The following is a 51,851-nucleotide window of genomic DNA, read 5'->3' on the forward strand; positions in this document are numbered from 1 at the left end:
CTTATACAAGGTTTATATAGAGGGAGTTTGTTTACCTTTTGCTTATGGTCGCTAATAATAATATATTCGTACTTATCAAACCCGTACTTATTATCCACTATATTTAACGGGGTATTAAATTATAAAATTGATACATTCGAAAGGTTATCATCCATGGGAGATAGATTATTAATGGCATATATTGCCGTGACATTAATCGCAATACTTTTGTCAGCAGTTGATAATTTTGTTGTTAAAAGAAACAGATAATTACAGAAAAAAAACACCTAAGGGCTATAATTTATCCCTTAGGTATTCAGCCCCATGTACGCATCGCCTCTTCAAGTTTGATCGGCTCGTTTGCTGCCTCCCGCTCAACAGCGGCAATATGAGGCGCAAAATCAGCAATGCTGAAGGCAGGGGTGTTTTTGGTACGGTTTACGTTTGCCAGCACAGAAGAAACCAGTGCCGCACCCCACTCCGTTCGCATCATCAGGTTCAGATTGCCGTACTTCTGCCGGTACTGCACCCACTGCTGGAACTCGCGGAAGCTGAGGCGTTCTTTTGCCTCAGCGATAGTGCGGCCACCTATCCCGTTAAGGACTAGTTCGCACCAGATTTCGTCTTCTGCGCTGAGTCCGTCTTTCCCAGATCGTTAACTTCCTGAATAGCCACCAACAGCGCCACGGTCAGGCCACCGTCCAGCGCGCCACGGTCTGGATCGGCCTCGCCGGTAACATCGGCAACCGTAAACACCTGATGCCCATTTTCATCGCAAATTGACGCTGCGATACGGCCAGCTACCCCATCTATACGGCCCAGACCAGCAAGCACATCTGATGTGGCAGTGTGATAGCCAAGTGGACGGATATACGTTGTCGCTGTATGTTCCTTACCATCCTGTGATTTCCAGGTAATCTCTTTTTCCACCGGGCGGCCGGTAAACGCTCCCGTTTCTTTCAGTGTGTCGAGTGTCAGTTTCATTTATCTTTCCCGATAATGTTTGTTGAAACACGGGGGTTCAACCCCGCCAGTGATCAGCTACCAGACTGCTCTTTCGGAATCCATGCCCCCTGCCCGGAACGCTGGATAGTAGCAGAAGTCTGCACGACCGTGTTTCCCTGGAAGTCGAACGGGAAGTCGGAAACATATCCCTTGAATACGTACCAGGTGCGATCAGAAGGAAGCACCAGACCATCAACAGCTTCCGGTCCTGTTCCCGCTGTCGGCTTTGATTCACCATCAGACCAGCCGATAGCAAACGTTACGTCGCTCTGGTCATTTGACTCTGCCATGTTGCTGAGCATCAGGTGGCTGGCGTTAGTTGGATCTGCGTTAAGCGTGGCCGTTGCCTGCCCCGGTGTACGCAATCCCTTTTTATATTTTCGGGTGTTACGTTCGCTCAGGCAGGTGTCATCAATCTGATCTGCCGGGCTTCCACCTGGTGAAAATGCAGTGATGCATTCAATTTCGCTCACGACACCATTCGCGAGCACGTACAACTGTGTGCCTTGAGTCACTACTGACATGGTTATCTCCGGGTAAAAAAAACCGGCGGCGCCGGTGTGTTATGGAAGGTTGTTTTATCGTTTGACGAGCCAGTCGACGTCGAAGGAATAACGGTACTTCATGGTACTGGGTTCCAGCTCCTGCGTACCCCATCTGGTGATTATTGCGCTGCCTTCGATCGCATCGCGAAGCGCCCGCGCAACCGTGATAACTTCAGTATCTGTGTCGGCGTAAACGTCAATCTGAACAGAAAAGCGGTCTATATCGGGGCGCTGCTTCAGGTAATTTTGAGGATCACCGTCAATGTTCTGCCAGACCGCATAGGGATAGACAACTTCATTAAAATGCTTGCCGAAGGGGTACAGCCTTACGGGAGATTCTCCCAGCAGGGAGCGAACCTCCTGGCTGGCTGCACAAACTTTAAAAACAGGCGCTATCATGCTTTGGTCCCCTTTTTCACGGCCTGCCTGATCGCACGATCGATAGCTTTTTCCATTTCTTCCGCAAAAACGTTAATGACAGGGCCATCGATACCGTTCATCGCGGGGCGGATGATAGGTCGTGCTTCTGCATGCTCTGTTCCGAATTCAAGCATTCGCCAGTACCAGGTGTCGCCGCCGGGATTCCCTTTGTCGCCTGCTGTTTTGTAGATTCCACCGGCTCGACCCTTTCTGACGTTGGCTTTTGTCTGGGCATACTGTCGCGCACCGCCCATAACGCCAACGCGGAAAGTCAGGTTACCCGTTCTCCGGAATTCACGACTACCAAAGCTGGCAACGATATTTTTATAGATGGCCTCTTTGGTCAGTGGGTCATCAACCCGGGCAGCATTACTCCGGGCACGGTCCCTGATTAAGTTCGCGGCTTTACGAAGCGCAAATCGTCCCGCTTTGTTACGGGTGACGTCCGATACTGCCTCCATTTTCCCAAGCAGGGAATCAAGCCCGGTAAGACTTACTTCAACACCATCAGCCATCGTTTACCCCTTCTGAGCAGGGAAGCGTGAGATATTCGCGGCCACTTTTCGGATCAGGAAGCACGCCCTCGATGTTATATATCCCGCCGCGAAACAGGATGCGATTCATCCGGGTAATTCCCGGTCGAAAGCGAATTGTGATACGGGTAGTGATTTCCCCCTGCGATGCCTGGGCTGCAATAAACTCGCGAGCCGACAAAGGGGAGACTTCGGCCCATACGGTAGCCACATCCCGCCAGGTTTTATTTACAGCTCCAGTCTCTGGGTTCTGAACCATCACCGGCTCCTGGATTGTTACCCGGTGACGTAGTTTCCCGGCCTGCATTCTACCCCCTGACTTTCTGGCTGAGATACTGAGGTTTCAAATCGTTCAGTGACGTAATTTCAACCCCATCATCTTCAGCCAGTGACTGGATAATGACATCGCATAACGCCATATTGGACTCAGCCAGCCGGTTTATCGCGTCCGTCTGCGCCCTCTGTGCTTCTGTCTGTTCGCGTAGCGCTGTTATCAGCTCGCTTACCTGTTGCTCGTTCATATGCAATTTTCGCCCATTTTTTTACCCACTCGCGCCGTTCCGCGCATCCTGAACAGGCCATATTTACACCCCGTAAATTCGGTATGGCTGAAGCAGGGCTTCAACTGCAAGCGGGACCTCTGCAACGGTTTGCCCGATGGCAACGGATTCCCGGTTTGCATACCAGTGACCGATAAGCAGTAGCATGGCTGCCTTAACATCATCATTGAGCAGTATCGGGTCCGGATCGTCAGCGTAGCCAGGACTGCTTTCCTTTTCATAGAGCGTTCGCCGTGTCCATGTCTGGACGTACCGGGCCGCTGCACCTGTGTAAATCTCCAGCAGAGCATCATCACCCGTAAAGTCGGTATCAATGCGGCAATGCTGTTTCACCACATTCTGATCAAGCATTTTTTTGCCCCGAAAAAAGCGGCCCGAAGGCCGCAATAGTTATCAGCTACCCGCGCCGGTGCTGAATGAACCGTACACGAACGCCTCAGGGCGTTTCACAGCCAGCGCCAGACGTTCTTCGCAACGGATGGTGATCATGTTTTTCTCGAAGTCGTCGGCGTTCTCCGTGGAGATAACCACGTTCGCATCTTCGCGGTCGAAGATTTGCGCGCCAGCGTTAAATGCACCGGTCAGGAATTTACCCTGGAAGGCTGCCGCTTCCGTTGCAACAACCGGCAGGCCCCACAGAGTCGGACCAGTCAGCGCCGCAGGGTTCGCCAGAATGTAACGACCCAGGCTGTCTTTGGTCAGCTCGATCCGCGCCCAGTCAATGAAGTGAAGAACATGACCAGATGCTGGGAAGCGTGCCAGCTGTGCCTGCAACATTGCCAAACGCAGATCGTCAATCCCGCTCTGCTGTTCGACAGTGAACGCCGGATTGAACGCTGACGCCTGAGGAACGATGCCGTGCAGATGAACGCCGGTACCATCACCGAAGAGAATTTCCTGCTCTTCTGCATACTTCAGCCCGTAGCGCATTTCGGCATCAACGGTGGACTGCAACTGTGCGAAGTCATCCAGGATCTGCTTTGAGGCTTTGAACAGGTGGGCAATGGTGCTGACGCCAGTGATTTTCGGCGTGAACTCAATTTCGCTGTATGGTTTCTGCGTATTTTCAGGAACCACTTTCGCGTTATTGGTAAAGCCTGTCTGCTGCACCCAGAAAATAGCTGAGGAGGACGTACGGCCAGGAGCAATCAGATCGCGGATGAACAGGCGCTGTTTCGGTGCCGTATCAATACCCGGCAGGCGCTGTGGCTCCACAACACCATCAGGCACATCCACCGAAGTCAGGGCGGCCTTAACCGGGATGCTGATGCGCTTACCGCCTTCCACGCTGGAAGCAAAGGTTTTCAGGGCTTCAGCGGAGATCACCTGGTGGCCAACGGACTCGACAACCTGTTTTGCGTTTGCCAGCGGCATCTGGGCAACATGTTGCTCCAGTTCGCCCATTGCGGCCTTCAGGGTTTTTTCAGCTTCACGCAGCGCATTGAACTCAGAAGCCATTTTATCAACGGCTGCTTTTGTTTCTTCTGACAGCCTGCCTGACTTCTGTGCCTCTTTGAGTGCGTCTTCTGCTTTCGCGTTGAATTTGCCGGTTGCCTCTTCAATGCTGGCAGTGACTTTTTTCAGAATTTCGTTTACTTCAGACATAAAGGGTCCTTATTTGACTAACGCCGCAAGAGCGCTTTCAAGTGAATTGAGGGTTTCAGGTTTGATATCTTCGGCAGCGCCCGGCGTACCGTCGTTGGTGGTGACAGCGCCAGGCATGCCACCGGATAAGGCTTTAATGAGTTTTCTGCGCTCAGAGCGCGGGGTATTGGTTTTAGCCAGCAGCGCATCAAGTTTGCGAAGCGCGGCCGCGGGTGATTTATCGCCATCACTGACCGCATCAGCAGAAAGCAGGCTGTCTGCCAGTCCCTTCACCACAGCGTCACTGCCACCGATATAACTCTCGGCATCCATCAGTTTCTGAACAGATGCCATATCAAGGCCGGAACGCGCCGCGTATATGTCTGCCATAGCGTTATCGAAGGGCTCCAGAGACTGTGCCAGTTCCGCAAAGTCATGGCGGTTACCCATCGCGTAGACCCAGCAGTTGTGGATCATCAGGAAGGCACCACGACCGATCTGAATTTCATCCCCGGCCATCGCAATGACTGAGGCGGCGCTGGCGGCAATACCGAGCACCTTCACCGTCACACGGCCTTCGTATTCACGCAGAAGGTTGTAGATTGCCAGGCCTTCGAACATGTCACCGCCAGGGGAATTGATATTGACCGTGACGTCGGCGCCATTCATCGCCCGTAGCGCACCGGCGATACGTTTGGCTGTTACCCCTTCGCCCCAGTAGTCCTGCCCGATCACATCAAAAACAGAAATACTGTTGTCGTCAGTGGCCGCAGCTTTGATCCCGCCGTCCCAGCGGTCCAGTGCGGACGGTAATGTTTCACAGGTAACGCGCGCGCAGGGGCGACCCGCCGGTGCTACCGGAAGTTGTTTTTTGCTCATCAGGAAAGTGCTCCTAAGCGGCCTGTTTCAGCGGAGATTGTTCAAAGGAAATATCGGGGAATACGTGGTTATGCAGTTCTCTCAGGGCCAGAGCCTGAACAGCAGGATTGCTGCTTTCGAGATTTTTCAGTTGCGTCAGGTTGAGCTGAACGGTGTAAATGTCACCCCCTTCAATCGGTGGCATATTCTCAAGACGGCGCACGTCATTGCGGGACATCCACCCATTCTGGAGCGCGCTGGTATAGTACGCAGCACGGCCCGCGCTGTCGGCCCGCAGCAGTCCTTCTACAGAGAACTCCGCGAACACCTCATCATCGCTGTCCAGCAGGCACCTTCCTATTTCCTGCTCTATGTTCACCAGCAGGGGGCGCAGGGTGTGCGTCAGGAACTGGAGGTTCATGCCCTCCAGACTGGATGCCCAGCTGCTTTGCTTCGTGGTGTGACCGACCATGAAAGGCGGAACGCGAAACCAGCGGCAGATCTCCTCAATGCTAAAGGCTCGGCTTTCGAGCATCTGAGCATCTTCCGGGTTCATGGTTACGCCCTGGTACGTCAAGCCTCCCTCAAGCACCATGATTTTCCCGGCGTTTTTTGAGCCTGTAAACGCCGCCATGTAACCGCGAAGTTTTTCACGTTGAGTATCATCCAGAGCTTTATCAGAAGAGAGAAACCCTGAACTTTGCAGGCCCTGTTCGAATATCTTCGCCGCGGACTCTTCAACCGCCATTGCAGAACCGATCACATCCCGGCCTGTTTTCATCGGCATCATGCCGCAAACACCGTCAAGACCGAACCCGCGAATGTGCATGATGTTTTTGACGGGAATGACGCGCTCGTTACCGTTTTCAGTGTATTTGTATTCCAGCGCCCCGGTCGTGAGACGTTTAACCACCATGTTCTGCGGCAGCAAAGGCACCAGCGAAACCAGGCGGTTTGCGATGAACTTCTTCTCAATGAAGGCATTCCCGCGAAGACAAATACTGGCTACTACCATCAACATAAAGCGGGATGGCGTCATTTCTGAGTTAGGGCGACGGCACAGCACCGAATAGGCCGGGTGATCGGTCGCAGCCTTTCGAGACCCGTCAGGCTGTCGAACGTATATTTTCAGCGGAAGGGTTGAAATAGACTCGCTTAACAGTCTTACGCATGCCCACACAGCCGATAGCTGGATGGCTTTATCGGCCGTTACCACCTTTCCGCTGCTGCTGGTACCAAACCATTCCTCCCAGAACGTGCCGGTAGTCAGGCTGATAGGCACGCCAAGCCAGTTAAGCAGAGCACTTTTAACCCTGCCTGGCCGTTTGTTTTTTTTCATCAGAAACCTACCATGATGGGATTATTGAAGAATCCGGAGAGATCCTGCTGGTCGTTGCCACCATTAACCAGAACGCGACTCATTGCAGTAAACAAAGCCGCCGGGCCATCAATCTTGGCCTCTGGTGTGGACTTATTCGGAAAAATGTTCTCGTTTCGGTCAGGTTTGACGGTTACGTTGGACATCATCCAGTTCATCACCGGATGGTTGCTGTGATGGAAGCGGCCTCCGTATACCAGCGCCTCGACCTCTTTCATCGCCTCGGAGAAATTGCGGACCGTCTGCGGCACTTCCACCAGCGGCAAACCTTCCTCTGCCAGCGCGAGGCTGAACTGCGTGGCACTCCACGGATCGAAGCCAATTTCTTTCAGGCTCTCACCAGCAACCCACTGTTGCAGTTCCTCCTTAATCTGAGCGTGGTCAATAACATCACCATCCGTCAGGATCAGTTTGTCAATTAGAGCCCAGTTTTTATAGTGTTCGGCCATCTGACGGGAGCATTTGTCGAGACGACCTTCGGGCAACCAGAATTTAAAATCAGCGTGAACATGCCCATCTGGGGACCGCCATACTTTCACAGCAGCGCAGATATCAATTTTGTTTGAAAGGTCAACACCAACCCATAATGGATAGGTTTTAAGTTCGTGCTGCGGGGCGATAAACTCGCACTTTTCCCACTTCATCATGTCCATCCAGGCCGACTCAGCTGTAACCCAGATATTCATGTGCTTGGTGAAAAAGTTAATCCTGGCTGAAACCTGCTCTTTCGCCTTTTTAGCCAGGCGGCGCAGGTCATCCCAGCGCTTACAGATACCCAGCCCCGGATTCGCCTTCTGCCAGACCGTTTCATCAAAGGGATCATCGCCTTCGTCCAGGGTGTAGATGATGGCAAAGAAAGTATCGTCTTTCACTGCACCTTCCACATCGCTGTTGAAACCACGCAGCACCTTGATTGCGTAATCACGCAATTCGTAGCAAATGCCTTCTTTGTTGAAACCGGCAGTGGTGATACCGAAAAGCAGCGATTGCAGGCGTGCGCCGGTGGCGGTCTCCAGAACGTCCCAGACGTCACGGGTTTTGTGAGCATGCAGCTCGTCGACGATAGCGCAGTGGATGTTCAGTCCATCGAGGTTGTTCGCATCTGATGATAATGGCTCGAACTTAGAGGCCGTTTGCTCCTGGTAAATAGCGAGCTTGTTGAATTCGAAGATCCGCCCAAGCGTGGCTTTCGCCTTCTTGACCATATTCTTCGCGTCTTCAAAAACAATTCTCGCCTGGTCACGGGTGGTTGCAGCGGAATAAACTTCCGCCCCGCCCTCGCCGTCGGCTCCAGCCATATAAAGACCCACGCCGGAGCAAAGTGTTGATTTGGCATTTTTACGGGCCACCTCAACATTTGCTGTGCGAAAGCGCCGAACCATTACTGGACGACCGCTGCCGTCGTTACGCAAGACGGTTTCTCCCGTCTCTTCGTTAACCAGCGGGATAACAAAACCAAAAATATTAATCAGGATGAAAACATGCCAGTCCATCAGCTCAATAGGCTGGCCTGCCAGCGCGCCTTTGACGTGAGGCACAAAATTATAGAAATTCAGAATGTGCTGCGCGCGCGGTTCACTGAAGAAAATACCGCGCTCTTCGCCGTGTGCCAGATCGTCAAGAAAACGCTGACAGGCAAGGCGCACATACTCACAGGCAATAATTTCCCCCGCCACTACCCTCTCGGCGTAGCGGATGCCTTCTACAACCTTAGCCATTAATCCCTCGCTTTCATAAACTCGGCCATCGGGTCAACCGCTTCAGGACCTTTTGCATTCACTTTCGATCGGCTGGCTGGAGTCATGCCGAACTCACCAAGCATGGCACGCAGACGTTTCCAGGCATCAGCTTTCATGATGGCGGCGGGGTGAGCCTTGATCAGCACATCCCCGCTCTGCGTTTCGGTCCGGTAGGTGTAGCCCTCAACTTCAAGCGTGTCGCAGTGATGCCGGTATTCGGTATAAGCCTCAACCAGCAGCTCAAGGGCTCTGGCATCAAGCTGAGACATCACACCGATAGCATCAAGCTCGTCGGCCATCCGTTTAAACCAGTATTTCCCCTGCTTGTCGAAATGCTTCGGCGTTGGGGGTACCCCTGAAGGGGGTTTTGGTTCGTTCTCATTGATCGGGCGTTTAGATGGGTTACCCCTCACCAAACGTAGATGGGTCGGGGTTTTCGGTGGTCCAGACATAATCGAAAACTCCTATTAATCATCGAGTGGGGGACCCCATAAAAAAGTTTTCTAACCTGCGGCGATGTGAAAAGAGGTTAGGCGGCGGTCCTTTGGCGCGTCGTTCCTGAACTTTCAACCCGCCCTCCCCCTCGGTCGATTCAAATGAGAATTGATGTCATTTGAGTCTTTCGACCGCTGTCTTCGCCCTGTGGCAAGGCTTGCAGAGGCTTTCGAGGTTGGACAGGTCATCGGTCCCCCCATTTGCTTTGGCGGTGATGTGGTCCACCGTCTCAGCGGGTGTATACCTTCCATTTCGCAGGCATTCCTGACAAAGGTGTTTGTCTCTATCGAGAACGATTGGGCGCAGCCTGTCCCATTTGCTGCCATAACCTCGCTGATGTCTGCTCTGTCCTCGCTGATGCTGCTGCCAGCCTTCGTTAAGGTGCTGGGGACAATAGCCTGAGCGGTCTGTTGTTGTGCCAGGGCAGCCACGCTTGCGGCATGCTCTCGGTATTAACGCAGGCATCAGGCTAACTTCCACGCCCGACGGCGTTCTGTACGTGGCGCTGAGTCAGGGTGACGCTCAACCGGTTCACCATCTGCATGGTCCACCAGCGAGTAACACGGATAGATCACTGAGCCCCCCCATGCATCACCTACAGCGTAATCGGCGGGCTTGCTGTTATCCCAACGGGATAGCACGCGATGCACATGCTCAGGAGGGACGCTATAGCAAACGCCATGAATGAGTCTCGACAGCGTGATGCAATCAGCGCGTGTCTTATCAGCCACGATTAGCCGCTCAGCAATCTGCATTTGATACTGTGGAGGCCGCCCGGTACCGAGATAAAAGCTCAGCATGTCGTCAGGGAAACGAACCAGCCAGTCAGTTACCTTTTCGGTGAATCCATGTACCGGCAGCGCGTCATCTTCCAACACTACCACCCGGCATGTTTGCTCTGCTGCCCACTCAAGCGCGCGGCGATGATTCCAGTTCGCACCGTGGTTACCGTCATCAATCAGCAGATGGGCATCCAGCAGCGCAGCAAGACGTTGTGCTTGTCCCGTCCGGGTGTGGTGACCAACCACAACAAACTTAACTTCTTCAGCCACCAGCAAATCTCCAATAAAAAAGCCGCACAATGGCGGCTACTGTCTGTATATCAGGGTGTAACTTCGCTTTAACCCGGGTTAATGTAAGCATTCAGCCCGTCAGTGGTGGGACACTGACGCACTCTGGCACGGAGGAATGGCTGATTACCTCTGATAAGGAAATGAAATGTCTTTTTTGCACAAAAGAATGCATCTGAATCAAGGTGATACCGTTGTTGTAGATTGCTCACATCAATGCAACATCATGATTCTCACTGATAGTAATTTCACTAATTACAGAAGTGGCAATCGCTTTGAGTACCATGGCGGTTTTTACAAAATGCCCCCTGCTAGGATTACTGCGCCGCATAGCGGGGAATGGAATGTTGTACTGGATTTAGGCGGCGGAAGTGCTAATGTTCGCCACGGAATCAGCGTCATCAGAGCATAGCAATTCGCCCTTAGCCTGACTAAGAGCCTCCTCAAGGGCGGTAATTATTTTTTGCTGTGTGCCGTCCTTTAAGTGCCCCAGAGAAGCAATTCCCTCTAACGAATTTGAATCTCTAGCCCAAATAACCTCATCGCCATTTTTTATTTCAACTTTCACAGTCAACCCTCTCTATTTATGTTTCCACCAGGCATTATCTTTTCCGATCCCATCAGTTTTAAAAACGGTGTGCACCTGAGGTCCGGTAATCACCTTTCCTGCGAATGAATGAGCGACAATACCGAACGCCAGCATGTCCCCCACCGCGGCGCCAGCCTGTTCTTTCTTCCAGAAACGATAGCTCTCGATCCGGTAGTAAAGACGGATGATGCCGTGAACAAACGCCATTATATCAGCGCGGGTACCACCCAGCAGCCCAGCGTTAAGCATTACATCGTTTCGGTGCGCTTCAATGAACTCCTGATAGATGCGCTCCGGATGGTTCTGCTTTGCCCAGGTATCGGCGTAGGTCTTTGGTTCTGAACCGACATACACCTTCCCTACCTCCATTTCTTCCCACGGCGCGCGAAGCATTTCGACATCGGTACCATCGGTACACCAGACGAACCGGTATTCAGGGTGCTCTCGCAGGTGCTGCCAGATGTGCAACCAGCGACGAAAGTAGACATTCATCTTCACGTCAGGAACTCGACATAGCTCAACATCTGCCGGGGCCGTCAGTAATTCATCCACCAGCGCTATACGACCACACTGGCGAAGCGAGGCTGCCCATTTGCTCAGCATGTCAGGCGAGGCCGCCATTTTTGTGCCGCGCTGCGGGTCAGGCTGACTGGTGAGCAGCGTTGTGATTACCACGTCACGCTGCTGGCGGTATTCAACGTAACCAGTAAACCCGGCATCACGCCGTTCGTTGTGGATCTTCACGTTACGTTCCACCAGCGCCTGTCGATCGGGACGCGGTACCGAACGCTCTACGGCTTCATGCTCATCGAGAGAATGAATCAGCTTTTCTGAACCGACCACATCACCGTAAGCCCACGTCGTCAGGCCAGCGTTATGGATACGTAGCGCGAGGTCACTGTGTTCGTACATGCCGCGACCATAAACCGGATCGAATCCACCCACCTTCTCGATGGCGCTACGGTGGTAATAGAGCATCACTCCGCGCTGCCCGGTGTACGCCACATGCTGATCGTCACGGTAAAGCACCGAAAGGTCATTGAGCTTATTCTGGCCAGCAAGATCGAGGAACTGGTAAGCCAGGTGTGGCTCGGGTGATTCGATGTAAGGGAGGTGCCAGTTATCAGCGATAGGCCAGGCATCATCATCCCACAGAAAAAGATGCTCGCACCCGGCATCCATCATGGCTGACAGGCTGGCGTTCTTCGAAGCAACAATGCCGAGTGATGTTTCATGGCGAAGCAGCTGCACGCCGTGTGGCACTACCGCTGCAGGTTTTGAACCATCATCGACAACCACCACCAGCGCACCGGCCGGCAGGTGCATCATGTGCTGTTCAAGCGCTCGTTTCAAAACGTCGGCGCGCTGGTGTGTCGTTATTGCAATACCGATCCGCGATGAAATGATGCTGGCAGGCGCATACGGGACACCATCAATAGTGACCTGCATAATTTTCCTCTGGGAAGTTTATTAATTATCTTATTCGTAATAATGGATGGTCTGACGATAGCAATGGATGATGTTGATAGTTAATCACTAGGGAAGTAGAACAAATCTAAGTTAAACTACTGGTCTGATATGTATAAATTAATGATACATGTCATTATTTTTGCGAACCAAACCAACAATAAGGTCATTTATGAAAAAGTTAATTATGGTAGCTCTGGTTGCCGCAGCTGTTTCTGGCTGCGCTCAACAATCATTTTCAGTAAACAAAGGCATAACGACTACGCCACAGCAAGTTACGACACATCATTTCTTCGTTAGCGGGATTGGTCAATCCAAGCAAATTGATGCTGCTCAGGTTTGCGGTGGTGCTGATAAAGTTGTTCGTACTGAAGTTCAACAGACTTTTGTGAATGGGTTGCTGGGATTTGTCACCTTCGGCATCTACACCCCTCGTGAAGCACGCGTCTATTGCGCGAAGTAATATTTCATAGCAATTGAAACTGATAATCCTCTAGCCCCCTAACAGGGGCTTTTTTACATCTGGTTGATAAAACAATTATCAAGCCCACCAGCAGGTGAGCTTTGTAATGGCTACGAATCCACCGCGTTATGCAGTGCTTCCTGACTGGCAATATGCTCGTAACGAGATACCGTCTTTCCATTCTGGTTCATCACGTAGGCGACCTCGCCGGGTTTCAGGAATACATTTTTGTCCATTCCCGATACCGCGATGCTCTGCTGCCCCGGATTGAACCCTACACTCAACCCGCAATGAATATCTTCACCGCCACCTGGCGACATTACTTTTACTGTTAACATGCTTCTTCTCCTGCTTCTTCTGGGAATAAAAAAGGCCGCCCATTGGCAGCCTTTTGACGTTAGAGATGTTACTTATGAGGTATGACATGGTTTACAGCAGTAGTAACACCCGTTTGATTTTGAATAATGCTTCTTAGCTTCCGTGACAGCTGGACGACATGTGTCGAAGATACCAAGGAAAATGCGATTCTCTGTCGCAGGCATAAATGCGCATCCTGTAACGTGTACCTCGTGGTCGCCGTTTGCCTGAGCATTTTTATTTACGTAATAGAACTGTCCCATTTTTAAAATCCCAGAGTGACGCTGCTTCTTGCAGCACCTGAGATGTTAATAATCTTGTAGCTTCAAAGTTACGATATATCCTTAAACTTTGAGCAAGTTCACTTTAAACACTGCTCACGCTAGTACTCAGTGAATGCCTGCTGTAATGCTTTATAGGTCAGCGTCCCTTCGGCCAACTGATAAAAAACGTAAAACCGATGAATGCGAAAAACAGTCCAGCAGCTCCAGCAATAAGGATTAGAGCCCAAACAAGAATAGTTCCGATGGTTGCAATCACTTGGACCTCGCTTGCTTTAGATTCTGGCAGCTAGCCTGCCACGCTTTGTTATGCGCCAGGATGTCTTTCTTCGTCTGGCGGTCCAGTACATCCCAGTCGTGATCCGTTCCGTAGATGGGTTTAACCCAGTCGCAAGCCGTGTCCACTACCTCAACCCTTACGGGTCCAGTTGTCCCGCAGCTCGCGATCAACATCGTCGCCAGGCATATGGTTAACAGTCTGCTGTACATTGCTTGCCTCTTTCGTTGCTTCAACACGGCGCCCTGCTACTGCTTCAGTGGCGGCGGCCTTCTCTTCAGTGCGTTGCTGATCGGCTTTAGTTTCCGCTTTGCTGGTGCCGCGGATATGGCCCAGGCCAAAAGCGCCTGCAATGGCGGAAATGACCAGTGCGGCCAGCCCTATTATCGTTTCGATACCCACATTCACCTCACAACAGAACGGATTTCGCTAGGTTAAACAGCGCGCTGCGTTTATCCAACCCGTTTCTGCCGCCATTGATAAGAAGCGTCACGCGCTCAACGTCGCCGGAATGAAGAAGGCAACCGCGGGAGGCATAGAACCATGCGGCTGAGCGCGCGGCGTATTCATCCTGTTCAAGCAGCTCCGGGTGGGTAACAAGGTCCAGTTTCAACGCGTGGCCACAACTGCGATAGTTGCTCAGCCCGGTAACCTGTTTCAGCCCGCGACCGCGATATTTCCAGCCATCACCAGCGACCTGATTGCCAAGGTGTTCTTTTCCCCACTCACCACCGTATACCAGATTGGCGATCGCTTTCTGGTTTGCCGGTTGCGTTGCAGTTCTGCCAAGTGCGGCGGCCTGCTGTGGAGTGATGCGGTGGCTGCCGAACGTAGGGACCAGGTTTTCTGCCGCGTAATTCAGGTTCTCCACCAGCTGGGTAAATCTGGTGCTTTCATGCCCCATCTGGGCAATAAACATGGCCTGATCAAGCGGTGCGGTGATGCCGTATTCCTTCATAGCGGCGTCGATATGCGGAAACCAACGCGCTGCTAACCCGGCGCTGATACCAGCCGCCTTCTGAAATTGTGTTTGGTTCATTAGTGCCTCAGACGATCAACCAGCCGCGCCATATTTCCACGAACCTTCAGGACGGCGGCGAAGATAAGAATGTTTGCTACCACCACCAGCCAGCTGGAATCACGATAAAGGCTGAAGATGAACTGCAAGGGGATCGCGGCGTAAACCAGCACGGTTATATACGCCAAAATAGAAATGATGGGCCGATGCCGGGCGCCATGTCGCTGGTAAAACATCAGCACGATGACGATGGCCGCACAAATAAACGCATTAAAGACTGCTGACGGGTCAATTGCCATTTCCCCCTCCCCCGCGTAGCCGCGAGAAAAACTTGAACACGTTGTTCAAATCCTGGTTGTTAAGATAAGTGAGGATTTTTATACACAGGGCAGACAGAATCACTGCGCCCAGTGCATCCAGCGGTTTTTCATAGTGCGAAGCTGCATTTAGCAGTGAGCCAATAAGTCCCGCCCCGAGCACCCCAACGATAAACGACGTCAGGAAATATGCTGCCAGTCGGGCGCGGGACAGGTTTGTGGCTGTCGCGACGTAGAACACCGCACCACCAAACGCCCCGAACACCACACCAAAATCTGTATGAGTAAAGACGCCGTACAGGACTGAACCCAGCAGGCCGCCGCCGAGAACAGCGCCGGTGCCGGTTAATGGATCGGACATTAAGCCCCCTCTTATTGCTGTGATCCCTCTCAGGAAATTTGAGGGGAATAAAAAAAGCCCGCTCGCGAGAGCAGGCTAAAGTGATGATTATCACAAGAAGGTAGAAAGGAGATCATCCGAAAGACAGGTAGTGACGTCCGGGTATCGAGGCCGATTCACTGATTGTTCAGGAGAACCATCTGCCAGCGGATATATCCCCTTCTTCTTTAGCGTAGCCGTAACTTCGGGAAACGAGCAAAAAAAACCTGCTGTTTAAAGCAGGCTCTCAAGGAATTATCAATTCGATATTATTGTTATCGTGGTGCCGGGTGCCTCCCGGTGAGAATTACTCCAGCAAACATTCCCGCGTCTGAGAGGTTTCCTTTTCAGGTAACTGCTGGAACGCCCCTCCGCATAGGGGGATTCACCACAATAAAAAAATAGCGCATAAATCAGAGTTGAGAAACTTCCTCGCTTAACGAATTGGACACTGGTCCGCCATCGAGGATTCGAACCCCGAACCACAGAGGTAGAAGCTCCGTGCTCTTTCCAGTTGAGCTAATGGCGGAAAAAAAAGACCAGCATTGGGTTGCTGGTCATGGGTCATGCAGTTGTCTCTGCGAAGTTGGTGTATCCCCACCAAGTGTTATCAGTATCGAGAGCATTATCGAATGCCAGTTTACTATAGCACCGAAGAAAAAATTCACTCTGTCAAAGGCCATCAGAAATGACCTTTTGCAAAGTGTTATTTACTGGATTTAAACAGGGGCCAGAGTAAAGCAATTACCCCGGCTACCAGCACGCCATCAGCAAGGATGGACATCATTTTGCTGGTAAAGTCGATGGCAACCACCAGGAACAACAAAACTCCGGCGGCTGCCCAGCGCAGTTTTCCGATCACAGGTACTGATCCAGTGGAAGTTGCAGCGCCTGAGCAATTTTCTTGAGCTGCTTCTCTTCTTCTTCCCCGATGCCGTCATTGTCAGCGACATCAAGGCACAGGCAAAGAACATCAACAGCATCGTTTGTACCGGAAACGTCAGCCAGTTCGCGCAGCGCCTGTGCATTAGCAGAGCGCGGCGAAGCTTCATAGCGAGCACGGATATTGCTACTCATCTGTGCGATCTCACCAGCGAACGGTGCGAAAGCAGGCAATGCTGAAATGGTTTTTTCCATAGTGGCGATTTCTTTCGCGTCGCATGTGCCGTCGGCATACGCAATGGAGTAAGCACCCCACACTGTAGCTTCAACCGCGTCGCGATTTTCCATTTTCTTAACTTCGACAACAGCTTTACGTGCTTTCTTTTTGAAGATACCGAACATAGTGACTTTCCTTTTAGCGGGTGAGCCAGCGCTCAGGAATGATCGGCCCACAGAGACAGTCACACCGACCGTTCCCTATGGCTCACCCCTGAAAGGCTCTGTGGTTGAATTGCGCCGAGCGTGGCGCGGATATGAAAAAGGCCGCCTTTTGGCAGCCTCTAAAATGACAAAACCCCGGTGTAGCGAGGTTTTCGAATCGTTTTAAGTCCGTGGCGTAGAAACCACTCTTAACACAGTAAACGAGAAAATGCGGACCGCGTTAGTGATTTTTGACGAGTTTTGCTTTATTTTTCCTACACACAGCAAAATAAGAAAGCAGTTCTTGCCTAACTATACAGTTAACGCGGGGCTTAGAATGAGGGATTATCTTTGGGTGACATACAGTATGATGTAGAGTCCGAGCAGCAAGCTTTTGAATTGCTCGAACGTTATCTGAGTGGGCAAGGCCTACCAGAAAAAATTACGTTCAATGGTTGGCCTAGCCTGACTATCAGGCTAACCGGTGATAAATTTAACAAATCACTTACACCCTCAGTAATGAAGGGCTTCGTTGAGATGCAATCGCAAATCAACAAGTCTTATGCGCTTGCTAAATACGGCACTCCAGATGTTCGCAGGCTAACTAAAGAAGAGCTTGATGCTTTAGAAATTGAAGTTACAGTAGAGCAAGGTTCGTCACTTGTTGAGATCAACATTGATGGATTCCTGAGCAAGCTTACGCACGAATTGGTAGGAAAAATGAACGCCACAGAGATTGTATTCACAGTTCTCGGTGCTGCCGTCATATGGGGCGGTGTAACCGTCTTTAAACGCTTTTTAGATAACCGTAAAGATACTCGCCTCGCGGAGATTGCTAAAGAAGGCGATAAAGAACACCTGCGCGCAATGCAGGTGATGACTCAAGAAGAAACGAAACGCCTTCAGATCATCTCTGAAATGGTGGCCCAAAAGCCTCTTCTCGACAATATGGATCGCATGTCTTACGACGCTAAGACAACCATGGTCAAGTCATTCGTACGCTCAGATACCGCTGAAATTGATGGGGTAACCATCGATTCTGAAACTGCAAAAGAATTGGTCACAAATGCACGTCGCCGCTCTGTCGAAATGCGTATAGACGGTATCTACCGCATTGAGGAAGTGAATAACACGGACCCAGAGTGTTTCAAAGTTAAAGTTCGTAGAGTCGATTCTGACCAGCGACTGACTTGCGTAGTGCAGGACATTTTCCTCGACGAGTCGGGAAACAAAGAAGCTCTCCAACGAGCAGAATGGGAAAGAAAACCTGTTCATTTAAGTATCAATGCAAAACATGTTGACGGTGATATCAAGTCAGCTGTGATTTTGTACGTCAAAGATGTTGAGAATAAGCCCGAATAATCGGGCTTTTGCTTCACGACTTCACTTCGACATCCATTTCTAAGCCCACATCCAGCATGCTAAGGCAACCGTCAATAAACCCTTCTGCCATCTGGATCTCTATGCGTATTAGCTTCTCATCCTTCTTTCTCGCTTTCGCGATTTTCCGTTTTGAGATGCCATATAGATAATGAGCAACCAAGAGCGAATGCTCATATGGTTTTCGTTTTTGAAGCCGAGCCAAACACCCTTCTATAATCAGGGCGTCGTCGTCAGTGCAAGAAAGGCGGGATTTACTTGTTTGAGGAAGAAGCCCTTTGAAACCAGCTGCGATTGGTGAGTAATCCACACCAGAACTATCGCTCGCGGCCCAACCTCCCCAACGCTCTAATACCTTCTGAATGTCACGCATGTTATCTCCACTTTTCATGCTAATACGCCGATTGCCAGCGCACGATCTAAAAACCGAAACAGCAGCGTTAACTGGTCGCCGTATTTCGCTTCAAATGCCACGGGATCAGCGTGTAACTCGTCGTGATGCGCTCTGCACAGCGGTATCACAAACAGGTCATGCGCCTTAGTACCCATTCCACCCTGCCCGTGGCCTATCAGGTGGTGGGGGTCGTCTGCCGGGTTATTGCAGCAACTGCACTGCTGCGACTTCACCCAGCGGGTGTAATTCTCGTTTTCCCAGCGTCGGCGCTTTGGCCTCAGCATGAAAGATTCCGGCGTTTCAGGATCGACCCTCACCGCCACTATCTTTTTTGCCTTCTCCTGAAAGACTTGCGTAGCCGATAATGACGGGACAATGTCGCTTTCCCTCATCACTGAACTGTGCTGTTCTGGCTTGATTCTGAGTGCTTTACTCGCCACTGATTCAGGAACAAGGTCAGCCAGATCATTACGTACCATCCACCAGCAGAACTCAGGAAGCGAAAGAGTGTGGTCAGGGCTGAAACCTAAATCAATACTTACCCTTTCCAGCAGCCATTTTACCAGGTTCTGCATGGCAATTCCTGCCAGTCTTTCAGTGGTTTGCTCACGTAAATGGTTATCACATGACCAGCAAAGACGAATGCTCCCCGGAGCGTGGCGCATCACCGTAAAGTCACTGGCATGCCAGTCAGTGTGAGGCCACTGACATTCAAATTTTCTCTCCAGCCAGGCATCAAGGCTGCTCAGTCCACCAGCACGCTGAATAACCCTCTCATTCATGAAAAGCGGCTGCATGCTGACATCATCTGTCAGTGGCTGGTGCGCTTCCGGAATAAGACCAGATGGCAGATGCTGGATTGCTTCGGATGGTGTTTCAATAACTACCCGGCCACGACGAAATAACCACAGCAACTCGTTTCCTGGGCGGAACAGCACCACCCCGGACATTGGCGCAACTTCAGGTGTCAGTAATGCTCTCACTGTTACCTCAGGCTACGATGTCGATTATTTTAAGAAGCTCCGCAAACTTCGACTCAAAGAAATGAGGCTGAGTTTCTCGCGGGTTCGCAGGACTGGTGATGTTCTTGCCATACATGCAGCCTTTGGCAGTAAGTGACCAGAACTTTTTAACACCATTCACTCCAGACCGACTGTTTCGCTCTTTTTGTTCCACAATCCCAAAGCGGGACATCATGTGATAAACCTGATTGGCGGTGATGCGGATGTTTTTTGCTTTAAGCAGAGCGCTGAGTGATTGTGTGGGACGGCTGGACCCATCCTGCGCACCAGCAGGTGCATCGATCGCGTAATGCGGCATCAGATCTGGAAGACCAGCTACCTGCTGGAGTTTTTGATAAGCACCGAGCCTTGAAGAGTTTGAGAGGTTCAGCATTTTCGCCGCCGATTCAAGCAGGATCACGCCAGCCTGAATTTTGTCGGATGTCGGCGCATTGGATGCAGGGTTCTGTACGGCATCGAACGTTCTGATGACTTTGAGGTTAAATTTCGGGCTGATCCACATTGCATAGGAATAAACCAACTCCTTGCAGACGAATGTCCCCTGGTTAACACCACCAGTAAGGGTGACCAACGGGGCCGCTCCTGTAATTCCAGGAGCGCTCGAAATTTCAGCGATGAGTTCTTGCGTTTGGGTAAGACAGGACCAGTTGGAAGGCTGGTGACGTTTTTCACCTCCCGCCGCACGATGCAAATCATTCAGGCAGTAACGACCATCAAAATCACGGCGTACGGAAACGCCATCAATTACGAATAACTGATTCATATGTTTCTCCACTTGTTGTAGTGCGAGCGGGTCTGCACTCCCGCTTCGCTGACACTTTTTAATCTAACACTCATGCGCGTACCAATGCATTGCTATTTTGCCTACCATTTTCGACATAGCTGGCGATCGTTATTTCAACCTTCCCGCCAGGTACCTGCGGTGCCCACTCCACCAGCATTCGTTTAACCTGACTGTCATCCTCCCAGATGCCTGCATGTGTCAGTGCATCAAAAAGCGCCTTGTTGTAATTGTCGATATCGCGGCGGCGGGCATCTGGTGGATAGAGAATGATCTCAACCGCCGCTGGCGCTGTGGTTGGTTTAGGCAGGCGGCGTAATTGTTCAATAATCGCAGCGCAAGCAGCGCTCTGATATTTGCGGCCAGCAGCACTGATGAGATGGCGTCCTGCCAACGGCCCCTTATTGGGGGCTCGCCAGTAGGTGTTTACGCTCGGTGGGAACGGGAGAACCAGTTTCATCATGACTCCACTCCATAGCGCCCGTTCAGGCGTCCGATTACGCTGTTGAACATCACCAGGCTTACGCCCATCGGTTTAACCTTCTCGTGGTACTCCTTCAGGATCGGAGGTACAGCCTCGTTCCAGCTTGGCTTAGGCTTTTTCTTCAGGGCTTTCTTAATGGCATCTGAGCATTGACGGGCAACGTCACGTACAGCGTTCTCCTGCTCTGTGGATAGTTTTTTCATGCAGCACGCTCCTGAGGTTTGCCCATTGGAACGGCTACTGCCGGGATAAGCTCAACGGCCGGTGATACTGACTGATTTCCCCAGTGGTCCCATCCAGGCGCACCGCAACGGCTGAACAGTTCTATGCGCGGAACATCACCGTAAAGCTTCTCCAGCCGAAAACGGGCCTCTGCTGGTTTCTGGCTGTGTTCACCGAGTGGACTGTAGATAACCTGCTTGATGCTGGCGCACTTGCGTTCCAGTCCATTTCCCCTGGTGGCGATTAGCAGGTCTTCGGTATTGGCTCGGGTGTAGTTCCCGCCGTTCATGCGTGTTTGTACGTTCAGCAGGTCGAGGAAGTCGTAAAAATCCTCCACACGCCCTGCCTGAAGTGCTTTGTTGATATGCTGCTCTGCCAGTGGGTTGAACTTTACCCAGGTAAAGCCCTTCATCGTGCGTACTTTAAAGCCCCATGCTTCAGCCAGCTCGATAGCCTCTCGGGTATGCGTACCGGTGAACCACATAGCCAGAACTGCATCATCGGCAACCAGGTCCCAAACCGGCAAGCGCTTCATGTCGATAAGCTTCATCGTGCCGTAATGGTTATTTGCAGCGCCATTGCTGATGGTGTTCCCGTATTCCCACGCAGGGTCGGCATAAATCAGTGAGTATTTCATCAGACATTCCTCGCTCGGCCAGCCAGACACCATGCATCAGAGGGTGCTTTCACTTTCGGCGCCATGCTCAAGCAACGCTGACGCTCAATCAGTATCTTCATCCGCTGCTCTTCGTTCTTAGAGCGATTAAAGGCATCCAACAGAACTGTGGCCGCACGCTGGTAGAGCCCTTTTTCAAACAGGCCTTGAGCCTTATCCATCATCCTGGTTACAGCTGGATTCGGCGCTTCTTCCTGTTCCGATACAGCTGGTGTATCTGCCCGGTTAATTTTCAGTGCAGAACGCCCCTCGCTAACGTCACCACCCGGCGCTTTGGCAAAATACTGGTAGCACTTACCGTTATGCTGCCGTGTTGCGCGATTCAATTTGACCAGATGGCATACACCGCGCTGAACAGCATGAAGGCGGTATTGAGGCATTGAAGCTGCGATCTGTTTGTTAGTTAACCCAGGGTTTTCAGCGATGAAAATTTGAATATCTTTCAGAAGGCTCATGAGTTCGCTCCTCTGAAGCCCGCCGGGACTTTGCTGTAGTCGGTATTCTGGAAGCTGGATTTAAAGATTCCATCCTCACGCTCCCACTTCCCGTTAACACGCGCTGGCCTTCCGGCATTCGCCCAGTTGGTAGCGGACTTCAGATACGCTGGAAACTTTGTTGGCTGGAAAAGTGTCTGCGGGCGCAGGTAGGACGCCATTGTTAAATCGTCGCTCCACTTGGCGTTGCAGTAGTCCACCACCAGCGATAGCTCTTCAACGGTGAAACCCTCCCCGATTCGGGCGCGAATGTTTTGCAGCGAGGTTGTTGAAACCTGATAACGCGAACTGGTCACCTGGTTCAGATGGGTTAAAACCTGTTTAGCCTGATCGGTGATCAACACATCACCGTCTGGTTGCGGCGCAACCGGACAAATAGGGTTTTTAATATCTGTAGTATTCTCTGTTGTATTCTCTGTAAGAACATCAGTGCAATTTGACCTGATGAGAGCGGTTCGTTTTGCCCCGATGGAACGTTCCACTTTGACCTCTTCCATCGGTTCATTTTGACCTGATGGAAGAGTGCATTTTGAACTCTTCGATTTGGTCACTTTGACCTCATCTAAAAGCTCACTTTCGTAGTTGATCGTGTAATAGTTCGTCATGTCGCGCTGAGACTTGTTCAACTGCTCAACTTTGAGTACGCCAAGGTTTTTCAGGCGGGTGAATGTGCGCTTCAGGGTGGATTCAGACCAGAACGGGAACTGCTCCAGCCACTGCTCATTGGTGTTGTAAATCCAGCGCACGCCGTCACGCTCCAGTCCGGAGGTGGTTTCTTTCAGCCAGTAATTAACCTGCTGCAAAGCAATGGCCTCGTTCAGCCCAATGCTGTACGCAAGGTCAGGGTTAATCACTATCGGGCGGGATGGCATTAACAGGCTCATGGTCGTCCTTTAACTCTGTAAATTTACGCTGGAATTGCTCAAGAGGGCTGAAGCACTCATGATCGTACCCTTCGCGAAGGTATATAACGCGTCGGGTCTCAGGCTCCCATCTGATGACGTGGACGGTGATGCCTCTTTGGTCTCTGAATCGCCGGTCAACTTCAGCCATTCCTCACGCCCCTTCTCGTTCATCAGTTCAAATGCCTCTACCATCGCGTTCTCAGGCTGGTAGTTGTTCTGATCCGCCTGGTTGTTTAATCTCTCCACATAGCCGAATGGGGAATCTTTTCCCACCAGTGGAAGGCATCTGAATTGCTTCGCTGGTCTCAATCGGTTTAAACTGTTCATGCGTTAGTTTCTCCACTGAATACGACACGCCACGACGCCCGGAGCTGCACACTCGCGGGCGTCACTTCTTTTAGATTTTCTTACGGCTAAACAGCGCGACAATCGCGCGGATCTCTTCTTCACGCGCTGCCAGATGACGGCGGTGATATTCGTTGATTTCTTCAGCTTCATGACGTTCGATTACTCCATCTTCGAGAGCTCTCTGGATCACGGTATCAACACGTCCACGCGCTGCTGACGTTCTCATGGCACGATCAAACAGGTCGACACGATCAAGGTCTTCAAGTTGAGGAATGTCCACCAGCAGCGCGCCACGGCGACGGGCAAAGTAATCCGCCAGGAGGGACGTATTCGAGATGTCTTCCATGGCCTCCAGCTCGTTCACTTCGAAGAACCTGCAACCATTCTTCTCATACAGGTTGTTGTTGAACTGCGTTACTGACATGCCAAGAGCACCGGCCATAGCTTCACGGCCTCCTGGGTACGCTTTGCACATCGCTTTAACTACTTCTTTCAGACTTGGCTCTACCATATTGATTTTCCTTTGGTAGTTATGTTTACACCGCAGTTTCACTAGACTTCAGCGGTGGGAAAACATCATCGATACTCACTTCCGCGCCGAAATCATTAAGGGCAGAAACGATTGCACGGCACTGATCGATGTTCATTTTCCTTTTGCTGTTTTCGTAATGACAAACAGCCCCTTTTGTTACACCAAGTGCGCTTGCTAGGTGCCCTTGTGTAATGCCCAGATTTGTTCTGATAGCTCGTAGATTATTCATTTGACTCTCCCGTTAACAGGATGAATATACATTTTGTATCTTAAATCCACAAGATGAATATACGTTTTGTGACTCGATTTAAGGTATACAAGTTGTATTATTTTGGTATGACTATGAAATGGTACGACCTCGCTAAATCCCTGATGAAATCTCAGGGAATTACTCAAGAGCAGCTGGCAGAACATCTTGGTATAACTAAAGGTGCAGTAAGCCATTGGCTGAATGCACGCCGTGAACCTAGCCTGGGGGAGATCGCACAAATCCTAGAGTTTTTAGGAAAAAAACATTTCTCCGTTGGCGCGGGAGGTCTAATAGTTGATGAGACCCTCAAAGGGGATGTTGAGTACGTTGGGCCATATAAGACTGGTAAAAAGTATCCGGTTTTGAGTAGCGTTAAAGCTGGGGCGTGGGGAGAAGCTGTTGAAGCTTATACCTTGAAAGATATCGATCTATGGCTTGAGTCCGATGCACATATTCAGGGAGAGGCATTCTGGCTAGAAGTTGAAGGAGATTCTATGACAGCGCCAGTTGGACTGAGTATACCTGAGGGCACTTTTGTCTTATTTGACACAGGAAGAGACCCTATAAACGGCAGCTTGGTGATTGCAAAACTATCAGATACAAATGAAGCTACATTCAAAAAGTTAATCATTGATGGTGGTCAAAAATATTTAAAAGGGCTTAATCCTCAATGGCCACTTATGCCAATCAACGGCAACTGTCGAATCATCGGCGTAGCAGTTGAAACCAAGTTACGGCTTCTCTAAAAATTTATTTATACCCAGCTTCCAGGCTGGGCTCTAAAATCTTACTGCACTACATATCTTAAGCCTTAAGCGCAATTCTTTTCATCAATTCTTCCGTTAAGAAACAAATACATAATGTTAACGCCGATTTTTTGTATACAAATCGTATTGACCACAATGAATACGTTTTGTATATTTCAATCATCAGCAGCGAACATTGTGGTGGCAGGCATGAAGATAGAGTTGAAAGTTGACGGAAAAACTACTGCCGAGTGCAGTGATGAATCACAGTTCCTTGCATTTAATGCTGCCGTTTTTAGTGCTCTGTCGGACATGCAACTTGCCCTTGAAACGGAGCGAAGGGCTCGAGCAAAAGCAAAAATGGCTTCCTTCAACGAGAAGTTATTTAAAAAGGTTCCCACGGGTCACAATTAAGTGAATCCAAAAGTTTGATGGTTTGATAGGTAATAGCTTCTTGTTTAACAGTGCTTCCAGGATTTGAAAGTTGCTCGCGTAGTAAACGTATTTGGTTGTGCAAATCATCTGAGAGTGGACCCTCGTTAGCGCATATTGCAGCTGAAATGGTCTTAACCGCAGATTCAATAGCGGAGAGTCTTAACTCAATAAGATCGTTATTCATAGATTTATCTTCTTGGCTGTGTGAGAGCTCCAAGAATACCACTGAGCCTGATGTGGTGAAAAGACAGGCAAAGTTTTGATTGCTGTGTGTAGTCTTGGCGGTCGGCAGTTTTGGATGTCCTTAATGTCGACCGCCCCTTTTACACAACTGAAAGCGCGTTCAGCGTTCAACTTGAGAGGCCGTAGTCGTTAAATCAACTCAGGAGAACGCGCTCCCAATTGTGGAGAAGCTAACTGGCGGTGGCAGCCGCCCGTTTCACTAAGTGCCCTGGTTGGGTGCTTATTAAAACGAAACCCCTTTATTTTTTGTCGCCAATCGGCGAGGGATTCGTGCAACCAAAATTCAGCGCTGTGCAGAGCGCGTATAACACGGAGAAACTATCCATGACGAACACACAGAACGTCACCGAGTTACAACCACGCATGACCCGGGAGCAGCTGATCGATGCAGCGCGTAAGGCCGCCCCTCTCCTTCCGCCAGCTTATCGCGGAATTATGACCGAACTGGCTAACCGCCTGGACTATACAAGCGTAGCGCTTTGCGAAGCGATGGCGCAGCGTAAACAACTGGCTCTTCAGAACGCTACTCTGCGTGAAGATGTCGCAAGCTGGGCCAAAGAGTGTGACCGCGTTGTTGAACGCTACACGAAGACCAGAACCAATATGCATTTACTGGAAGCCCAGCGAGAATTGCGTGAGCTGTCACCCATCGTCATTTCCCAAAATAACGAGGTGGCTCTCTGATGGCTAACTCATTCAAGCAAATGACCCGTGACGGGACCATCAAGCGCACCGATACCGGGATGTTCATCAGCCTCGACCAAATCCATGTGCGGGAAGGTTTCAACAAACGCGAAGATGATGAACGTACCCGCCAGGCAGATGATGACCTTTTCAACTTTCTGATGAATGGTGGCTCCGTTCCCCCGCTGGAGGTTATCGCCCGTGATGAAGGTGGAGTGTGGGTTGTTGAAGGCCACCGTCGGCGTCGCTGCTATGCGCGCTGTGCAGAAGCTGGTAAGCCAGTAGACCGCATCCATATCATGCCGTTCAACGGTAACGATGTTCAGCGCCTGGCGCGCATCATGACCAGTAACAACCAGCTCCCGCTATCCGATATGGAACAGGCAGCTGTTATTCAGGAGCTACATAACGCCTTTAACCAGACCACCAGCGAGATAGCAAAGCTGGTGAATAAGTCTGTGGCCACCGTCGAGAAGCTGCTGCTCCTCAGTACGGCGAACCATGACGTTCAGCAGGAGGTTAAATCCGGTGCTGTGTCAGTCGATGTCGCGGTTGATCGCGTTATGGAGTATGGCGAACAGGCCGGGAAAGTACTCCAACATGATAAAGCTGTAGCGGCTGCCCAGGGTAAATCGAAAGTAACCCGTAGCTCTATCGCGCCGGAACTGAGTGTAAAGAACGCACGCCGTTTCGTTGAGCTGATGGCTCAGGCCACGATCAGTGATGAAGGCGTCTTCACTCTTGAAGGGACTGCACTGGCCGAGGCGCTGTCGATTATGGACGAACATAAAGCCATTGCTGAAGCACGTGAGCTCTATCGCTTGTCACAACCAGTACCGACAACAGAAATTCGCGGACGTTCTCTGTATGTGATGCTCGATGGTAAGGAAATTGGTCGGGCCTCACTGTATCGCGGTAAAACCGTTTGGCTGGACATGGATGACAAAACCATTGTCGCCAGCCAGTCAAAGGCTGTGGCCCACTTCGTTAAGCAACACAAATTGCAGCAGGAGCAAAATCATGACAGCCAATAAACCAATGACCAGCGAACAGCTTGAAGAACTGATGACTATTGCTGTCAACATGCAACGAGACAGTGAAAAAGTGAGTGACCGCCCTGCTGCTATGTTCGCTTATGCAGTGCAGGTAGCTGTTCTGGAACTGCGTAAGGTTCGTAATGAAGCTGCTGCGCTGGCTGCGGAAAATGCGGGGATTAAAGCTGCGATTGACGCAACTATCAGATGGCAGCAATCAACCGATCCGGAGAATGTCGAAAGCGTTCGAATGCTGGTCGACGTTAAAACCCCAGCAACCGAAGTTATCCTGGCTGATGTAATGGCGCAGGGTGTGGAGATGTTTGCCGCACATAAGCGAGAACGACAGCAGGCTCTGCGTAGCCGAAGCATGAGGATGTCTGAAGAGGCTGCTGGCATGGCCGCTGATGCTGAGAACTTCGCCGCCCAGCTTCGCAAAGGAGTGCAGTCATGAGCAACTCGATCGACGCGCACCTTACCGATGAGGTGATCAATGCAGCATTCGAAAACACGAATTTCGGTCGCTCTGATTTCCGCACCATTCTGGCTGAAACCGTAATGAAACGTGCTGCCGGGTATCACTCTGGCTGGACTGCAACAACTATTTGCATGGGGCTTGGCTTGCTGAGCTCGAAGAACCAGAGTGCAACCAAGCTCGGGCTGACGTTTGCTTTCCATCACTACTACAAGCCATGCGTGCGTGAAGCACTGATGCCTGTCCAGGAGGCCGCCCAATGAGCAACATCGACAAACATGCGCATGGAGAAAAAACGCGCGAGGCCTTTGAGCGGTGGGCTGAGCAATCTGGAGCTCTTCCGTGGGGAATCCTGAAAAAGCACCGCAATCAAGACGGAACCTACCCTGGCCCGCATTACACCTACATGTGGCATGCATGGAATGCCTGTCATGAGGCGCTGCTGGATGAGCTGGAAGCCAAGGGCCGCCGCATCGAAGAAGAGATTGTCCGAGCTAACCGCGAGCACCACCGTGGTTTCATGATGGCGTGCGGACATCTTAAAGAGCATTCAAACGTTCATTATGCCGATGCTGCCGAGATGGAGATAGCAGCCCTCCGCAAGCGCATCAATGAACTGGAGGCGCGTGAGGTGAAATTGCCTGAGCGTTACGAGGTAGACATGTGTCCTACCCCTTCCCCGGATGGTGAGTGGTATTCGCGCGAAGACGTATTGTCAGCCTTGGTATCCGCTGGCCTGAAGGTCGCCGCAGCCGTTAAAGGAGAGGCATCATGATCACTATTACCAAAGAATGGCTCCAGCAGACAATCGCGGAGCTTGAAGAAGAGCGCGATGGTGTGCCCGGCGCTGTAAACGAAGACGCGGCTATGGCGTTGGCAGCGATGAAGATTGCGCTGGCATCGCTCGAAGCGGAGGCGGTGGCATTACGTGACGAGCGTTCAGGTAGTGGAGGTATCAGCAAGAAGCCTGGCTTTAATGACCTACCGCATGGCACACCGTTATACGCCGCACCGCCAGCGCCGGTAGCAATGAAAGACCATCAGATCCGTGAGCTGGTGAACGAGCTGCGTGATATAGCAGTCAAGTATCACGGGAGCCAGCAGCTTCGTGAACACATTGCTCGCACAATACGCGCCGCCATGCTTCAGGGGGCCGAACAAACAAACTACCGCGCTATTGTTGAGCGGATAGCTGAAATAATTCATGGCAAAGTGACTGATATCGATCTGCTTACGGTAACAGTTAAGAGCATGAAGGATAAATTGCAGAAATAAACACCGGGTGCAGCCGGTTAAGTGGAGAGAAACGCATGGGGCAGTTAGTAACACTTCATGAGTGGGCATCTGGTCCTAATGGATTCAAATATCCATTAAGCAACTCAGCATTAAACAAAATAGCAAAGACCAAACAGACTTATCCGCCAGCCTTAAAGCAAGGTCGACGCTGGGTTATAGATGAAGATGCTCGTTTTGTTGGCATGGTTGGCAGTGTTGATATTTCAACTTCATTATCAGACAAGGCCCGCCAGTTAGTGGAGAAAGCAATAAATGGCAGCTCGCCCCAGAAAACATAATGTCAAAATACCCAACCTTTACTGTAAGTTAGATAAGCGTACTTCAAAAATTTATTGGCAATATCGCCACCCTGTAACAGGTTCATTTATTGGATTCGGAACAGATGATGAAGCGGCAAAAGCTGCTGCAATCGAGATGAACCGTATAACCGCAGAACAAGAAACTCAGCAATCTTATGCTCTGATTGATATGGCATTGAAGAGCTCAGGGAAAAAGGATCAAGGTATACGTGTTTCTGAGTGGATTAAAAAATACATCGAAATTCAGATGGAAAGGTTGCGTGACGGTGAGATAAAAAACCCTACTGTAAAATCCAGACGATTATGTTCTCAGATTCTCGCAGATAGAGTGCCAAACCTTCGCCTGAAGGATGTTGATACAAGACTCATTGCAAAAATTATTGATGAATATAAGGCAGAGGGAAAGCACAGAATGGGCCAACTGATAAGAAGCGTACTAAACGACGTGTTCAAAGAGGCGCAGCATGCTGGCGAGGTTGATCCTGGCTACAACCCAGCCTTAGCTGTAAAAAATCCAATAGCCAAAGTGAAACGAAGCAGACTTAGCATTGAACAATGGAAGTTGATTTTTGAAAGCGCAGGCTCTTTACCGCCTTGCGCTCAAAATTCTATGCTTTTGGCTTTAGTAACCGGGCAAAGGATAGGTGACATAGTCGAGATGAAGTTTAGTGACATTTGGGATAATCACCTTCATGTTACCCAAAATAAAACCGGAATGAAGTTAGCTATCCCCTTAAATTTAAGGTGCGATGCAATCGGGTTGACTCTGGCTGATGTTATTAGTAAGTGTCGCGATAGAGTAGTAAGCCCTTATCTGATCCACCATGTTAAGCATCACGCTTACGGTAAAGCGGGATCTCACGTTCCAGAAAAAACGATATCAAGATATTTTAAGGAGGCAAGAGATAAAGCAAATATCACCTGGCCTAAGGATTGCACTGCCCTTCCGCCGTTTCATGAACAGCGCTCGCTTTCATCAAGAACATACAAAGCTCAGGGTATAGATGTCAAAACTCTTTTAGGGCATAAAACCGAAGCAATGAGCGTAATGTATGGAGATGATCGTGGTCTAGAATGGAAAAAAGTTGTGATTTAAACAGGGAGTTTTGGGGAATTATTTTGGGGATGTTTTGGGGAAAGAGTTTTACTAATTAAATTCAGTCACTTAGATTTTAGCGAATTGTTCCAGAAACAGTCTTCCACCAGCAACGCATGAATCAACAGCCAGCGCTCCCGCTGGCTGTTTTCTTTCAGCCCTCTCCCTCCCGTGCTAATGTAGCAAGCTACGTATTGGCTAATCACAGGTGAAATCGTTATGTCTGATGACGTGACCGGGACGACAACCCATCAGCAGCTAATCAGCTTATTAACCGAGCAGGAGGCGCACTTTCGTGTGGTGGCGCATGAGGCCGTAGGGAAATGCGAAGCGGTCAGTGAAATTCGCGGGACCGATCTCCGCCAGGGAGCAAAAGCGCTGGTCTGTAAGGTAAAAGGCAACGGCGTTAAGAAACATATTCTGGCAATCCTCGCCGCCGATCGGCAGGCCGATCTGAGCCTGCTGGCCAGCCATTTCGGAGGGCTTAAGGCATCTCTCGCCAGTCCGGCCGAAGTGGATGCGCTTACCGGCTGCGTTTTCGGCGCCATTCCCCCCTTCAGCTTTCACCCGGATCTGACGCTGGTCGCCGATCCGCTGCTGTTTGAGCGCTTTGACGAGATCGCCTTTAACGCCGGTCTGCTGGAAAAATCGGTGATTATGGATACCCAGGACTATCTGCGTATCGCCCGTCCTGAACTGGTGTCGTTCCGTAAACAATAAATACAGAGGCTGGCTAACGGTCAGCCGTTTTCCAGCAGCAGCACGGAAGCAATCAAAATAATCGCGATGATAAAAAACGATGAGGAGATAATCAGCGTTTCGACAAACATAGGATCGTTCATGATGCCCTCTGCCTTGCCCATTTCCCTTTTTTTTTACTCCCGCAAAATGACAGTTAAATGACAATGACGCGTCCGCGAAATGACAATTTTTCGCTGAAACGATTCGCTGTTAACTCCCCTCCCCCGTATAAAGTCACTGTTTAAATACTTTATTTGTTACCGGTATCACGAAAAGAAATTTACGTAACCCCGATGCCAGATCTCGCAATTGTTAACCTTTTCATGATGGTTAACCTTGTTTACGGAGCACCTCATAAATAAACCTTACACTGGCAAGGTGAATACAATGACCGAGATAATTACCCGTAAAGAAAAAATCAGTTATGGGTTAGGCGATATGGCGAGCCATATTGGGCTGGATAACGTCATTATTTTTCTGACGTTTTACTATACGGACGTGGTGGGGTTACCTGCCGCATTCGTGGGCACTATGTTTCTTCTGGCGAGAACCGCCGATGCCATAATTGATCCGGCGATGGGCTATATCGCAGACAGGACGCGTACCCGCTGGGGAAAATTCCGCCCCTGGATGCTGTGGCTGGCGCTGCCCTTTGGCGCAAGCTGTCTGCTGACCTACGCCGTGCCGGCGTCGCTCGACCTGCACGGTAAAATGATTTTCGCCACCGTCAGCTATACCCTGATGATGCTGATGTATACCGCAATCAATATTCCCTATTGCTCCATGGGCGCGGTAATTACGCCCGACAACGATGCGCGAATTTCCCTTCAGTCTTATCGCTTTTTCCTTGCCACGCTGGGAGGCGCGTTGTCGACATTCTTTATGATGCCGCTGGCAGAGTTTTTAGGCGGCGACGATAAATTACTGGGCTACCGCTGGGCGATGGCCATTATGGCGACCGTCGCGGTCATCATGTTCTGGATCTGCTTCGCGAATACGCGTGAACGTATTAAGGCTCCCGCCACCCACAATAATTATCTTGCGGAACTGCGGGATTTATTACGAAACGACCAATGGCGAGTTGTCGCCGTCCTGGTATTAACCAATATTGGTTTTGGCGTTATTCGCCTTGGCGCAATGATGTATTTCGTCACTTATTATCTCGGTAGCGCAAGCTATTTTATGTGGATGCTCGGCGCGCATATTCTCGGGAAAGCCGCAGGCAGCGCGCTGGCCAAACGTCTGACGCAGAACGTCAGCAAAGTGCAGATGTTTGGATATTGTTCCGTACTGGCGGGGGTACTCAGCATCGCCCTGTTCTTTGCGCCTAAGTCGGTGCTTATTCTGGTGCCCATGACGTTTATCGTCTCCACCCTTTACCAGGCCACCACCACGCTAATGTGGGTGATGATGGCGGATGTCGCCGATTACGGCGAATGGAAACAGGGCAAACGCATGGACGGCGTGATCTTCTCCACCTTCCTCGCCGTACTCAAGCTGGGGATGGCGATCAGCGGCGCGATTGTTGGCTGGACGCTGGGCTTAAGCGGCTATGTTGCCAATGCCCCGGAACAAACTACCACGGCCATGTACTGCATCATCGCCCTCTTCACCGTCGTACCTGGCATCTTGTCGCTCTGCGCGTTTGCCACGCTGCGCTGGTACAAGCTCGACGACAGCACAATGCAATCCATCCATCTCGCCAAACACCCTGTTTAGAAGGACGCATTATCCATGAGTGAGCTGATTCAACATTCCAACTGTATCGAATGGCGTTTTGAACGCCAGATCCTGCGCATCGAACCCTGGGGAGAAAACAGTCTTCGCGTCAGGGCCACCTGCTCCCCGGCATTTGATGACGCCTTACAGGCACTGTTACCCGCCACCCCTTGCCAGGCCGAGATTGTCGCCGAAGCGGAAAGCCTGACGCTGCGCAACGGCAATATTACCGCGACCCTGAACCTTAAAGGTCAGTTGGCCTTCTACAATCAGCGCGGCGAACTGCTGCTGGAGGAGATGTGGCGCCAGCGTTCAACGGTGGGTATCGGTGCCAGCGAGAAGAGTCAGGATAAATATGTCAGCGCTCTGAAGCTGGATGGCCGCGAATTTAAACCGCTGATGGGCGGCAAATATCAGCTCACCGTCCGGTTTGAATCGCGTCCGGATGAACGCATCTATGGCATGGGTCAGTATCAACAGCCGTGGCTGGATCTGAAAGGCTGTACGCTGGAGCTGGCTCAGCGAAACTCCCAGGCCAGCGTGCCCTTTATGCAGTCCAGCCTTGGCTATGGCCTGCTGTGGAACAACCCGGCGATTGGTGAAGCCAGCTTTGCAAAAAATCAGACGGAATGGCGCGCCCGCGTCACAGGAGAGATGGACTACTGGATCACCGCCGCTGACACGGTGGCGGATATCACCCGCCAGTATGTGAAAGCCACCGGTACTCCGCCCCCCGCCCCGGCGTTTATCAGCGGGCTGTGGCAGTGCAAATTGCGATACCGCACCCAGCAGGAGGTGCTGGAGGTTGCGCGGGAGTATCGCCGCCGTAATCTGCCGCTGTCGGTGATGGTCATCGACTTTTTCCACTGGCCGAATCAGGGCACCTGGTGCTTCGACCCCGTAGACTGGCCCGATCCTGAAGGCATGGTCGACGAGCTGCGCGAAATGGGTATTGCGCTGATGGTGTCGGTGTGGCCAACGGTAGAGGCGCGCAGCCCCCTCTACCCGCTGATGAAAGCCAAAGGCTGGCTGGTCAGCAGTGAGCGCGGCGTGCAGGTCAACCTCGATTTTATGGGCAATACCACCTTCTTTGATGCGACCCATCCTGAGGCGCGGAAATTCGTCTGGGATACGGTGAAGAAAAATTACTACGACATGGGCATTAAGCTGTTCTGGCTGGACGAAGCGGAGCCGGAATATCGCGCCTATGATTTTGACAACTATCGCTACCACGCCGGTCCGGTACTGGAAGTGGGCAATCGCTACCCGCGTGACTTTGCGCAGGGCTTTTACGATGGGCTCCAGGCAAACGGCGAAACCGACATTGTTAACCTGGTACGCTGCGCCTGGGCAGGCAGCCAGCGATTCGGCGTGCTGGCGTGGTCGGGTGATGTCCACTCATCGTTCCATGCTTTTCGCAATCAACTCGCCGCAGGACTGAATATGGGGCTGGCGGGGATCCCATGGTGGACGACCGATATCGGCGGCTTCCAGGGAGGGAACGTTAACGACCCGGCGTTCCATGAATTGCTGATCCGTTGGTTCCAGTGGGCGGTGTTTACACCGGTTCTGCGCATGCACGGCTATCGCGAACCGCAGATCCAGCCCCCGGAGCGCTACCGTGACGGCATTCCTCAGTGTAACAGCGGTTCGCCTAATGAGCTGTGGAGTTACGGAGAAGAGAATTACGCCATCATGCAGCACTGGCTTACCGTGCGCGAAACCCTGCGCCCGTATATTGACGCGTTGTACCGGCAGGCTCATCTGCACGGAGACCCGCTTATGCGTCCGCTGTTCTGGCACTATCCGAAGGATAAGCAGAGCTGGGCGTGTGAAGATCAGTATCTGTTTGGTGAAGATCTTCTGGTGGCGCCGGTTATGCAGGCCGGTCAGCGTGAGCGCGATGTCTGGCTGCCGACGGGCAATAGCTGGATCGCCCTCAACGGTAAGCGCTACGCCGGTGGGGAGCATATCCGGGTGCCTGCGGCGCTGGAAACCATCCCGGTGTTTATCCGCGAAGGGAGTCCGCTTATCCAGCAACTGGTGGACTGACGTCAGGCAAGTGCCCAAAAATAGACAATTTTTTCAGTAAAGCCTGCCTGCCGTCGCGTTTGCGCGTAAAGTAAGCAGGCTTACTATTTTTGGCAAGGATCCCGTCATGTTCGACCCTACACTACTCATACTTCTGGCCCTGGCTGCTCTGGGTTTTGTCAGCCACAATACCACCGTCGCGATTTCCATTTTGGTCCTGATCATCGTTCGCGTCACACCGTTGAACACCTTCTTCCCGTGGATAGAAAAACAGGGGCTTACCATCGGGATCATTATTTTGACCATCGGTGTGATGGCCCCGATTGCCAGCGGAACGCTACCGGCCTCAACGCTGCTGCACTCCTTTGTGAACTGGAAATCGCTGGTGGCGATTGCAGTGGGCGTTTTTGTCTCATGGCTTGGCGGGCGCGGCGTGACGCTGATGAGCAGCCAGCCTTCTCTGGTGGCCGGGCTGCTGGTGGGCACCGTGTTAGGCGTGGCGCTGTTTCGTGGCGTGCCGGTTGGCCCGCTGATTGCTGCCGGACTGGTTTCGCTGTTTATCGGGAAGTCGTAGACAGGCTGGCGATATAGCGGGCGGGCGTCTGTCCCAGTCCTTTCTTGAACATGGTGATAAAGGCGGTGGTGGAGTCATACCCCAGCGCCTGCGCCGCCTGCTGGACCGACTTTCCGCCGATCAAAAACTGCAATGCGACAATCAGCTGGAGCTGGTGTCGCCAGCGGCGAAAGCTTAAGCCGGTCTCTTTCACCACCAGTCGCGCCAGATTGCGCTCGCTCATGGCAAAGTGGCTGGCCCACTGCGCCAGCGTCTGCCAGGCGGCAGGTTCGTTTGCCATGGTCTCACTCATCAGACGAATTTTCGGATGCGGAGATACCGGCAGCTGGAGATGCTCCTGCGGTTGCAGGGGCAGTTCATCAAACAGGACGTCAACCAGCCTTCCGGTAGCGGGAAGAGGCAGTTCCGCCTGTGACCTGTCCGCGAGCGCCAGCACCAGCTCCCGCACCAGGGGTGATATTTTCAACGTACAGGTACGGGTCGGCAATTCGAGCGCACCGGGTTCAATAAACAGCAGGCAGAGCTGCGCGCCGGGCGTCGCCTTGTTGCTGTGCGGCGTTTGACCCGGGATCCACACCGCATACTGGGGCGGTACCATCAGCATCGCGTTCTCTACTTCACAGGTGATCGCTCCTCCCAACGCCATAATCAGCTGCCCTTTGCGGTGCTGATGCAGCGGAATGTACTGTTCTTGTGCCACCACGCGGATGCGAAAGGCCACCGCCGCGTCGTGCTGGCTATCGGGATCGTAGCCGTCGAGTCCCAGTCCATACATAAAGTTTTCCGATATTAGCGATAAACTGTCATTTTAGCCTGATTTCAACCACGACTTAAATCGGTATGGTATGCGCTCGCCTGAACGTAAGAGACAATAATGACTACTGCTATTCAACCTTCCGGGAAACAGGGCGCGCTGCTGGTTGCAGGCATCCTGATGATCGCCACGACGCTGCGCGTCACCTTTACCGGGGTCGCCCCCCTGCTCGACACCATCCGACAGGACTATGGCTTAAGCACGGCGCAAACCGGCCTGCTCACAACGCTGCCTCTGCTGGCCTTCGCCTTTATCTCTCCCCTTGCCGCAGGCGTCGCCCGGCGCCTGGGCATGGAGCGCAGCCTTTTTATCGCTCTGCTGCTGATTTGCATCGGGATTGGCGTACGTTCGCTGCCGTCGGCCTCGCTGCTGTTTATCGGTACGGCGATCGTGGGCTGTGGGATTGCGCTGGGCAATGTCCTGTTACCCGGATTAATCAAGCGTGATTTTCCGGGCCAGGTCGCAAAACTGACGGGGGCTTATTCGCTGACGATGGGGGCCGCCGCTGCCGCAGGGTCTGCGCTGATCGTCCCGCTGTCGCTGGGGAGTGGTGGCTGGCACGGGGCGCTGTTGATGCTGATGTTCTTCCCGCTGGTGGCGCTGCTGCTGTGGTTACCGCAATGGCGCCAGAGGCCGGCCGCCACCCTGACCGGCGCGGGCGCGTTGCACAATCGGGCAATCTGGCGCTCGGCACTCGCCTGGCAGGTGACGCTTTTTCTGGGCATTAACTCGCTGATTTACTACGTCATTATCGGCTGGTTACCCGCGATTTTACTTAGCCACGGCTACAGCGAAACGCAGGCTGGCTCCATGCACGGACTTCTCCAGCTGGCAACCGCTGTTCCCGGTCTCGCCATTCCGCTGATCCTGCACCGTCTTAACGATCAGCGTGGCATAGCCGGGCTTGTCGCTCTGATGTGCGCCGTCAGTGCGGCCGGGTTCTGGTTCGCGCCGGGGCTGGCCGTCGTCTGGACGCTGGTGTTTGGCTTTGGATCCGGCGCCACCATGATCCTCGGCCTGACGTTTATCGGACTGCGGGCCAGCTCGGCCCATCAGGCCGCCGCGCTCTCCGGCATGGCACAGTCGATTGGCTATCTGCTGGCGGCCTGTGGCCCACCGCTGATGGGGAAAATTCACGATACCGCCGGAGACTGGCGCATTCCGCTGCTGGCCTGCGCGCTGGCAGCGGTAGTGATGGCCCTGTGCGGCATGCTGGCCGGGCGTGACCGGGAGATCACACCCCGCTGACATTCAAGGCAGACCTGACGGTCTGCTTTTTTTATCCCTGCGCCGCCCGCAGCATGGCCTGTACCAGCACGACTGGGCGCCCTTGAAGCGCAGCCCGCTCATGCTGGAACAGGGTGATGACAAAGAAAGGATGGGTCAGCAGCTCTGCCGCGCGGATCTCGCCCTGCTCGTCCCAGCCCGTTACGCGCATGTCGCCCCGCTCAAGCTGGCTGGCAAACTCAGACGAGACGCCGTAATTGCAGTGATAACCTTCCTGAATTTCCGGCTTGCCGTACGCTTTGGCAATCAGCGTGTTGTTCCGCAGCTCAATCGCGTCGGTTTTTTCCACCAGCGAGCAGGCCAGCGGCGCAATCACCATCCTCCCCTCGGTATCGGTTTCGGCATGGCCTGCATCGTGCCAGCCCAGCACATTACGGGCATACTCAATCAGCGCATGCTGGAACCCGCCGCAGGTGCCGAGAAAAGGGATGCTGTTTTCACGCGCGTAACGCGCGGCAATAAACGCCGCCTCGGTGTTTTTATACGGGCTTGCCGGTACCAGCCAGATGGCATCATACCCGACCAGGTCTTCGGGGTTGGTCAGCTCAGGCGTGGCGAGCCAGTCATAATCAGCGGTGAGATCCAGAACCGCAGCGGCGTCGTCAATCGCCAGCGGGATCGCCTGGTGCGCAATAACATCGGGATTGTAATCACCAACCAGCGCAATGCGCAGCGTCGTTTTAACCGGGGAGAGTTCCATGAGAGATTCCTTATGCCGGAGGATTTTCAGATAACATAAGGAACCTCAGACTACCGATCTTTTGCAATTATCACAATACCTTAAATTGGGTGGTTAAACGCCGGGTGCTATAGTGTTCTTGCCGAACGTCGAACGGTAGGAGGAAAACGGATGATTCAATGTAAGCGCGTCTATGAGCAGGCAACGTCAGACGATGGTTACCGGGTGCTGGTAGACAGACTCTGGCCGCGAGGGATAAAAAAGACCGACCTCGCCTGTGATGAGTGGTGTAAAGCGCTAACGCCGTCCAGCGAACTGCGGAAAGCCTTTCACAATGAAACGATCGATTTCACCGCGTTCAGTGAAGCCTATCGTAAAGAGCTGGCGCAGCAGCAGGATGAAGGCAAACGCCTGGCGGCCCTCGCCCGACAGCAGACCGTGACGCTACTCTATGGGGCGAAAAATACGGAGCAGAATCACGCGCGGGTACTGGCGGACTGGCTGCGTGAACTGTGATTAACCGATTGCCAGCTCATCCACGTTGTGTGGCATCTCGTCGGGAGTAAGCGGCATCAAATGTTCCGGGCGAACAAACGCAAAACCGTGCTGATTATCAAAGGCGTAAACATCACCGGTGACCAGCCACAGCGCACGCGCTGATGTATCAGGTAATTGCGTCATGACGCCGTTAACCGGGTTAACAAAACGCTGGCCCGGCTGACAAAGGCCAAACAGCTCTACGGATTTACCGATATTTCGACGGCCCGCCGTCGTACGCGCACCCACAATTATCGCCATGCTGCCCGGTTTTAACTGAAACATACTTCTTCTCGCAAACGTACCGCCAGAAACTGGCTAAGAATAATCCTAAAGAGAAGTGTATCGCAGTTTTATTGCCGTTGTCATCTGGTCGGTTGCGGATGATCGCGTCGATAGAGATCCCATTCATCGATCACTTCCCCGCCTGGCAATTTACACTCGGTACGTACACCCTGCGGGCTTTGAACAGGGATTTGCTCTCCCCCTTTTTCCAGACAGTACACTGACGCCGGATTTGCCATACCAATAGCGTGCGGCGGTTGAGGCGCATCGGGAGGAGGTGTCTTTGTTGAGCATGCGGCCAGCGGTAAAACCAGCGCCAGGAGAAGATATTTCATTATCATGATCCTTCAGGGTGTTGAAAACGTCAGAGTAACGGGTCATCGCCGTTTTCTCCATGATTTCTCCATTAAACCTGCACGATTCATCCCTATAGTGGTGTCTGTTCTCACTCTGACCAGAGAACATCATTCCGTAATCAAGATGTTTTGCCCCGATCTCAACATCGGGGCTTTTTTTTAGCCTCTCCTTCATCCGCTTTCAGAAGAATCTATAAAATTAATCCAGTTCATGTTTTACTATGACCGGAGTCTATATTTTCAGCATAACATGCAGATACAGAGGTCTTCTGCATGGGAGTCAACCTGCCTCATGTCAGATATCATTCTTGCCCGTGTTTCAGAAACCCTCTCCACCGAGCAATCTCTCGACAGTCTGGTGCGTCAGCTACTGGAAATGCTGGAAATTGTGACGGATATGGAATCAACCTACCTGACCAAAATCGATATCAACGCGCGTTTGCAGCACATTTTATATGCCCGTAACAGCAAGCAAATGCAGATCCCGGAAGGGTTCAGCGTGCCCTGGGACGAAACGCTCTGTAAGCGCGCCATGGATAGCGACACCTTGTTCAGTAACGAGGTGCCCGACCGCTGGCCGGAGTGTGAAGCGGCAAAAGCACTGGGTATTACAACCTATATGAGCGTGCCGGTTCACCTGGCTGACGGTTCTCTGTACGGCACGCTTTGCGCTGCCAGCACCGCACAGAAACAGTTCAGCGAACGTGGCGAGCAGGTGATCAGGCTCTTTGCCGGGTTAATTGGTCAGTACATTCAGAAAGAGTCGCTTGTGCTTCAGCTTCGTGAAGCAAATGCGGCGCTCATTGCCCACTCTTACACCGACGCCCTTACCGGCCTGCCGAATCGTCGCGCCATTTTTGAAAACCTTACCACCCTGTTCTCACTGGCGCGCCATCTTAACCGCAACGTCATGATTGCCTTTATTGACCTCGATGATTTCAAGCGAATCAATGATCAGTACGGTCATGAAGCGGGCGATCGGTTCCTCGTTCAGGTCGGCAATCGACTGACTCACCAGCAAACGCAGGACGAAATTATCGGCCGGCTCGGCGGCGATGAATTTCTGGTTGCCAGCCTGAGTCACAGCGATGATGGCGACGCCAGCACAGAGGTCAACGCTATCAAAACCCGCCTCAACGGCCGTATCGCGGGTGAATATGGGTTAGGTAATGTCACTATTCTCTATCCCGGTGCAAGCTATGGCGTCGTTATTGTTGATCCTCACTGCACAGATGAAGATAGTGCCCTGCGCACCGCAGACCTCGCGATGTATCAGGATAAAAAAGGAAAAAACAAAACAGGCTTTGTCGCGTTAGATTAAAACCGTACACTCTACGGCCTTATACAAACTCAAACAGGTGATGGCATGAGAATAGGGATCCTCTTTCCGGTGGTTATTTTTATCACGGCAGTCGTGTTTTTAGGCTGGTTTTTCCTTGGCGGTTACGCCGCGCCGGGGGCATAAATGAGAAAAACGACCCTCATCATGCTGATTGTCGCCATCGTGGCCGTCGCCGGTACGCAGTTAGGCTGGTGGTAACGCCCAAAGTAAAAAGGCCGCCCTCAGGCAGCCTTTTTTAACACAGGTCAGATTTAGCTTTTGATTTTTCTGTAGATAAACAGAACAACCAGCGCGCCAATCACCGCGACGACAAAGCTGCCGAAGTTGAAGCCATCAACTCTGCCAAAGCCGAACAGGGTACTGATCCAGCCACCGACGACTGCACCCACAATCCCCAGAACGATCGTGACGATGAAACCGCCGCCATCTTTGCCCGGCATAATCCACTTCGCCAGGATCCCCGCAATCAGCCCAAAGATAATCCAGGATAAAATTCCCATAGCTTTCCTCTCTGTATGGTTTTTGTCATTAAATCAACGACACAGAAAAGGATAGCACAGGATCTGAGAAAGGAAATTTGTGATAAGAATCACACGGTTCGTTTGAGTAAAATCTGAGCAATAAAAATTGCCGTTCCACACTCATCGTGGGGTTGCATCTTTTACTGAGAAAGATTATCTTTCTCATTACTGAATAGTTGAGCAAATCACTCAGGTATTCAGTACGACATTGCTCACATTGCTTCCAGTATTTCTTGCCCACTTTTTAGTGGGCTTTTTTTTGCCTCACCCCACCAAAATCTGGCGTTTTTTCCCAGGAGGTGAACCGCTATTCTCTGTGGCTACTGAACAGCAAAGTGAATCTGATAACATGAACGTATCGAGCAAGTTCGTCATCTGCCTTAATCTTGTTTCTGCCAGTACGCTATTGTTACTGCTCTCGACACGGTTTGAGTGGTTCTGAGATGTAATGAGTCGGCATGGTGGCTTTCCTTTCAATCACGTGCGGGCTCAACGCGCATACTTGTAGCTTTAATGACCTGTGTTAAGATCCCTGCACCTCAGGACGTGGCGGGACAGCAGGAAAATGAACAAGGCCATTGCCGTTGCTATCATCTCAACCTTTATGGTCGTCCTGTCGCTGTATGCGGTTAACGCCATTATCGTTGAGCAGCAAAAGGACCGGCAGAGGGAGATCTCCCACACGCTCTTACGCTATTCCGAAGACTTGACGCAAAATATCGCCAGTACGCTTAAAAATACCTCCGCGAAGGGATGCGATAACGCCAGCCTGAACGTCTACCGTAATTTAAAGATGCAGAGTCTCTATTTCGCCGATGTGGGGTTTATTGAAAATGGGAAAATCACCTGCACCGCATTTTGGGGCAAGCTGGCAAATCCCATCGCCCTTCCCTCTGAGCTTCACAACACCCTGAACGGATTCAGTCTGGCGCAATTTTCACAGAAAGATTTTTTTGTAGGCAATGCGACAATTTATAACCATCTTATTATCTTCACATCACGTTCAGCCTACGATAAATTCTCTCCGGTCACCGCCAACTATTCACTTCGTTCTACCACGAAAGATTTCGACCGAACCTTTTTTACCGTTACGTCACCTACAGAAAACCTTAGCCGCTTGTCGTCACTGTTATTCACGCAGACCGTGACGCAGTGCAGCACGCGCTGGGATTTGTGCGTTACCGTCACCCACCATAATGCCGGACTGGCATCGCTCTCCCGCGTAGTGATGGTGCTCCTGTGCCTGTTTTTATACTTTATCTGGGTATCCCTGACGCTGTTTTCTCTTCGACTTTATGAAGATCGACTTTCTCTTGAGCGAACGCTGGTCAAAGCGGTGATAGCGAATACTATCAGCGTTCATTTTCAGCCCATAATTCGGGTTGCTGATAAGAAAATCGTCGGGGTTGAAGTGTTATCAAGATGGCAGGATAACAATCACAAAGAGGTTTCTCCTGAGCTGTTTATCCCGTTAATTAAAAAAATTGGTCTGTATAACGTTTATTATCAGAACATGATAAAGAAATCCCTGGCGGAAATTGCCGGGCTGGCGGCCGAACATCAGTTAATGATTTCACTGAACGTTGGCCGGACGGAAATTGAAGACGGCAAATTTCTGGCGGTATTACGTCATGCATGCTTAGAGAACGCTATTCCCTTATCGTTAATCAAAGTTGAGTTATCCGAGAATGGCGTTTCCACCTCGGCCATCCTTGAAGAGTTTTGTGAGGATCTTAAATCGGCAGGCGTCAAAATTTCAATAGACGATTTTGGCGTGCAAAACTCTAATCTGGCAAGGCTGTCCAATCTCAAATATGACGAAATCAAAGTGGATAAGTCGTTAGTGGATGGCATCAACGAGCATTATAAACAGGATATCCTGGTGATCTTTAGCGACGCGCTCGCTAAACTGCACAAAACCCTGGTGTTTGAGGGAGTCGAAAGCGAAACGCAATATCAGTTTATCGCGCAGAGATACCCCGATGCCCTCGTGCAAGGCTGGTACTTTTCAAAATCACTAACCCGGCACGACCTCGCCAGCCTGCTGGCTTACTCAGCGCGATGAAGCGTTATTCATTGCCCCATTGATTCAGGAAGTTCGCAATATCGTCAATGCGCGCTTCATCTATCTCCGCCTGGACAGCCATCTCCCGCTGCGCCTCTTCACTGATTTCCTCATTGTTGTATAAGCGAGTGAGCAGCAGCTGAAAATAGTGTGCCAGTGGCGTACGCTCCGCCTCTTCTGGTGGTTTTGCCGTTTCAGTCGCATACTCGTCGACGATGTCATAATACTTGAGCGGGATATCATGGGTCATAGCGTTGTTTTCCGTCTTGTGTGCATAAAAAACGGGAACCCTCAGGCTCCCGTTGTCATTTAACCCAGCGAGTGGATTACATGTTCGCGATAATCGCGTCGCCAAACTCTGAGCATTTCAGCAGTTTAGCGCCTTCCATCAGACGTTCAAAGTCATAGGTGACGGTTTTCGCGTTAATCGCGCCTTCCATACCCTTAACAATCAGGTCTGCGGCTTCGAACCATTCCATATGACGCAGCATCATCTCTGCGGACAGAATGATAGAGCCTGGGTTGACTTTGTCCTGGCCTGCATATTTCGGTGCAGTACCGTGAGTTGCTTCAAACAGGGCGCACTCGTCACCGATGTTCGCGCCCGGGGCGATACCGATACCACCGACCTGCGCTGCCAGCGCATCAGAGATGTAGTCGCCGTTCAGGTTCATACAGGCGATCACGTCATATTCAGCAGGACGCAGCAGGATCTGTTGCAGGAACGCATCGGCGATCACATCTTTAATGATGATCTCTTTACCGGTGTTCGGGTTTTTAATTTTCTGCCATGGGCCGCCGTCGATCAGTTCACCGCCGAACTCTTCGGTCGCCAGCTGGTAGCCCCAGTCTTTGAACGCGCCTTCGGTGAACTTCATGATATTGCCTTTGTGAACCAGGGTCACAGAGCCACGATCGTTGGTGATAGCGTATTCGATGGCGGCACGCACCAGACGCTTGGTCCCTTCTTCGGAGCACGGCTTGATGCCGATGCCGCAATGCTCAGGGAAGCGAATTTTCTTCACGCCCATCTCTTCGCGCAGGAATTTAATCACTTTTTCTGCATCAGCAGAATCCGCTTTCCATTCGATACCGGCGTAGATGTCTTCAGAGTTTTCACGGAAGATGACCATGTCGGTCAGTTCCGGGTGCTTAACCGGGCTTGGAGTGCCCTGGTAGTAACGCACCGGACGCAGACACACATACAGATCCAGTTCCTGACGCAGCGCCACGTTCAGGGAGCGAATGCCGCCGCCAACTGGCGTGGTCAGAGGGCCTTTGATAGCAACGCGATAGTCGCGGATCAGGTCCAGCGTTTCGGCTGGCAGCCAGACGTCCTGGCCATAAACTTGAGTCGATTTTTCACCGGTGTAAATTTCCATCCAGGAAATTTTACGCTCGCCTTTGTAGGCTTTCTCAACAGCGGCATCAACCACTTTCAGCATTGCCGGGGTAACGTCTACACCGATACCGTCACCTTCGATGAACGGGATAATCGGGTTGTGAGGAACGTTAATCTTGCCGTTTTGCAGGGTGATCTTTTTACCTTCCGCCGGAACAACTACTTTGCTTTCCATTAACCTCTCCTTCGAGCGCTTCTGGTTGTTACTGATCTTATGTTAATAAATTGTAATGAGCCTTCCGATAGTACCTGATTGTCCGACGCCATGAAAGGTCTTCGTTATTAGGCTATAATGCGGCAATTGATAACGCCTGAAAATACCATGACGAAAACTTCTTTTAGAAAACACCGGGTTGAGCGATTCAGCTCACGACAAGCCACCAGAAGAACGCCAGAACCCCAGCCAACGCGGGTCATACTGTTCAATAAACCCTATGATGTATTGCCGCAGTTTACCGACGAGGCCGGGCGCAGCACGCTGAAGGATTTTATCCCCGTTCAGGGGGTCTACGCGGCCGGGCGTCTGGATCGCGACAGCGAGGGGCTGCTGGTGCTTACCAATGACGGCGTGCTCCAGACCAGGCTTACTCAGCCGGGCAAACGTACCGGAAAAATTTACTATGTGCAGGTTGAAGGCGAGCCGGACGACGCGTCGCTGGCAAAGCTGCGTAACGGCGTAATGCTGAACGATGGTCCTACCCTGCCAGCTGGTATTGAGCGCGTAAATGAACCCGAGTGGCTGTGGCCGCGCAACCCGCCGATTCGTGAGCGCAAATCGATTCCCACCAGCTGGCTTAAAATCACCCTTTATGAAGGCCGCAACCGACAGGTCAGGCGCATGACTGCGCATGTGGGCTTCCCTACCCTGCGACTCATTCGCTACGCCATGGGCAGCTACACGCTGGACTCGCTGGCTAACGGGGAATGGCGGGATGTTACCCCTAAGGAGAACTGATGTTTAAACCCCATGTTACGGTCGCCTGCGTGGTCCACGCGCAGGGGAAATTCCTGGTGGTGGAAGAGACCATCAACGGCAAAGCGCTTTGGAATCAGCCAGCCGGGCATCTTGAAGCCAACGAAACCTTATTGCAGGCAGCGAAACGCGAGCTCTGGGAAGAGACGGGTATCCGCGCCGAACCGCAGCACTTTATCCGTATGCATCAGTGGATAGCGCCTGACCAGACACCTTTCCTGCGCTTTTTATTCGCCGTTGAGCTTAACGAAACGTGCGCCACTGAACCGCACGACGACGATATCGATCGCTGCCTGTGGGTGACCGCAGACGAGATCCTGAACGCGTCAAACCTGCGCTCGCCGCTGGTTGCGGAAAGCATCCGCTGCTGGCAGTCTGCGGCTCGCCTGCCGCTGGATGTCATTGCAGAATTTAACTGGCCGTTTACAGAGGGTGTCAATGGTGGGGGGGCGTGATAGAATACGCCGCCTTGAAGTTCAATGTCGTGAGTATTCCATGTCAGATAACAGCCAGAAAAAAGTGATCGTCGGCATGTCCGGCGGTGTCGATTCCTCCGTTTCCGCCTACCTGTTGCAGCAACAGGGCTATAAGGTGGAGGGCCTGTTCATGAAGAACTGGGAGGAAGACGATGGCGAGGAATACTGCACTGCCGCTGCGGATCTCGCCGATGCGCAGGCCGTGTGCGATAAGCTCGGCATCGAACTGCACACCGTTAACTTTGCCGCAGAATACTGGGACAACGTTTTTGAACTCTTCCTCGAAGAGTACAAAGCGGGCCGCACGCCAAACCCGGATATCCTGTGTAACAAAGAGATCAAATTCAAAGCCTTCCTGGAATTCGCCGCGGAAGACCTGGGCGCAGACTACATTGCGACCGGCCACTACGTGCGTCGCGCGGATGTGAATGGTAAAAGCCAGCTGCTGCGCGGTCTGGATGGCAATAAAGATCAGAGCTACTTCCTCTACACGCTGAGCCATGAACAGATTGCCCAAAGTCTGTTCCCGGTCGGCGAGCTTGAAAAGCCGGAAGTACGTAAGATTGCTGAAGATTTGGATCTGATCACCGCGAAGAAAAAAGACTCCACCGGTATCTGTTTTATCGGCGAGCGTAAATTCCGCGAGTTCCTGGGGCGCTACCTGCCTGCACAGCCGGGCAAAATCGTCACCGTTGACGGTGATGAGATTGGTCAGCACCAGGGGCTGATGTACCACACTCTCGGCCAGCGTAAAGGTCTGGGTATCGGCGGCACCAAAGAGGGCAGCGAAGATCCGTGGTACGTGGTCGACAAAGATGTCGAAAACAATATTCTGGTGGTGGCTCAGGGTCACGACCATCCGCGCCTGATGTCCGTTGGACTTATCGCGCAACAGCTGCACTGGGTCGATCGCGAGCCGCTGAAAGGCACGCTGCGCTGCACCGTGAAAACGCGCTACCGCCAGACGGACATCCCTTGCACCGTCACCGCACTGGATGACGATCGCATTGACGTGCGTTTCGACGAACCGGTTTCCGCCGTTACCCCTGGCCAGTCAGCTGTTTTCTACAGCGGCGAAATTTGCCTCGGCGGTGGGATCATTGAACAGCGCCTGCCGCTGCCTGCTGTTTAAACCGTTTGCACACATAAAGGAGACCGTGTGGCGAAGAACTATTACGACATCACCCTGGCGCTGGCGGGAATTTGCCAGTCAGCCCGTCTGGTGCAACAGCTGGCGCATCAGGGTCATTGCGACGCTGATGCCCTGCACGTTTCACTCAACAGCGTTATCGATCTTAACCCAGGCTCCACGCTGGGCGTCTTTGGCGGCAGTGAAACCAATCTTCGTCTCGGTCTTGAAACCCTGCTCGGCGTGCTCAACGCCAGCAACCGTCAGGGGTTGAATGCCGAACTGACCCGCTACACCTTAAGCCTGATGGTGCTGGAACGTAAGCTGAACGCGGCGAAAGGCGCAATGAATACCCTGGGCGATCGCATCGCCGGGCTACAGCGCCAGCTCGACCACTTTGACCTCCAGTCTGAGACCCTGCTGAGCGCGATGGCCGGTATCTACGTCGACGTAATTAGCCCGCTCGGCCCGCGTATTCAGGTCACCGGTTCGCCTGCCGTATTGCAAAGCCCACAGGTACAGGCGAAGGTACGCGCTTCGCTGCTGGCAGGCATCCGTGCCGCCGTGCTGTGGCAACAGGTCGGCGGTGGCCGCCTACAGCTCATGTTTTCTCGTCATCGCCTGACGACTCAGGCAAAACAAATTCTTGCTCATTGTTAACCTCCCGGAGTTGCGAATTATGGAATTATCCTCACTGACCGCCGTATCCCCTGTCGATGGACGCTACGGCGATAAAGTCAGCGCGCTGCGCGGGATCTTCAGCGAATATGGCCTGCTGAAGTTCCGTGTTCAGGTTGAAGTGCGCTGGCTGCAAAAGCTGGCCGCCCAGACAGCAATCAAGGAAGTTCCTGCTTTTGACGCAAAGGCAAACGATTACCTTGATAAAATCGTTGCTGAGTTCAGCGAAGAAGATGCCGCGCGTATTAAAACCATCGAACGCACCACCAACCACGACGTGAAAGCGGTTGAATATTTCCTGAAAGAGAAAGTGGCAAGCGTCCCTGCGCTGCACGCGGTATCTGAATTTATTCACTTCGCCTGTACCTCTGAAGATATTAACAACCTGTCTCACGCGCTGATGCTCTGTACTGCACGCAAAGAGGTGGTACTCCCTTACTGGCGTAAAATCATCGATGCGGTGAAAGCGCTGTCCGTGGAGTACCGCGATATTCCGCTGTTGTCCCGTACTCATGGCCAGCCAGCAACCCCATCCACCATGGGTAAAGAGATGGCGAACGTAGCGTACCGCATGGAACGCCAGTATCGTCAGCTGGAGCAGATTGAGATCCTCGGCAAAATCAACGGCGCGGTGGGTAACTACAACGCCCACATTGCGGCGTACCCGGAAGTGGACTGGCACCAGTTCAGTGAAGAGTTCGTGACGTCTCTGGGGATCCAGTGGAACCCGTACACCACCCAGATTGAGCCGCACGACTACATCGCTGAGCTGTTTGACTGCATTGCGCGCTTCAACACCATCCTGATCGACTTCGATCGTGACGTCTGGGGCTACATCGCCCTGAACCACTTCAAGCAGAAGACCATCGCCGGGGAAATCGGTTCGTCCACCATGCCGCACAAAGTGAACCCAATCGACTTCGAAAACTCCGAAGGTAACCTGGGCCTGGCGAATGCCGTGTTGCAGCATATGGCGAGTAAGCTGCCGGTCTCCCGCTGGCAGCGCGACCTGACTGACTCCACGGTGCTGCGTAACCTGGGCGTGGGTATTGGCTACGCGCTGATCGCCTACCAGTCCACCCTGAAGGGTGTGAGCAAGCTGGAGGTGAACCGCGACCGTCTGCTGGACGAGCTGGATCACAACTGGGAAGTGCTGGCGGAGCCGATTCAGACCGTGATGCGTCGTTATGGCATCGAAAAACCGTACGAGAAACTCAAAGAGCTGACCCGCGGTAAACGCGTTGATGCTGAGGGTATGAAACAGTTTATCGATGGTCTGGCGCTGCCCGAAGAAGAAAAAGCGCGCCTGAAAGAGATGACCCCGGCAAACTATATTGGCCGCGCCATTACTATGGTTGACGAGCTGAAGTAATCACCCTCCCCCTTTCCACCCGGAAAGGGGGCTGCTTATCATCATCGTGTCGACGTTCACACCCCGTTACAGGCTCTGCCGGGATTACAACCTGTTGTCAGGCTGGTTGTTATTTTTCGCCGTGGAATAACTTTCCGGAATATATCGTTTTAAGCCGAACGGGCACAGCCTGAACTGGCACGGGGTCTCAACCGTGCATGGCCGATCCATCTCCTGCCGGTTACCTGGACACGCGTTTTTCTGTTTGAACCCCATCCAGCCAATTGATGTATAGGGCATTGCCTGCGCTATCCATACCCTACGCCGCCGATCGTTAATCAGGATACCCTGGTTTGAGGTGGTGATGATTTCACCGGCACGAACGTAATAATCCCCTTTTAGCCAAAGGATATAATTCAGGCCATATTGTGTTTCAACTTTGCAAAAGATGGTTCCACTTTCCGGGCTCGCAATAGTCTCAACAACCTTCCATTCCATAGAATCCTCTTTACTCGCTATATTGCTGTTTTGTTGTGTAAAAATGCTGATTTTCTGGCACATCTTATGCAAATCTAATTTCGCACCATAAAATAAGCGTAGACAAAGACAGACATAGTGAGAACATCCTTACAAAAAAAAGGGCAATCTTTACAAAACTGGCGTGCCCGTTCTGTCAAAAAAGCGACTCGCCTTCAACCGTTCATAAACGGATGGATGTTTTATCCGGATTGCGGAAGCGTGCGAAAACAAGTCAGTTTATATTACCCGCGCCTTCTGGGGGCGTATGAGGCATATGTGAGGTGGGTGGGCGATATGAAACAGGATCAGGTCAACATACTTAATAATCAGATGCCTGGCGTAATGCCACCTGTCTTCAGAAGCATGAAAAAAATCATTTAATTTCATAACGCTGGTGTCAACCTGGATAATCAGCGTTAAACTATTCATACCATTTATAAAGGGAGAAATGATGATGCGCGTACTGGTTGTTGAGGATAACGCATTGCTACGTCATCACCTGAAAGTTCAACTTCAGGAGATGGGTCATCAGGTGGACGATGCTGAAGACGCAAAAGAGGCCGATTATTATCTCAATGAACACCTGCCGGACATCGCCATTGTCGATTTAGGGCTGCCGGATGAAGACGGATTATCTCTTATCCGCCGCTGGCGTAGCCATGACGTTTCCCTGCCGGTACTGGTGCTGACTGCTCGCGAAGGCTGGCAGGACAAGGTTGAAGTGTTGAGCGCAGGCGCAGATGACTACGTGACCAAACCCTTCCATATTGAAGAAGTCGCCGCGCGTATGCAGGCGCTGCTGCGCCGCAACAGCGGGCTGGCGTCACAGGTGATCTCTCTGCCGCCGTTCCAGGTGGATCTCTCCCGCCGCGAATTTTCAATAAATGATGAAGTAATCAAGCTGACCGCATTCGAATACACCATCATGGAAACGCTGATCCGTAACAACGGTAAAGTGGTGAGCAAAGATTCCCTGATGCTTCAGCTTTATCCGGATGCCGAACTGCGCGAAAGCCACACCATTGACGTGCTGATGGGCCGCCTGCGCAAAAAAATTCAGGCACAGTACCCGCACGACGTGATTACCACCGTGCGTGGTCAGGGCTACCTGTTCGAATTACGCTAAATGAAAGGGATTTTGCGCCACATTTTACCCCTTTCACTGCGGGTTCGCTTTCTGCTGGCAACCGCCGCCGTCGTGCTCGTGCTGTCCCTCTCTTACGGAATGGTGGCGTTGGTCGGGTACAGCGTAAGCTTCGATAAAACCACCTTCCGCCTGCTTCGCGGCGAAAGTAATCTGTTCTATACCCTGGCGAAATGGGAGAACAACCAAATCACCGTCGAGATGCCGGAAAACCTGAACCAGCAGAGCCCAACGCTGGCACTCATTTACGATGAAAAAGGAAAATTGCTGTGGGCGCAGCGCGACGTCCCCTGGCTGAAAAAGCGCATCCGTCCGGAATGGCTTAAAACCAATGGTTTTCACGAAATAGAAGCCGACCTCAACTCTACCAGCATCCTGCTGCGTGACGATCGGGCGTTACAGAACAAGCTCAATGAGATCCGCGCTGAAGATGACGACACGGAGATGACCCACTCGGTGGCCATCAACCTGTATCCCGCCACTCTGAACATGCCGCAGCTGACCATTGTAGTGATCGATACCATACCGGTTGAGCTAAAACGTTCGTATATGGTCTGGAACTGGTTCGTGTACGTTCTGGCTGCCAACCTGCTGCTGGTGATCCCTCTCCTGTGGGTTGCTGCATGGTGGAGCCTCCGCCCGATTGAATCCCTTGCCAAAGAGGTGCGCGAGCTGGAGGAACATCACCGCGAGAAGCTTAACCCTGAAACTACGCGCGAACTGACCAGCCTGGTGCGCAACCTCAACCGCCTGCTGAAAAGCGAACGTGAACGTTACGACAAGTATCGCACGACGCTCACCGATCTTACGCACAGC

The 51,851-nt window shown here is 52.0% G+C and carries 74 protein-coding genes, 1 tRNA gene and 1 pseudogene (1 of these 76 running past the window's edge); 31 read left to right on the top strand and 45 right to left on the bottom strand.

From position 1 onward, the window contains the following. Window positions 1-295: 295 nt before the first annotated feature. The 15 genes from INF86_RS03300 to INF86_RS03370 all read right to left on the bottom strand — a co-directional run bounded on the left by INF86_RS03300 (window position 296) and on the right by INF86_RS03370 (window position 10,151). A complete protein-coding gene (locus INF86_RS03300; protein ID WP_050499237.1) occupies window positions 296-508 on the bottom strand; it encodes a hypothetical protein in 213 nt (70 codons plus the stop codon). 74 nt (window positions 509-582) lie between these two features. After that, window positions 583-963 carry a phage tail assembly chaperone family protein, TAC gene (locus INF86_RS03305; protein WP_032104576.1) on the bottom strand — a complete coding sequence of 127 codons (381 nt, stop codon included), beginning with the start codon at window positions 961-963 and terminating at the stop codon, window positions 583-585. Between the two features lie 53 nt (window positions 964-1,016). Further along, the gene (locus INF86_RS03310; RefSeq protein WP_023296823.1) at window positions 1,017-1,508 is read right to left on the bottom strand and encodes a phage tail tube protein; all 492 of its coding nucleotides are present in this window, start codon (window positions 1,506-1,508) and stop codon (window positions 1,017-1,019) included. 54 nt (window positions 1,509-1,562) lie between these two features. After that, window positions 1,563-1,928, bottom strand: a complete 366-nt coding sequence (locus INF86_RS03315; protein WP_063135822.1) for a DUF3168 domain-containing protein — start codon at window positions 1,926-1,928, stop codon at window positions 1,563-1,565. Continuing rightward, complete coding sequence (locus tag INF86_RS03320; RefSeq protein ID WP_063135823.1) at window positions 1,925-2,464, bottom strand: HK97-gp10 family putative phage morphogenesis protein; 540 nt, start codon at window positions 2,462-2,464, stop codon at window positions 1,925-1,927. The genes INF86_RS03315 and INF86_RS03320 overlap by 4 nt, the downstream gene beginning before the upstream one ends. Next, window positions 2,457-2,789, bottom strand: coding sequence for a phage head closure protein (locus tag INF86_RS03325; RefSeq protein WP_032104582.1), 333 nt, complete (start codon window positions 2,787-2,789; stop codon window positions 2,457-2,459). Before INF86_RS03325 ends, INF86_RS03320 begins: the two co-directional genes overlap by 8 nt. 1 nt (window position 2,790) lies before the next feature. Beyond that, a complete protein-coding gene (locus INF86_RS03330; RefSeq protein ID WP_063135824.1) occupies window positions 2,791-3,003 on the bottom strand; it encodes a hypothetical protein in 213 nt (70 codons plus the stop codon). A gap of 63 nt (window positions 3,004-3,066) precedes the next feature. After that, window positions 3,067-3,393 (bottom strand): head-tail connector protein, encoded by a 327-nt coding sequence (locus INF86_RS03335; protein WP_032667407.1) that lies wholly within the window; start codon window positions 3,391-3,393, stop codon window positions 3,067-3,069. 42 nt (window positions 3,394-3,435) lie between these two features. Continuing rightward, on the bottom strand, window positions 3,436-4,647 hold the full coding sequence (locus INF86_RS03340) for a phage major capsid protein (RefSeq protein ID WP_032622508.1): 1,212 nt from the start codon (window positions 4,645-4,647) through the stop codon (window positions 3,436-3,438). A gap of 9 nt (window positions 4,648-4,656) precedes the next feature. Continuing rightward, the gene (locus INF86_RS03345) at window positions 4,657-5,505 is read right to left on the bottom strand and encodes a head maturation protease, ClpP-related (protein WP_193543224.1); all 849 of its coding nucleotides are present in this window, start codon (window positions 5,503-5,505) and stop codon (window positions 4,657-4,659) included. 13 nt (window positions 5,506-5,518) lie between these two features. Then, entirely contained in the window at window positions 5,519-6,823 is a 1,305-nt protein-coding gene (locus tag INF86_RS03350) for a phage portal protein (RefSeq protein ID WP_063135827.1), read from the bottom strand. Beyond that, entirely contained in the window at window positions 6,823-8,580 is a 1,758-nt protein-coding gene (locus tag INF86_RS03355) for a terminase large subunit (RefSeq protein ID WP_193543225.1), read from the bottom strand. The genes INF86_RS03350 and INF86_RS03355 overlap by 1 nt, the downstream gene beginning before the upstream one ends. After that, the gene (locus INF86_RS03360; RefSeq protein ID WP_063135828.1) at window positions 8,580-9,053 is read right to left on the bottom strand and encodes a phage terminase small subunit P27 family; all 474 of its coding nucleotides are present in this window, start codon (window positions 9,051-9,053) and stop codon (window positions 8,580-8,582) included. Before INF86_RS03360 ends, INF86_RS03355 begins: the two co-directional genes overlap by 1 nt. A 157-nt stretch (window positions 9,054-9,210) precedes the next feature. Further along, a complete protein-coding gene (locus tag INF86_RS03365) occupies window positions 9,211-9,561 on the bottom strand; it encodes an HNH endonuclease (RefSeq protein WP_044703918.1) in 351 nt (116 codons plus the stop codon). Continuing rightward, window positions 9,561-10,151: a hypothetical protein gene (locus INF86_RS03370; RefSeq protein ID WP_193543257.1), complete on the bottom strand. Its 591-nt coding sequence runs from the start codon at window positions 10,149-10,151 to the stop codon at window positions 9,561-9,563. Before INF86_RS03370 ends, INF86_RS03365 begins: the two co-directional genes overlap by 1 nt. 184 nt (window positions 10,152-10,335) lie before the next feature. On the opposite strand from INF86_RS03370, the gene INF86_RS03375 reads away from it, so the two are divergent. Next, window positions 10,336-10,578: a DUF1883 domain-containing protein gene (locus INF86_RS03375; RefSeq protein WP_255510261.1), complete on the top strand. Its 243-nt coding sequence runs from the start codon at window positions 10,336-10,338 to the stop codon at window positions 10,576-10,578. Here INF86_RS03375 and INF86_RS03380 read toward each other — a convergent pair. Continuing rightward, complete coding sequence (locus INF86_RS03380) at window positions 10,525-10,734, bottom strand: Rrf2 family transcriptional regulator (RefSeq protein ID WP_193543227.1); 210 nt, start codon at window positions 10,732-10,734, stop codon at window positions 10,525-10,527. The two genes, INF86_RS03375 and INF86_RS03380, sit on opposite strands and share 54 nt — an antisense overlap. Window positions 10,735-10,746: 12 nt before the next feature. Next, complete coding sequence (locus INF86_RS03385) at window positions 10,747-12,204, bottom strand: glycosyltransferase family 2 protein (RefSeq protein WP_193543228.1); 1,458 nt, start codon at window positions 12,202-12,204, stop codon at window positions 10,747-10,749. 190 nt (window positions 12,205-12,394) lie between these two features. Between INF86_RS03385 and INF86_RS03390 the strand changes: the two genes are divergently transcribed. Beyond that, window positions 12,395-12,685, top strand: a complete 291-nt coding sequence (locus INF86_RS03390) for a Bor family protein (RefSeq protein WP_032671404.1) — start codon at window positions 12,395-12,397, stop codon at window positions 12,683-12,685. A gap of 110 nt (window positions 12,686-12,795) precedes the next feature. Here INF86_RS03390 and INF86_RS03395 read toward each other — a convergent pair whose 3' ends face one another. The 8 genes from INF86_RS03395 to INF86_RS03430 all read right to left on the bottom strand — a co-directional run bounded on the left by INF86_RS03395 (window position 12,796) and on the right by INF86_RS03430 (window position 16,598). After that, complete coding sequence (locus INF86_RS03395; protein ID WP_108367717.1) at window positions 12,796-13,023, bottom strand: hypothetical protein; 228 nt, start codon at window positions 13,021-13,023, stop codon at window positions 12,796-12,798. A 709-nt stretch (window positions 13,024-13,732) separates the two neighbouring features. After that, window positions 13,733-14,002, bottom strand: a complete 270-nt coding sequence (locus INF86_RS03400) for a hypothetical protein (RefSeq protein ID WP_045345750.1) — start codon at window positions 14,000-14,002, stop codon at window positions 13,733-13,735. A gap of 7 nt (window positions 14,003-14,009) precedes the next feature. Beyond that, a complete protein-coding gene (locus INF86_RS03405) occupies window positions 14,010-14,639 on the bottom strand; it encodes a glycoside hydrolase family 19 protein (protein WP_193543229.1) in 630 nt (209 codons plus the stop codon). Then, complete coding sequence (locus INF86_RS03410) at window positions 14,639-14,917, bottom strand: phage holin family protein (RefSeq protein ID WP_193543230.1); 279 nt, start codon at window positions 14,915-14,917, stop codon at window positions 14,639-14,641. Before INF86_RS03410 ends, INF86_RS03405 begins: the two co-directional genes overlap by 1 nt. Next, on the bottom strand, window positions 14,907-15,296 hold the full coding sequence (locus INF86_RS03415; protein WP_017384387.1) for a phage holin family protein: 390 nt from the start codon (window positions 15,294-15,296) through the stop codon (window positions 14,907-14,909). The genes INF86_RS03410 and INF86_RS03415 overlap by 11 nt, the downstream gene beginning before the upstream one ends. A gap of 470 nt (window positions 15,297-15,766) precedes the next feature. Further along, window positions 15,767-15,843 (bottom strand) — tRNA-Arg (locus INF86_RS03420). A 177-nt stretch (window positions 15,844-16,020) separates the two neighbouring features. Beyond that, complete coding sequence (locus tag INF86_RS03425) at window positions 16,021-16,176, bottom strand: DUF3927 family protein (protein WP_109948546.1); 156 nt, start codon at window positions 16,174-16,176, stop codon at window positions 16,021-16,023. Continuing rightward, entirely contained in the window at window positions 16,173-16,598 is a 426-nt protein-coding gene (locus tag INF86_RS03430; protein WP_193543231.1) for a tellurite resistance TerB family protein, read from the bottom strand. The genes INF86_RS03425 and INF86_RS03430 overlap by 4 nt, the downstream gene beginning before the upstream one ends. Window positions 16,599-16,967: 369 nt before the next feature. Here INF86_RS03430 and INF86_RS03435 point away from each other — a divergent pair, with 369 nt between their 5' ends. Beyond that, on the top strand, window positions 16,968-17,978 hold the full coding sequence (locus INF86_RS03435; protein WP_049126530.1) for a hypothetical protein: 1,011 nt from the start codon (window positions 16,968-16,970) through the stop codon (window positions 17,976-17,978). A gap of 13 nt (window positions 17,979-17,991) precedes the next feature. On the opposite strand, the gene INF86_RS03440 is transcribed toward INF86_RS03435, so the two are convergent. The 11 genes from INF86_RS03440 to INF86_RS03490 form a co-directional block, all read right to left on the bottom strand. Beyond that, a complete protein-coding gene (locus INF86_RS03440; protein WP_058659075.1) occupies window positions 17,992-18,369 on the bottom strand; it encodes an antiterminator Q family protein in 378 nt (125 codons plus the stop codon). Window positions 18,370-18,383: 14 nt separating this feature from the next. Further along, window positions 18,384-19,373, bottom strand: coding sequence for a DUF968 domain-containing protein (locus INF86_RS03445; RefSeq protein ID WP_193543232.1), 990 nt, complete (start codon window positions 19,371-19,373; stop codon window positions 18,384-18,386). A 7-nt stretch (window positions 19,374-19,380) separates the two neighbouring features. Next, window positions 19,381-20,175 carry a KilA-N domain-containing protein gene (locus tag INF86_RS03450; protein WP_023330784.1) on the bottom strand — a complete coding sequence of 265 codons (795 nt, stop codon included), beginning with the start codon at window positions 20,173-20,175 and terminating at the stop codon, window positions 19,381-19,383. Between the two features lie 70 nt (window positions 20,176-20,245). Then, window positions 20,246-20,653 (bottom strand): RusA family crossover junction endodeoxyribonuclease, encoded by a 408-nt coding sequence (locus INF86_RS03455; protein WP_025760115.1) that lies wholly within the window; start codon window positions 20,651-20,653, stop codon window positions 20,246-20,248. Then, the gene (locus INF86_RS03460; RefSeq protein ID WP_023337120.1) at window positions 20,653-20,880 is read right to left on the bottom strand and encodes a hypothetical protein; all 228 of its coding nucleotides are present in this window, start codon (window positions 20,878-20,880) and stop codon (window positions 20,653-20,655) included. Before INF86_RS03460 ends, INF86_RS03455 begins: the two co-directional genes overlap by 1 nt. Continuing rightward, entirely contained in the window at window positions 20,877-21,536 is a 660-nt protein-coding gene (locus INF86_RS03465) for an MT-A70 family methyltransferase (protein WP_193543233.1), read from the bottom strand. Before INF86_RS03465 ends, INF86_RS03460 begins: the two co-directional genes overlap by 4 nt. After that, on the bottom strand, window positions 21,536-22,030 hold the full coding sequence (locus INF86_RS03470; RefSeq protein WP_063945204.1) for a hypothetical protein: 495 nt from the start codon (window positions 22,028-22,030) through the stop codon (window positions 21,536-21,538). The genes INF86_RS03465 and INF86_RS03470 overlap by 1 nt, the downstream gene beginning before the upstream one ends. Then, window positions 22,027-22,953: a conserved phage C-terminal domain-containing protein gene (locus INF86_RS03475; RefSeq protein ID WP_193543234.1), complete on the bottom strand. Its 927-nt coding sequence runs from the start codon at window positions 22,951-22,953 to the stop codon at window positions 22,027-22,029. The genes INF86_RS03470 and INF86_RS03475 overlap by 4 nt, the downstream gene beginning before the upstream one ends. Further along, window positions 22,916-23,122 carry a DUF4222 domain-containing protein gene (locus tag INF86_RS03480; RefSeq protein ID WP_072031544.1) on the bottom strand — a complete coding sequence of 69 codons (207 nt, stop codon included), beginning with the start codon at window positions 23,120-23,122 and terminating at the stop codon, window positions 22,916-22,918. Before INF86_RS03480 ends, INF86_RS03475 begins: the two co-directional genes overlap by 38 nt. A gap of 249 nt (window positions 23,123-23,371) precedes the next feature. After that, window positions 23,372-23,833 carry a YmfL family putative regulatory protein gene (locus INF86_RS03485; protein ID WP_193543235.1) on the bottom strand — a complete coding sequence of 154 codons (462 nt, stop codon included), beginning with the start codon at window positions 23,831-23,833 and terminating at the stop codon, window positions 23,372-23,374. Window positions 23,834-23,858: 25 nt separating this feature from the next. Further along, window positions 23,859-24,083 carry a helix-turn-helix transcriptional regulator gene (locus INF86_RS03490; protein WP_039268812.1) on the bottom strand — a complete coding sequence of 75 codons (225 nt, stop codon included), beginning with the start codon at window positions 24,081-24,083 and terminating at the stop codon, window positions 23,859-23,861. 107 nt (window positions 24,084-24,190) lie between these two features. Between INF86_RS03490 and INF86_RS03495 the strand changes: the two genes are divergently transcribed. From INF86_RS03495 to INF86_RS03545, 11 genes and pseudogenes are all read left to right on the top strand, one after another. After that, window positions 24,191-24,850, top strand: coding sequence for a LexA family transcriptional regulator (locus tag INF86_RS03495; protein WP_039269164.1), 660 nt, complete (start codon window positions 24,191-24,193; stop codon window positions 24,848-24,850). A 114-nt stretch (window positions 24,851-24,964) separates the two neighbouring features. Continuing rightward, window positions 24,965-25,264 carry a hypothetical protein gene (locus INF86_RS03500; protein WP_227011064.1) on the top strand — a complete coding sequence of 100 codons (300 nt, stop codon included), beginning with the start codon at window positions 24,965-24,967 and terminating at the stop codon, window positions 25,262-25,264. Between the two features lie 588 nt (window positions 25,265-25,852). After that, window positions 25,853-26,212, top strand: coding sequence for a hypothetical protein (locus INF86_RS03505; protein WP_227414727.1), 360 nt, complete (start codon window positions 25,853-25,855; stop codon window positions 26,210-26,212). After that, window positions 26,212-27,246, top strand: a complete 1,035-nt coding sequence (locus INF86_RS03510; protein WP_193543236.1) for a chromosome partitioning protein ParB — start codon at window positions 26,212-26,214, stop codon at window positions 27,244-27,246. The genes INF86_RS03505 and INF86_RS03510 overlap by 1 nt, the downstream gene beginning before the upstream one ends. Further along, a complete protein-coding gene (locus INF86_RS03515) occupies window positions 27,233-27,700 on the top strand; it encodes a hypothetical protein (protein WP_193543237.1) in 468 nt (155 codons plus the stop codon). The genes INF86_RS03510 and INF86_RS03515 overlap by 14 nt, the downstream gene beginning before the upstream one ends. Beyond that, window positions 27,697-27,984, top strand: coding sequence for a hypothetical protein (locus tag INF86_RS03520; RefSeq protein ID WP_227414728.1), 288 nt, complete (start codon window positions 27,697-27,699; stop codon window positions 27,982-27,984). The genes INF86_RS03515 and INF86_RS03520 overlap by 4 nt, the downstream gene beginning before the upstream one ends. A 281-nt stretch (window positions 27,985-28,265) precedes the next feature. Continuing rightward, a pseudogene (locus INF86_RS22615) lies at window positions 28,266-28,383 on the top strand (ead/Ea22-like family protein); the annotation flags it as partial. Between the two features lie 109 nt (window positions 28,384-28,492). Then, window positions 28,493-28,996, top strand: a complete 504-nt coding sequence (locus INF86_RS22350) for a hypothetical protein (RefSeq protein ID WP_227414730.1) — start codon at window positions 28,493-28,495, stop codon at window positions 28,994-28,996. Between the two features lie 35 nt (window positions 28,997-29,031). Then, complete coding sequence (locus INF86_RS03535; protein ID WP_071887073.1) at window positions 29,032-29,295, top strand: excisionase; 264 nt, start codon at window positions 29,032-29,034, stop codon at window positions 29,293-29,295. Beyond that, window positions 29,270-30,412, top strand: a complete 1,143-nt coding sequence (locus INF86_RS03540; protein ID WP_193543238.1) for a phage integrase Arm DNA-binding domain-containing protein — start codon at window positions 29,270-29,272, stop codon at window positions 30,410-30,412. Before INF86_RS03535 ends, INF86_RS03540 begins: the two co-directional genes overlap by 26 nt. Before the next feature lie 219 nt (window positions 30,413-30,631). Further along, window positions 30,632-31,132 carry a YbaK/prolyl-tRNA synthetase associated domain-containing protein gene (locus INF86_RS03545; RefSeq protein WP_023299826.1) on the top strand — a complete coding sequence of 167 codons (501 nt, stop codon included), beginning with the start codon at window positions 30,632-30,634 and terminating at the stop codon, window positions 31,130-31,132. A gap of 20 nt (window positions 31,133-31,152) precedes the next feature. Here INF86_RS03545 and yoaI read toward each other — a convergent pair whose 3' ends face one another. Continuing rightward, the gene (gene yoaI, locus INF86_RS22355; RefSeq protein ID WP_017384693.1) at window positions 31,153-31,254 is read right to left on the bottom strand and encodes a small membrane protein YoaI; all 102 of its coding nucleotides are present in this window, start codon (window positions 31,252-31,254) and stop codon (window positions 31,153-31,155) included. Between the two features lie 286 nt (window positions 31,255-31,540). On the opposite strand from yoaI, the gene INF86_RS03550 reads away from it, so the two are divergent. The 3 genes from INF86_RS03550 to INF86_RS03560 all read left to right on the top strand — a co-directional run bounded on the left by INF86_RS03550 (window position 31,541) and on the right by INF86_RS03560 (window position 35,477). Then, on the top strand, window positions 31,541-32,872 hold the full coding sequence (locus INF86_RS03550; RefSeq protein WP_023305891.1) for a glycoside-pentoside-hexuronide (GPH):cation symporter: 1,332 nt from the start codon (window positions 31,541-31,543) through the stop codon (window positions 32,870-32,872). 15 nt (window positions 32,873-32,887) lie between these two features. After that, window positions 32,888-34,924: a TIM-barrel domain-containing protein gene (locus INF86_RS03555; RefSeq protein ID WP_193543239.1), complete on the top strand. Its 2,037-nt coding sequence runs from the start codon at window positions 32,888-32,890 to the stop codon at window positions 34,922-34,924. Between the two features lie 106 nt (window positions 34,925-35,030). After that, entirely contained in the window at window positions 35,031-35,477 is a 447-nt protein-coding gene (locus tag INF86_RS03560; RefSeq protein ID WP_003857881.1) for a DUF441 domain-containing protein, read from the top strand. Here the strand turns inward: INF86_RS03560 and INF86_RS03565 are convergent. Next, entirely contained in the window at window positions 35,461-36,252 is a 792-nt protein-coding gene (locus INF86_RS03565) for a helix-turn-helix transcriptional regulator (protein ID WP_193543240.1), read from the bottom strand. The two genes, INF86_RS03560 and INF86_RS03565, sit on opposite strands and share 17 nt — an antisense overlap. Before the next feature lie 99 nt (window positions 36,253-36,351). On the opposite strand from INF86_RS03565, the gene INF86_RS03570 reads away from it, so the two are divergent. Further along, a complete protein-coding gene (locus INF86_RS03570) occupies window positions 36,352-37,539 on the top strand; it encodes a CynX/NimT family MFS transporter (RefSeq protein ID WP_023305888.1) in 1,188 nt (395 codons plus the stop codon). Window positions 37,540-37,570: 31 nt separating this feature from the next. Here INF86_RS03570 and INF86_RS03575 read toward each other — a convergent pair whose 3' ends face one another. Then, window positions 37,571-38,278 (bottom strand): CTP synthase, encoded by a 708-nt coding sequence (locus INF86_RS03575; protein WP_022647780.1) that lies wholly within the window; start codon window positions 38,276-38,278, stop codon window positions 37,571-37,573. Window positions 38,279-38,428: 150 nt separating this feature from the next. Between INF86_RS03575 and INF86_RS03580 the strand changes: the two genes are divergently transcribed. After that, complete coding sequence (locus INF86_RS03580; RefSeq protein ID WP_193543241.1) at window positions 38,429-38,773, top strand: DUF488 domain-containing protein; 345 nt, start codon at window positions 38,429-38,431, stop codon at window positions 38,771-38,773. Here INF86_RS03580 and INF86_RS03585 read toward each other — a convergent pair whose 3' ends face one another. Together INF86_RS03585 and INF86_RS03590 are read right to left on the bottom strand one after the other, a co-directional pair. Further along, window positions 38,774-39,079: a hypothetical protein gene (locus INF86_RS03585; RefSeq protein WP_022647778.1), complete on the bottom strand. Its 306-nt coding sequence runs from the start codon at window positions 39,077-39,079 to the stop codon at window positions 38,774-38,776. Between the two features lie 80 nt (window positions 39,080-39,159). Beyond that, on the bottom strand, window positions 39,160-39,414 hold the full coding sequence (locus INF86_RS03590) for a DUF333 domain-containing protein (protein WP_022647777.1): 255 nt from the start codon (window positions 39,412-39,414) through the stop codon (window positions 39,160-39,162). 313 nt (window positions 39,415-39,727) lie between these two features. Between INF86_RS03590 and INF86_RS03595 the strand changes: the two genes are divergently transcribed. The 3 genes from INF86_RS03595 to yoaJ are packed head-to-tail and all read left to right on the top strand — an operon-like array spanning window position 39,728 to window position 40,975. Then, on the top strand, window positions 39,728-40,756 hold the full coding sequence (locus tag INF86_RS03595) for a sensor domain-containing diguanylate cyclase (RefSeq protein ID WP_022647776.1): 1,029 nt from the start codon (window positions 39,728-39,730) through the stop codon (window positions 40,754-40,756). 45 nt (window positions 40,757-40,801) lie between these two features. Next, window positions 40,802-40,900, top strand: coding sequence for a YoaK family small membrane protein (locus INF86_RS03600; protein ID WP_015570793.1), 99 nt, complete (start codon window positions 40,802-40,804; stop codon window positions 40,898-40,900). Continuing rightward, window positions 40,901-40,975, top strand: coding sequence for a protein YoaJ (gene yoaJ, locus INF86_RS22620; RefSeq protein ID WP_071785224.1), 75 nt, complete (start codon window positions 40,901-40,903; stop codon window positions 40,973-40,975). It begins immediately after the preceding gene. 53 nt (window positions 40,976-41,028) lie between these two features. On the opposite strand, the gene INF86_RS03610 is transcribed toward yoaJ, so the two are convergent. Then, window positions 41,029-41,277, bottom strand: a complete 249-nt coding sequence (locus INF86_RS03610; RefSeq protein WP_022647775.1) for a GlsB/YeaQ/YmgE family stress response membrane protein — start codon at window positions 41,275-41,277, stop codon at window positions 41,029-41,031. A gap of 370 nt (window positions 41,278-41,647) precedes the next feature. On the opposite strand from INF86_RS03610, the gene yncL reads away from it, so the two are divergent. Together yncL and INF86_RS03620 are read left to right on the top strand one after the other, a co-directional pair. After that, complete coding sequence (gene yncL / locus INF86_RS03615; RefSeq protein WP_071524166.1) at window positions 41,648-41,740, top strand: stress response membrane protein YncL; 93 nt, start codon at window positions 41,648-41,650, stop codon at window positions 41,738-41,740. Between the two features lie 123 nt (window positions 41,741-41,863). After that, entirely contained in the window at window positions 41,864-43,363 is a 1,500-nt protein-coding gene (locus INF86_RS03620) for a cyclic diguanylate phosphodiesterase (protein WP_023305887.1), read from the top strand. A gap of 4 nt (window positions 43,364-43,367) precedes the next feature. Here INF86_RS03620 and INF86_RS03625 read toward each other — a convergent pair whose 3' ends face one another. Then, a complete protein-coding gene (locus INF86_RS03625) occupies window positions 43,368-43,613 on the bottom strand; it encodes a DUF2543 family protein (protein ID WP_022647773.1) in 246 nt (81 codons plus the stop codon). A gap of 76 nt (window positions 43,614-43,689) precedes the next feature. Beyond that, complete coding sequence (gene icd, locus INF86_RS03630) at window positions 43,690-44,940, bottom strand: NADP-dependent isocitrate dehydrogenase (RefSeq protein WP_193543242.1); 1,251 nt, start codon at window positions 44,938-44,940, stop codon at window positions 43,690-43,692. Between the two features lie 117 nt (window positions 44,941-45,057). On the opposite strand from icd, the gene rluE reads away from it, so the two are divergent. Genes rluE through purB form a run of 5 tightly spaced genes read left to right on the top strand, consistent with a single transcriptional unit; the run spans window position 45,058 to window position 49,393 of the window. Beyond that, window positions 45,058-45,720 carry a 23S rRNA pseudouridine(2457) synthase RluE gene (gene rluE, locus INF86_RS03635; protein ID WP_193543243.1) on the top strand — a complete coding sequence of 221 codons (663 nt, stop codon included), beginning with the start codon at window positions 45,058-45,060 and terminating at the stop codon, window positions 45,718-45,720. Then, window positions 45,720-46,193 carry an NUDIX hydrolase gene (locus tag INF86_RS03640; protein WP_045307954.1) on the top strand — a complete coding sequence of 158 codons (474 nt, stop codon included), beginning with the start codon at window positions 45,720-45,722 and terminating at the stop codon, window positions 46,191-46,193. Before rluE ends, INF86_RS03640 begins: the two co-directional genes overlap by 1 nt. 40 nt (window positions 46,194-46,233) lie before the next feature. Next, complete coding sequence (gene mnmA / locus INF86_RS03645) at window positions 46,234-47,346, top strand: tRNA 2-thiouridine(34) synthase MnmA (protein WP_032103856.1); 1,113 nt, start codon at window positions 46,234-46,236, stop codon at window positions 47,344-47,346. A 27-nt stretch (window positions 47,347-47,373) separates the two neighbouring features. Next, entirely contained in the window at window positions 47,374-48,003 is a 630-nt protein-coding gene (hflD, locus tag INF86_RS03650; RefSeq protein WP_006809213.1) for a high frequency lysogenization protein HflD, read from the top strand. A gap of 19 nt (window positions 48,004-48,022) precedes the next feature. Further along, window positions 48,023-49,393, top strand: coding sequence for an adenylosuccinate lyase (purB, locus tag INF86_RS03655; protein WP_045623088.1), 1,371 nt, complete (start codon window positions 48,023-48,025; stop codon window positions 49,391-49,393). A gap of 84 nt (window positions 49,394-49,477) precedes the next feature. Here the strand turns inward: purB and INF86_RS03660 are convergent, their stop codons facing one another. Then, entirely contained in the window at window positions 49,478-49,933 is a 456-nt protein-coding gene (locus INF86_RS03660) for an anti-adapter protein IraM (protein WP_032624463.1), read from the bottom strand. A 412-nt stretch (window positions 49,934-50,345) separates the two neighbouring features. On the opposite strand from INF86_RS03660, the gene phoP reads away from it, so the two are divergent. Both phoP and phoQ read left to right on the top strand, forming a co-directional pair. Beyond that, window positions 50,346-51,017: a two-component system response regulator PhoP gene (gene phoP, locus INF86_RS03665; protein WP_026094318.1), complete on the top strand. Its 672-nt coding sequence runs from the start codon at window positions 50,346-50,348 to the stop codon at window positions 51,015-51,017. Next, window positions 51,018-51,851, top strand: the 5' portion of a protein-coding gene (gene phoQ / locus INF86_RS03670; protein WP_022647768.1) for a two-component system sensor histidine kinase PhoQ. 630 nt of this gene lie beyond the right edge of the window; only the first 834 of its 1,464 coding nucleotides appear in the window; it begins with the start codon at window positions 51,018-51,020; its stop codon lies off the right edge, out of view.

This window comes from Enterobacter cloacae complex sp. I1M (assembly GCF_014982425.1).
GTDB classification, from domain to species: Bacteria; Pseudomonadota; Gammaproteobacteria; order Enterobacterales; family Enterobacteriaceae; genus Enterobacter; species Enterobacter intestinihominis.

What these genes read in the sequence shown, in the direction of transcription:
- INF86_RS03345 (WP_193543224.1), bottom strand. Translation starts at nt 5,505, where the DNA reads ATGAGCAAAAAACAACTTCCGGTAGCACCGGCGGGTCGCCCCTGCGCG.
- INF86_RS03505 (WP_227414727.1), top strand. Translation starts at nt 25,853, where the DNA reads ATGACGAACACACAGAACGTCACCGAGTTACAACCACGCATGACCCGG.
- INF86_RS03535 (WP_071887073.1), top strand. Translation starts at nt 29,032, where the DNA reads ATGGGGCAGTTAGTAACACTTCATGAGTGGGCATCTGGTCCTAATGGA.
- yncL (WP_071524166.1), top strand. Translation starts at nt 41,648, where the DNA reads ATGAACGTATCGAGCAAGTTCGTCATCTGCCTTAATCTTGTTTCTGCC.
- INF86_RS03495 (WP_039269164.1), top strand. Translation starts at nt 24,191, where the DNA reads ATGACTATGAAATGGTACGACCTCGCTAAATCCCTGATGAAATCTCAG.
- INF86_RS03550 (WP_023305891.1), top strand. Translation starts at nt 31,541, where the DNA reads ATGACCGAGATAATTACCCGTAAAGAAAAAATCAGTTATGGGTTAGGC.
- INF86_RS03500 (WP_227011064.1), top strand. Translation starts at nt 24,965, where the DNA reads ATGTTAACGCCGATTTTTTGTATACAAATCGTATTGACCACAATGAAT.
- INF86_RS03410 (WP_193543230.1), bottom strand. Translation starts at nt 14,917, where the DNA reads ATGGCAATTGACCCGTCAGCAGTCTTTAATGCGTTTATTTGTGCGGCC.
- INF86_RS03465 (WP_193543233.1), bottom strand. Translation starts at nt 21,536, where the DNA reads ATGAAATACTCACTGATTTATGCCGACCCTGCGTGGGAATACGGGAAC.
- INF86_RS03355 (WP_193543225.1), bottom strand. Translation starts at nt 8,580, where the DNA reads ATGGCTAAGGTTGTAGAAGGCATCCGCTACGCCGAGAGGGTAGTGGCG.
- INF86_RS03555 (WP_193543239.1), top strand. Translation starts at nt 32,888, where the DNA reads ATGAGTGAGCTGATTCAACATTCCAACTGTATCGAATGGCGTTTTGAA.
- INF86_RS03570 (WP_023305888.1), top strand. Translation starts at nt 36,352, where the DNA reads ATGACTACTGCTATTCAACCTTCCGGGAAACAGGGCGCGCTGCTGGTT.
- INF86_RS03340 (WP_032622508.1), bottom strand. Translation starts at nt 4,647, where the DNA reads ATGTCTGAAGTAAACGAAATTCTGAAAAAAGTCACTGCCAGCATTGAA.
- INF86_RS03330 (WP_063135824.1), bottom strand. Translation starts at nt 3,003, where the DNA reads ATGAACGAGCAACAGGTAAGCGAGCTGATAACAGCGCTACGCGAACAG.
- INF86_RS03510 (WP_193543236.1), top strand. Translation starts at nt 26,212, where the DNA reads ATGGCTAACTCATTCAAGCAAATGACCCGTGACGGGACCATCAAGCGC.
- purB (WP_045623088.1), top strand. Translation starts at nt 48,023, where the DNA reads ATGGAATTATCCTCACTGACCGCCGTATCCCCTGTCGATGGACGCTAC.
- INF86_RS03350 (WP_063135827.1), bottom strand. Translation starts at nt 6,823, where the DNA reads ATGAAAAAAAACAAACGGCCAGGCAGGGTTAAAAGTGCTCTGCTTAAC.
- INF86_RS03470 (WP_063945204.1), bottom strand. Translation starts at nt 22,030, where the DNA reads ATGAGCCTTCTGAAAGATATTCAAATTTTCATCGCTGAAAACCCTGGG.
- rluE (WP_193543243.1), top strand. Translation starts at nt 45,058, where the DNA reads ATGCGGCAATTGATAACGCCTGAAAATACCATGACGAAAACTTCTTTT.
- phoP (WP_026094318.1), top strand. Translation starts at nt 50,346, where the DNA reads ATGCGCGTACTGGTTGTTGAGGATAACGCATTGCTACGTCATCACCTG.
- INF86_RS03560 (WP_003857881.1), top strand. Translation starts at nt 35,031, where the DNA reads ATGTTCGACCCTACACTACTCATACTTCTGGCCCTGGCTGCTCTGGGT.
- INF86_RS03385 (WP_193543228.1), bottom strand. Translation starts at nt 12,204, where the DNA reads ATGCAGGTCACTATTGATGGTGTCCCGTATGCGCCTGCCAGCATCATT.
- INF86_RS03335 (WP_032667407.1), bottom strand. Translation starts at nt 3,393, where the DNA reads ATGCTTGATCAGAATGTGGTGAAACAGCATTGCCGCATTGATACCGAC.
- INF86_RS03440 (WP_058659075.1), bottom strand. Translation starts at nt 18,369, where the DNA reads ATGCGTGACATTCAGAAGGTATTAGAGCGTTGGGGAGGTTGGGCCGCG.
- INF86_RS03310 (WP_023296823.1), bottom strand. Translation starts at nt 1,508, where the DNA reads ATGTCAGTAGTGACTCAAGGCACACAGTTGTACGTGCTCGCGAATGGT.
- INF86_RS03580 (WP_193543241.1), top strand. Translation starts at nt 38,429, where the DNA reads ATGATTCAATGTAAGCGCGTCTATGAGCAGGCAACGTCAGACGATGGT.
- INF86_RS03485 (WP_193543235.1), bottom strand. Translation starts at nt 23,833, where the DNA reads ATGGTAGAGCCAAGTCTGAAAGAAGTAGTTAAAGCGATGTGCAAAGCG.
- INF86_RS03625 (WP_022647773.1), bottom strand. Translation starts at nt 43,613, where the DNA reads ATGACCCATGATATCCCGCTCAAGTATTATGACATCGTCGACGAGTAT.
- INF86_RS03395 (WP_108367717.1), bottom strand. Translation starts at nt 13,023, where the DNA reads ATGTTAACAGTAAAAGTAATGTCGCCAGGTGGCGGTGAAGATATTCAT.
- INF86_RS03660 (WP_032624463.1), bottom strand. Translation starts at nt 49,933, where the DNA reads ATGTGCCAGAAAATCAGCATTTTTACACAACAAAACAGCAATATAGCG.
- INF86_RS03365 (WP_044703918.1), bottom strand. Translation starts at nt 9,561, where the DNA reads ATGCCTGCGTTAATACCGAGAGCATGCCGCAAGCGTGGCTGCCCTGGC.
- INF86_RS03620 (WP_023305887.1), top strand. Translation starts at nt 41,864, where the DNA reads ATGAACAAGGCCATTGCCGTTGCTATCATCTCAACCTTTATGGTCGTC.
- INF86_RS03540 (WP_193543238.1), top strand. Translation starts at nt 29,270, where the DNA reads ATGGCAGCTCGCCCCAGAAAACATAATGTCAAAATACCCAACCTTTAC.
- INF86_RS22350 (WP_227414730.1), top strand. Translation starts at nt 28,493, where the DNA reads ATGATCACTATTACCAAAGAATGGCTCCAGCAGACAATCGCGGAGCTT.
- mnmA (WP_032103856.1), top strand. Translation starts at nt 46,234, where the DNA reads ATGTCAGATAACAGCCAGAAAAAAGTGATCGTCGGCATGTCCGGCGGT.
- INF86_RS03415 (WP_017384387.1), bottom strand. Translation starts at nt 15,296, where the DNA reads ATGTCCGATCCATTAACCGGCACCGGCGCTGTTCTCGGCGGCGGCCTG.
- INF86_RS03360 (WP_063135828.1), bottom strand. Translation starts at nt 9,053, where the DNA reads ATGTCTGGACCACCGAAAACCCCGACCCATCTACGTTTGGTGAGGGGT.
- INF86_RS03455 (WP_025760115.1), bottom strand. Translation starts at nt 20,653, where the DNA reads ATGAAACTGGTTCTCCCGTTCCCACCGAGCGTAAACACCTACTGGCGA.
- INF86_RS03600 (WP_015570793.1), top strand. Translation starts at nt 40,802, where the DNA reads ATGAGAATAGGGATCCTCTTTCCGGTGGTTATTTTTATCACGGCAGTC.
- INF86_RS03585 (WP_022647778.1), bottom strand. Translation starts at nt 39,079, where the DNA reads ATGTTTCAGTTAAAACCGGGCAGCATGGCGATAATTGTGGGTGCGCGT.
- INF86_RS03475 (WP_193543234.1), bottom strand. Translation starts at nt 22,953, where the DNA reads ATGAGCCTGTTAATGCCATCCCGCCCGATAGTGATTAACCCTGACCTT.
- yoaI (WP_017384693.1), bottom strand. Translation starts at nt 31,254, where the DNA reads ATGAACGATCCTATGTTTGTCGAAACGCTGATTATCTCCTCATCGTTT.
- INF86_RS03520 (WP_227414728.1), top strand. Translation starts at nt 27,697, where the DNA reads ATGAGCAACTCGATCGACGCGCACCTTACCGATGAGGTGATCAATGCA.
- INF86_RS03610 (WP_022647775.1), bottom strand. Translation starts at nt 41,277, where the DNA reads ATGGGAATTTTATCCTGGATTATCTTTGGGCTGATTGCGGGGATCCTG.
- INF86_RS03430 (WP_193543231.1), bottom strand. Translation starts at nt 16,598, where the DNA reads ATGTTCGGTATCTTCAAAAAGAAAGCACGTAAAGCTGTTGTCGAAGTT.
- INF86_RS03575 (WP_022647780.1), bottom strand. Translation starts at nt 38,278, where the DNA reads ATGGAACTCTCCCCGGTTAAAACGACGCTGCGCATTGCGCTGGTTGGT.
- INF86_RS03405 (WP_193543229.1), bottom strand. Translation starts at nt 14,639, where the DNA reads ATGAACCAAACACAATTTCAGAAGGCGGCTGGTATCAGCGCCGGGTTA.
- INF86_RS03515 (WP_193543237.1), top strand. Translation starts at nt 27,233, where the DNA reads ATGACAGCCAATAAACCAATGACCAGCGAACAGCTTGAAGAACTGATG.
- INF86_RS03640 (WP_045307954.1), top strand. Translation starts at nt 45,720, where the DNA reads ATGTTTAAACCCCATGTTACGGTCGCCTGCGTGGTCCACGCGCAGGGG.
- INF86_RS03480 (WP_072031544.1), bottom strand. Translation starts at nt 23,122, where the DNA reads ATGGCTGAAGTTGACCGGCGATTCAGAGACCAAAGAGGCATCACCGTC.
- INF86_RS03375 (WP_255510261.1), top strand. Translation starts at nt 10,336, where the DNA reads ATGCATCTGAATCAAGGTGATACCGTTGTTGTAGATTGCTCACATCAA.
- INF86_RS03305 (WP_032104576.1), bottom strand. Translation starts at nt 963, where the DNA reads ATGAAACTGACACTCGACACACTGAAAGAAACGGGAGCGTTTACCGGC.
- INF86_RS03490 (WP_039268812.1), bottom strand. Translation starts at nt 24,083, where the DNA reads ATGAATAATCTACGAGCTATCAGAACAAATCTGGGCATTACACAAGGG.
- INF86_RS03315 (WP_063135822.1), bottom strand. Translation starts at nt 1,928, where the DNA reads ATGATAGCGCCTGTTTTTAAAGTTTGTGCAGCCAGCCAGGAGGTTCGC.
- INF86_RS03595 (WP_022647776.1), top strand. Translation starts at nt 39,728, where the DNA reads ATGTCAGATATCATTCTTGCCCGTGTTTCAGAAACCCTCTCCACCGAG.
- icd (WP_193543242.1), bottom strand. Translation starts at nt 44,940, where the DNA reads ATGGAAAGCAAAGTAGTTGTTCCGGCGGAAGGTAAAAAGATCACCCTG.
- INF86_RS03460 (WP_023337120.1), bottom strand. Translation starts at nt 20,880, where the DNA reads ATGAAAAAACTATCCACAGAGCAGGAGAACGCTGTACGTGACGTTGCC.
- INF86_RS03565 (WP_193543240.1), bottom strand. Translation starts at nt 36,252, where the DNA reads ATGTATGGACTGGGACTCGACGGCTACGATCCCGATAGCCAGCACGAC.
- INF86_RS03325 (WP_032104582.1), bottom strand. Translation starts at nt 2,789, where the DNA reads ATGCAGGCCGGGAAACTACGTCACCGGGTAACAATCCAGGAGCCGGTG.
- INF86_RS03450 (WP_023330784.1), bottom strand. Translation starts at nt 20,175, where the DNA reads ATGAATCAGTTATTCGTAATTGATGGCGTTTCCGTACGCCGTGATTTT.
- INF86_RS03320 (WP_063135823.1), bottom strand. Translation starts at nt 2,464, where the DNA reads ATGGCTGATGGTGTTGAAGTAAGTCTTACCGGGCTTGATTCCCTGCTT.
- INF86_RS03545 (WP_023299826.1), top strand. Translation starts at nt 30,632, where the DNA reads ATGTCTGATGACGTGACCGGGACGACAACCCATCAGCAGCTAATCAGC.
- INF86_RS03390 (WP_032671404.1), top strand. Translation starts at nt 12,395, where the DNA reads ATGAAAAAGTTAATTATGGTAGCTCTGGTTGCCGCAGCTGTTTCTGGC.
- INF86_RS03590 (WP_022647777.1), bottom strand. Translation starts at nt 39,414, where the DNA reads ATGAAATATCTTCTCCTGGCGCTGGTTTTACCGCTGGCCGCATGCTCA.